Here is a 45980-nt window from a genome sequence, read left to right as displayed (position 1 = left end):
GGCCCATAACATCAGTCTCCTGACCCAGAAGATGGCTGGGTAGCAACTTGGGTGACTTTATTGTGGCTGGTAGGCGCATGCTTCAGGCCACCGGCGGCAAGGTGAAGATGGGCACCATCGCCAACGGCCAGGACGACGAGTGGTTCCGCATGCTGGCCAACCAGAATGGCTGCTTCTACTTCAACAACCAAGGCACTGCGGTTACAGTGAACCAGCCGGGGTGCGTGCGCGCCTTGGATACCATCAAGAAGCTGGTGGACGCAGGCGTAGTGGCCTTTGGGGGTTGGAACGAGCAAATTCAGTACATCAAGGCGGGAGCCGTGGCCAGCGCCATGTTTGGTGCTTGGTACGAGGGGACCATCCGTACGAATGCCCCTGATCAGAGCGGGAAGTGGGGTGTTTACTTGATGCCTGCCGCTACCAAAGGTGGGGTGCGGGCGGCCAACCTGGGCGGTTCCGCGTTGGCCATCCCCGCATCCAGCCGGAACAAGGAGGCCGCATGGGCTTTTGTCAAGCACGCTTTGGCCACTACAGAAGGCCAGATCACCATGCTCAAGGAGTACGGTTTAGTTCCCTCCTACCTTCCGGCGTTGAACGATCCCTACGTTAAGCAACCCCAACCCTACTGGGGCAACCAACCCATCTGGCAACTGATCTTGGGGACCCTTGGCAGGATCCCGCCCGCGAGGGGCACGCAGTACTTCCAGGAGGCGCGGCAGATCATGACCGCCATCCAAGCGGACTTCCTTGCTGGGAAGTACAAGACGGCTAAGGAGGCGTTGGACGAGGCAGCCAGGCAGATTAGCCGGGCCACGGGGTTGCCTGTAGCCCGATAAAAGCCGAAAGGGGCTATGGCCGCAGGCCATAGCCCCCTTTTTCTAAATCATGAGAATCGCTCCCTTACTTTTTCTGACGCCTTATACCCTTCTCTTCGCTGTTTTCTGGGCATGGCCCATCGCTTACTCCTTGTACCTCTCCTTTTTGAATACCCGGGTTTACCCCTGGCGCCTCGAGGCCGGCGTCAACTGGGGGCGTCTCCTGCAAGACCCTTTCTTCTGGATTGCCCTCAAAAACACCCTCTTCATTCTTCTCGTACAGGTACCTTTAATGCTGGCTTTGGCCCTTCTTCTCGCTTTGGCCTTGAACTCAGCTCTCTTGCGCGCCAAGGGTTTCTTCCGCTTCGCCTTCTTTGCCCCTGTGGTGGTGGGGGCTGTGGCGTACTCTGCGGTTTTTCGTCTCCTTTTTAACACGGAGTTTGGAGCGGTGAATGCGCTTCTCCGGGCGTTAGGGCACCCGGGGTATGACTGGCTCTATGCACCTGGCCCGGCCATGGCCGTAATCGTGATTGCTCTGACCTGGCGTTGGACGGGATATAACGCCATTATCCTTTTGGCCGGGTTGCAGAGCATTCCCAAGGAGCTTTACGAGGCGGCCGAGCTAGACGGGGCGGGTCCTTGGCAAAGGTTTTGGCACGTGACCTTGCCAGGTATACGGCCGGTCCTTCTCTTTGCCCTTGTGCTTTCCATTATCGGCACGCTTCAGCTTTTCACCGAGCCTTTCCTGATTACGGGGGGAGGGCCCGGCAACGCCACCATGACCTTGGGCGTGTACCTGTACCAGCAGGGCTTTCGGAGCTTTAACTTCGGCTACGCTTCGGCTATCGCTTACACGGTGGCCCTCTTGGCGGCGCTTTTCTCCTTTTTGCAGATGCGCCTGTGGAGGGAGCGATGAGAAGACAGCGGTTTTGGTTTGCCTTGGCCCTGCACGCTGGCCTTTTGCCCTTAGCCCTGTTGTGGTTGGCGCCTCTCTGGCTTATGGTGGTGTTCGCTACCCATCCCGAGCAGGAGATTTTCCGCGTGCCCGTACCGCTTCTGCCAGGGGATGCCTTTATGGAAAATTGGGCAAGCCTCCAGGCGGACACCAACTTCCTCCGGGCGCTTGCGAATAGCGTGGTGGTTTCTGGCCTCTACACCCTGGGAGGTCTCTTGCTCAGCGCCCTGGCGGGGTATGCCCTCGCCGTGTACGAGTTCCGGTTTAAAGCCCTGGTGTTCTCATTTATTGTAGCTACTTTAACTATTCCCTACTTCGTGGTGGTCATTCCCCAGTACATCTTGGTGGCTCGGGACCTTAAGCTCACCAACACATACTGGGGCGTTATCCTCCCGTTCCTAGCGAACGCCTTGGGGGTCTTCTACATGCGCCAGGTTTTCCTTTCCCTCCCTTCCTCCCTCCTGGACGCCGCCCGGGTGGATGGAGCGGGGGAAGGGCGCATCTTCTTCCAGATCGCTTTGCCCTTGGTGCGCCCTTCCTTGGCGGCGCTAGCCCTCATCCTCTTCCTAAATGCCTGGAACGATTACCTTTGGCCGCTCTTGATCCTTTCGCAAAAGGACATGTACACCGCCCCGGTGGCCCTAGGCACCCTGATCGGCCTTACCCGGGTTTCTTGGGGGGGGATTATGGTGGGTTCAGCCTTGATGACGGTGCCGTTTTTGGTGCTTTTCCTCTTTTTGCAGCGCTACTTTGTGGCGGGCATAACGGCAGGAGCCGTGAAGGAGTGAGGATATGCTCGGTGTCTGCTACTACCCCGAACACTGGCCCAAGGAGCGTTGGCCTGAGGACGCCAAGCGGATGCGCGAGCTTGGGCTCTCCTTTGTGCGGGTGGGAGAGTTTGCCTGGGCCCTTCTGGAGCCGGAGCCCGGTCGTCTGGACTGGGCCTGGCTGGACGAGGCGGTGGAGGTCTTGGCCCAGTCCGGGCTGAAGGTGGTCCTAGGCACGCCCACAGCCACGCCGCCCAAGTGGTTGGTGGACCGTTACCCAGAGATCCTTCCCGTGGACAAGGAGGGGCGTAGGCGCCGCTTCGGAGGGCGGCGTCACTACTGCTTCAGTAGCCCCGCCTACCGGGAGGAGACCCGCCGCATCGTCACGCTCTTGGCGGAGCGCTACGGCAAGCACCCTGCAGTGGCGGGCTTCCAGACGGATAACGAATATGGCTGCCACGGGACGGTGCGCTGCTATTGCGAGCGTTGCCAAGGCGCCTTTAGAAAGTGGCTTGAGGAGCGCTACGGGAACATAGACGCCCTTAACCAGGCCTGGGGGGCTGCCTTTTGGAGCCAACGCTACCGCACCTTCCAGGAGGTGGAACTCCCCAACCTCACCGTGGCCGAGGCCAACCCTAGCCATCTTCTGGACTATTACCGCTTCGCCTCGGAGCAGGTGCGGCGATACAACCGCCTCCAGGTGGAAATCCTTCGGGCCCATGCCCCGGGGAAGTTCATCACGCACAACTTCATGGGTTTTTTTACGGACCTAAATCCTTTTCCCTTGGGAGAGGACCTGGACTTCGCCAGCTGGGACAGTTATCCTCTGGGCTTCACCGACCTCATGCCCCTTCCCGAGGAGGAGAAGCTGCTCTACGCCAGGACCGGCCACCCGGACGTGGCGGCCTTCAACCATGACCTTTACCGGGCGGTGGGGCGAGGGCGGTTTTGGGTGATGGAGCAACAACCGGGCCCGGTAAACTGGGCACCCCACAACCCGAGCCCCGCGCCGGGCATGGTGCGCCTTTGGACCTGGGAGGCCTTGGCCCACGGGGCGGAGGTGGTTTCCTACTTCCGGTGGCGGCAGGTGCCTTTTGCCCAGGAGGAGATGCACGCCGGCCTGCACCGTCCAGACTATGCTCCGGATGTGGCTTTCTTTGAGGTGCGGCGGGTGGCGGAGGAGTTGGGGAGGCTTCCCTTGCCCCCGTACGAGCGGGCCCCCGTGGCCTTGGTCTATGACCCCGAAGCCCCTTGGGTTTACGAGATCCAGCCTCAAGGGGCCGAGTGGAACTACCTGGCCTTGGTGTTCCTCTTCTATAGCGCAGCCAGGCGGCTCGGGTTGGACGTGGATATCGTTCCGCCGGGAGCTGCCTTGCAGGGCTACCGGTTGGTGTTGGTACCGAGCCTGCCCATCGTGCGGGAGGAGGTTCTAAGTGCCTTTAGGGAAGCCGATGGCATCGTCCTTTGGGGTCCCAGAAGCGGGAGCAAGACGGCGAACTTCCACATTCCCCAAGCGCTTCCTCCAGGGCCTCTGCAGGCCCTTCTCCCCCTGAAGGTGGTGCGCGTGGAAAGCCTGCCGCCGGGGTTAAAGGAAGAGGCGGAAGGCCCTTTGGGGCGGTTTTCTTTGGGCCTATGGCGGGAGTGGGTGGAAACGGACCTAAGCCCCCTGTTGCGTTTTGCCGATGGCCGGGGGGCTTTGTTCCGTACCGGGCGCTACCTTTACCTCGCCGCTTGGCCCAGCCCCGAGCTCCTCGTTACCTTGCTGGCGAGCTTGGCCCAAGAGGGAGGGCTTTCGCCAAAGCCCCTTCCTCCTGGCCTGCGCTTGCGGCGGAGGGGTCATTTGGTGTTTGCCTTTAACTATGGCCCTGAGGAGGCGGCCCTTCCCACCCCTCCAGGGGTTCGTTTCCTCTTGGGAGGGCCGAAGCTCCCCCCGTATGAGGTGGCGGTGTGGGAGGAGGAGTAGGGATGCGGGTAAAGCTGGGGAGCCTCGAGGTGGCCCTGGAAGCGGAGGGGGTGACGGCGGTTCCGGGGGGGCTACGCCTCGAGGGCCGAGAGGTGCGGGTCTACCCCCCTTTTTGGGGGGAGGCTTTCTTCCGCCACGGCTGGCAGAGCTGGAGCCTGGCCGCCTGGGTTTCGCTTTCCCGGCCGCCGGTTCCTCTTCTTCCCCCAGAGCGCCAGCCCCAGGCCGATGATCCTTTCCTGCTTCGTGCCTCGGAGTGGTGGGGCAGTGGGCTCGGTGCCCTGCGCGGCCCCGAGGGGCAGGTGCTCCTTTTGGGGGCTCTGGGGGTAGGGGCTCGGGTTCTGGGCCGGCCGGACCTGCTCCTGGGCCGGCTGGAGGGGGACAAAGGGGAGTGGTTCTTGGCTTGGGGGTCTGAGGAGGAGGTCTTTTCCGCCTACGCCCGGCTCCTCCCCCGCCGCCTTTCTGGGGGGCCGCCTAGGGTCTGGTGCTCCTGGTACGCCTTTTATACGGACATAAGCGAGGCGCGCCTCCTTGAGGTTCTGGAAGAGGTGGCAGGCTACCCCTTTGAGGTCTTTCAGGTGGACGACGGTTGGCAGAGGGCTTTGGGCGACTGGGAGGCCAACGAGCGCTTTCCCCACGGCATGGCCTATTTGGCGGAGCGGATCAGGGCGAAGGGTCTGCGGCCAGGGCTTTGGCTTGCCCCTTTTTTGGTCACGGCGGACAGTCCCCTCGTGCGCGCCCATCCGGACTGGCTCCTCCGGGACCGGGAGGGCCGGCCCCTTCCTGCGGGCTTTAACTGGGGAAAACCTCTTTTGGCCCTGGATGCGGGTAAGGAGGAGGTTCTTTCCTGGGTGGAGGGCCTTATCCAGAAGGTGCGTTCCTGGGGCTACGATTACCTGAAGCTGGACTTCCTCTATGCAGCCTCCCTTCCCGGGGCGGAGGGCGAGGGGCGGTATCGTGTAGCTATGGAGCGGGTGCGCCAGGCGGCGGGGGACGCCTATTTGCTCTTTTGTGGGGCGCCCATCTTGGCCTCCTTGGGGTTAGCGGACGGGTTTAGGGTAGGCCCCGACGTGGCCCCCTACTGGGATAACGAGGACCGTTCCCTCTGGCTTGGCGACCCCACGGGCCCTGGGCTCAGAAACGCCCTGCGCGCCACTTTGCACCGGCTTTGGCTTCGGGAAAACGTTCAAGTAGATCCCGATGTGGTTTTCTTCCGTACCCGTTTTAACCTCCTCTCCCCGGAGGCCATGCGGCTACAAGAGGTTTTGGCGCGGTACACCGGCTTCAAGGCTACCTCGGACCCCCCCTCTTGGCTTCTGCCGGAAGAGGAGGCGCGCCTTCGGAGCTTTTTAGCGGACGAGGGAGGGGTGGAGCGGCTTGGTCCCTACCGTTTTCGTTGCGGGGAGGAGGTCCTGGACTATGCCTCCCTTCTTTAAACGCCACCACCGCAAGCGGGATGGCCGGGAGCTCATCCTCTACGGCCTAAGCCCTTTGGAGGAGGCGCCCTTGCCGGAGGGGGAGGAGGCCTTTCACGCCGCGCCCCACCTCCGCTACCACCCCTTGCGGAAGGAGTGGGTGGTCTACGCCGCCCACCGCCAGGAGCGCACCTTCCTTCCCCCCAAGGAGCACTGCCCCTTGTGCCCGAGCCGGGAAGGGGCCTTCCCCACGGAGATCCCTTTTGCCCGCTTCCAGGTGGCGGTCTTTGAGAACCGCTTCCCCGCCCTGGTCCCATCCCCGCCGCCCCCACCCTCGGGCCTCCCCGTGGCCACGGAGGCCGCCCGGGGCCGGTGCGAGGTGGTGGTCTACACGCCCCTGCACACGGGAAGCCTGGCCACCCTTTCCGAGGAGGAAAGGCTTCTTCTGGCCTGGGTGTGGCGGGACCGGTACCAGGCCCTCTATAGCCTCCCGGGGGTGCGCTTCGTCATGCCTTTTGAGAACCGGGGGGAGGCGGTGGGGGTGACCCTGCACCACCCCCACGGGCAGATCTACGCCTACCCCTTTGTGCCGCCCCTTTTGGAGCGGGAAAGCGCGGCTTTCCGCGAGCGGCCCGTGCTCCTAGAGCTTTTCCCGGGCCTCGAGGCCTACCGGGTGGACGAAGAGGAGGGCTTCTTGGCCTTTGTCCCTCCCTTCGCCCGCTACCCCTACGAGGTCTGGGTCGCCCCCCGGGAACGGCACCCAGGCCCCTGGACGTTTTCGGAGGCGGAGATGGCAGCCTTCGCCCGGCTTCTCGGCCGGGTGGTGGCCCGGTACGATGCCCTTTTCGGCGAACCCTTCCCTTACGTGATGGTCTTCCACGCTGCCCCCTTGGGGGAGGAGCGCACCTTCCACTTCCACGTGGAGTTCTACCCCCCCAAGCGCACCCAGGACAAGCTCAAGTTCCTGGCGGGCACGGAGCTTGGGGCGGGTACCTTCGTGGTGGACGCCCTTCCGGAGGAAACGGCGAAGCGGCTTAGGGAGGCGTTATGAAATACCTTTTGGCCCTAGACCAAGGCACCACGTCCAGCCGGGCCATTCTCTTCACCCTGGAGGGGGAGGTGGTGGCCCTGGCGCAGCGGGCTTTCGCCCAGCACTACCCGGAGCCGGGCTGGGTGGAGCACGACCCCTGGGAGATCTGGGAGAGCCAGCTTTGGGCGGCGAGGGAGGCCCTGCGCCGGGCGGGGGTGGGGCCTGAGGCGGTGCTGGCCTTGGGCATCGCCAACCAGCGGGAGACCACCTTGGTGTGGGAAAGGGATACGGGGCGGCCCCTCCACAACGCCATCGTCTGGCAGGACCGCAGGACCGCTTCCCTTTGCGAGGCCCTGCGGGGGCGGGGCCTGGAGGGGCTTTTCCGGGCGCGCACGGGGCTCCTTCTGGACCCCTACTTCTCCGCCACCAAGCTCCTTTGGCTTTTGGAGCACGTGCCTGGGCTGAGGGAGCGGGCGGAAAGGGGAGAGGTGTGCTTCGGCACCGTGGACACCTGGCTCCTTTGGAACCTCACGGGGGGCAGGGTGCACGCCACCGACCCCACCAACGCCAGCCGGACCCTCCTCTTTAACGTGGAAACCCTCACCTGGGACGAGGAGCTTCTCGCCGCCTTGGGCATCCCAAGGGCCCTCCTCCCCGAGGTGCGGCCCTCGGACGGGGACTTCGGGGAGACCCTTCCTGGGCTTTTGGGGGCCCCCATTCCCATCCGAGGGGTCCTTGGGGACCAGCAGGCGGCGCTTTTGGGGCAGGCGGCCTTGGGGGCGGGGGAGGGGAAGTGCACCTACGGCACGGGGGCCTTCCTCCTCCTGAACACGGGGGAAAAGCCGGTCTTGGCCGAGGGGGGCCTCCTCACCACCCTGGCCTGGCACCTGGAGGGCAAGGCGGCCTACGCCCTGGAGGGGAGCGTCTTCGTGGCGGGGGCGGCGGTGGGGTGGCTGGAGGAGGTGGGCCTCCTTGGGGGGAGCCACGAGGTGGAGGCCTTGGCCCGGGGGGTGGAGGATACGGGCGGGGTCTACTTCGTCCCCGCCTTCACGGGGCTTGGGGCCCCTTACTGGGACCCCTACGCCCGGGGGGCCATCCTGGGGCTTACCCGGGGGACGGGGCGGGCCCACCTGGTGCGGGCGGCCCTGGAGGGGGTGGCCTTCTCCGTGGGGGAGGTGGCCTGGGCCATGGCCAAGGCGGCGGGGCTTAGCCTGAAGGCCCTGAAGGCGGACGGGGGTATGGCGCAGAACGGCCTCTTCCTGGAGATCCAAGCGGACCTCCTGGGGGTGCCGGTGCTCCGGCCGAAGACCACGGAGACCACCGCCTTGGGGGCGGCCTTTGCGGCGGGGATCGGGGCGGGGGCGCTTTCCCTGCGGGACCTCCCCGCCCTTTGGCGGGAGGAGGCCCGGTTCCTGCCCCGGATGCCGGAGGCGAGGCGGGAGGCCCTGTACCGGGGCTGGCGGCGGGCGGTGGAGCGGGCCAGGGGCTGGGCCCAGGAGGGGTAGGTGGACCGGGAAGCCCTGTGGGAACGGCTTAAGGAGCCGTGGGACCTCCTGGTCCTGGGGGGTGGGGCCACGGGGGCGGGGGTCCTGTGGGAGGCCACCCTGAGGGGGCTCAAGGCGGCCTTGGTGGAGGCCCGGGACTTCGCCTCGGGAACCAGCAGCCGCTCCACCAAGCTCCTCCACGGGGGGGTGCGCTACCTGGAACTCGCCCTGAGGCGCCTGGACGGACGGCAACTGAAGCTGGTGACGGAGGCCCTTCGGGAGCGCAAGGTGGTGATGGACCTGGCCCCCCACCTGGCCCACCCCCTCCCCCTCCTCACCCCCCTCTTCCGCCCCCTGGAGCTCCCCTACTACGGGACGGGCCTCCTCCTCTACGACCTCTTCTCGGGGAAGCGGCGCCTTGGGCCCACCCGCTACCTCCCCCCCAAGGAGGTGGCCGGGCTCTTCCCCGGCCTCCCCAAGACCCTGGGGGGGATCCTCTACTGGGACGGCCAGTTCCAGGACCACCGCCTCCTCCTCGCCCTCCTCCGCTCCGCCCTAAGGCGGGGTGCCCTGGCCCTGAACCACGCGGAGGCCCACGCCTTCCTCCTCAAGGGGGGCAGGGTGGCGGGGGCGGTGGTCAAGGACCGCCTCACGGGCAGGGAGGTGGAGGTCTACGCCAAGGCGGTGGTGAACGCCACGGGTCCCTTCACCGACGCTACCCGCCGCCTCCTGGACCCCCACCTGCCCCCCCTCCTCACCCCCTCCAGCGGGGCCCACCTGGTCCTGGACTACCCCCTCAAGACGGGCCTCCTCATCCCCAGGACCCGGGACGGCCGCGTCCTCTTCCTCCTGCCCTACCGGGGGAAGGCCCTCTTGGGCACCACCGACCTGCCCGCCGAGGCCACCTTCTGCCCCCTGCCCCGGGAGGAGGAGGTGGCCTACCTCCTGGAGGAGGTAAGGCCTTACCTGGGGGACCTCTCCCCCTATATCCGGGCGGTCTGGTCCGGGCTCAGGCCCCTGGTGGGGCGGGGGGAGACCCGGCTCTTGGTGCGGGACCACCTCATCGCCGAGGAGAGGGGGCTTTACACCCTCACGGGGGGCAAGTGGACCACCTTCCGCCTCATGGCCCAGGACCTCGTGGACCGGTTGGACCGGGACCTGGGCCTCGGGCTTCCCCCCTCCACCTCCCACGCCACCCCCCTCCTGGGGGCGGGGCCCAAGCCCTCCTTGGACCTCCCCGAGGGGGTGGCGGAACACCTCTACGCCACCTACGGCACAGAGGCGGGGGAGGTGGCGGCCTTGGGGGATAGGCCCCTCCTGCCTGGCCTCCCTTACCTGGAGGGGGAGGTGGTCCACGCCGTGCGCAAGGAGTTGGCCCAGAAGCCCCTGGACGTGCTCGCCCGGCGGATGGGCTTGGCCCTTTTGGACCAGGAGGCGGCGCAACAGGCCCTGCCCCGGGTGGTGGCCCTCATGGCCCCCCTCCTGGGCTGGGACGAAGGGAGGGCCCGGGCGGAGCTGGAGGAGGCCCGGGCCGCCCTCCCGGGGCTTTGCTAGCCCTCCTCCGCCCGTTGCACCGCCTGCGTTTCCCGCAGGATGGCCCGCACCCTTTCCCCGGGGATGGTCTCCTCCCGGAGGAGTTCTTCCGCCAGGCGGTGCATGGCCTCGGCGTGGGCCAGGAGGACCTCCCGGGCCCGGGCGTAGGCTTCGTCCAGGATCTTCCGGATGTCCTGGTCAATGAGGCGGGCGGTTTCCTCGGAGTGGTCTTTCTTTTTGGCGATCTCCTCTCCCAGGAAGATGGGGCCGGAGTCCGAGCCCCAGGCGATGTTCTTGAAGTGCTCCCCCATACCCCAGTCCAGGACCATGCGCTTGGCGATCTGGGTGGCCCGCTTGAAGTCGTCCTGGGCGCCGGTGGTCACGGTGCCGGTGAAAAGCTCCTCCGCCACCCGGCCCGCCATGAGGACGGAAAGCTCGTCCATGAGGTGCTCCCGAGAAACCAGGACCCGTTCTTCCGGCTTGCTCCACCGGGCTCCCAGGGCCATGCCCCGGGGGACGATGGACACCTTTTCCGTCTTGTCGGCGTGGGGCAGGACCTCGCCCACCACGGCGTGGCCCGCCTCGTGGTAGGCCACGGCCCGCTTCTCCTCGGGGGAAAGCTTGAGGGCGGGGCGCTCCAGGCCCAGGACGATCTTGTCCAGGGCCTTGAGGAAGTGCTCCTTGCGGATTTTCTTTTCCCCGTCCCGGGCGGCGAGGAGGGCCGCCTCGTTCACCAGGTTCTTGAGGTCGGCCCCGGAGAAGCCGGGGGTGAGGTGGGCGAGCTCCAGGGCGTCCACGTCCTCGGCGATGGGCTTGCCCCGCATGTGCACCAGGAGGATGTCCTTCCGCTCCTCCAAGGAGGGGAGGCCCACCACCACCTGGCGGTCAAAGCGCCCGGGGCGGAGGAGGGCGGGGTCCAGGATGTCGGGGCGGTTGGTGGCGGCGAGGACGATGACGGAGGTGTCCTTCTCAAAGCCGTCCATCTCGGAAAGGATTTGGTTCAGGGTCTGCTCCCTTTCGTCGTGGCCGCCCCCGATGCCGGCCCCCCGTTTGCGGCCGATGGAGTCTAGCTCGTCAATGAAGATGATGCTGGGGGCGTTGCGGCGGGCGTCCTCAAAGAGGCTCCGCACCCGGCTTGCCCCCACCCCCACGAACATCTCCATGAACTCGCTGGCGGAAACGGAGAAGAAGGGCACCCCTGCCTCCCCCGCCACCGCCCGGGCCAGAAGGGTTTTGCCCGTGCCCGGGGGGCCTACCAGGAGGACGCCTTTGGGGATCTCCGCCCCCAACTCCAGGTACTTCTTGGGGTTTTTGAGGAAGTCCACCACCTCCATCAGTTCGCGCTTGGCCTCCTCGTGCCCGGCCACGTCCTTGAAGGTGGTGTTGACCTTCCGCTCCTTGCCGTAGAGCTTGGCCCGGCTTTGGCCGAACTGCATCACCTGGCCGGCCCCGCCCTGGGCCCGCATGAAGAAGAACCAGAAGAAGAGGATGAGGAGGAGGGTGGGCCCCACGTAGAGGAGGAGCTGGGGCCAGAAGGAGGGGGTCTTGGTGACCACCCGGACCCCGTTTTCCTCCAGGAAGCGCAAGAGCTCGGGGTCCGCCACCTGGACGGGGGGCAGGGGCACCTGGAAGCGGCGGGCCACCTGGGTGCCTCCTTGGGGGGTGGGGAAGCGCTCGGGCTCCTTTAGCGTGCCCAGGATGCGGGTTTCCTCCAGGGTGACCTCGGCCACCTTGCCCTGGCGCACCAGGTCCCGGAAACCGGTGTAGGAGAGGGTGGGGGCTGGGGGGCCGGTGAAGGCGGTATAGGCCAAGTAGCCTAAGAGGAGCAGGAAGATTAGGGTGAAAGGGTTCAAGCGTTGCGGCAACATCTACCTCCCTTGCCCTATGGTAGCGCCTTACCGGGTGAGAGGACTGAAGGCTGTGGTATCCTCTAGCGGCGATGAGGGGGGTCCTCGAGGCCCTGCACCAGGGGGACTACGATACCGCCATAGAGCGCCTTACCCGCAAGGCCCTCTTCGGCTCCAAGGAGGAGGCCCGGGAGGCCCTCCTGCTCCTCGCCGAGGTGCATAGCCTCTACGGGGAGGAGGGGCTAGAGCGGGCCCACCGGGCCCTGGAGGAGGCCTACGAGCTTGGGGGGCTGGAGTTTAGTCCCCTTTACCGGGCCCTCTTGGCGGAGCTCTTGGCCTTGGAAGGCCGAAGCGAGCGGGAAGTCCTCCCCCTCTTTCTCCCCACGGAGGACCCCCGGGCCCTCTACCACCAGGCCCAGGCCCTCTTCTACCTGGGCCGCTTTGAGGAGGTTCTGGGAACGCTTAAGGAGGGGCTTCCCGCCTTTTTGGCCTGGCGGGCGGAGGCCCTGAAGGGGAGGGCTTTGGAGCGGCTTGGCCGCCACCGGGAGGCGGCCATGGCCTACGAGCGGGGGGCGGAGCTCGCCTTGGGGCTTGAGCGCTACTGGCTCCTCCTGGACGCCGCCGCCATGTGGGTGGAGGCGGGGGAAGGGGAGAGGGCGCTTCTGGCCTTGGGGGAGGCGGAAGGGGAGGTGGGGGAGATGGAGGGGGCCGAGGACGCCGCCACCCGCCACTACCTCCTGGCCCGGGCCCATCTCCTTTTGGAAAACCCCAACCGCGCCCTCGAGGAGGTGCAGGAGGCCTTGCGGAAGGAGGAGGAAAGCGGCCACAAGGCCTACGGCACCCCCCTCCTCATGGGCCAGATCCTCCAGAGGCTAGGCCGCCACGAGGAGGCCATGGCGGCTTTTCGGGAGGCCCTGGGGCGGGCCCAAGGGGAGGAGCGCCCCTACGTCCTCCACGAGATGGGGGTGGCGGCCTTGGACCAGGGGGCCTATCTGGAGGCCGAGGAGCACCTGCGGGCCCTCCTGGAGGAGGAGGGCTACCCCTACCGGGCCCAGGCCCTGGCGGACCTGGCGGAGGCCCTTTACCGCCAAGGGCGCTACCAGGAGGCGGAAAGCGTGGCTAAGGAGGCCATGGCCCAGGGGGCGGAGGCGGCGGGGGAGCTCATCCTGGGCCACGTGGCCTACGACCTCATGCACCTGGAGGAGGCCTTGGCCCACTACCGCAAGGCGGCGGAGCTTTCCGAGGAGGGGAGCCGGGAGTGGGTGGGGGCCCAGGAGATGGTGGTGGACACCCTGGCCCAGTTGGGCTACCGCTCCCCCGAGGAGATCCTGGCCCGCGCCGAGGCGGTCCTTCCCCACGTCCACCCCGCCGACGAGTGGTACCAGGCCCTCCTCGCCTACCGGGAGCGGGCGGAGGCCATCCTGCGCCAGGGCAGGCGGCCCAACTAGCCCCGCCGCAGGGGGCTTAGGGCCTTGAGCACCTCCTGGGGCCGCAGGGGCCTGGGCAGGTGGAGGACCCTTAGGGGGCGGAAGAGGAGGCCTGGGGGGGTTTCGCTCACCAGGTACAAGGAGGCCAGTTTCCCTTCGGGGTGGCCCCGGATTTTGCGGGCCCATTCCAGGGCCTTTTCCCCTTGGAGGATGACCCCCTTGGGCCTTTCCTTGAGGAGCCTCAGGGCCATCTCCAGGTCCTTGGCCAAGAGGACGCGGAAGCGGTGGGCCTCGAGGAGGTAAAGGAGGAGCCTGCGCACCACCCCGCTTTCCGCCAGGATGAGGACCAAGGGGTCCTCCGCCAGGAGGGTGGAGGGGCGCACCAGGCCCCGGCTTTTGAGCTCAAAGAGGAGGTGGTACACCTCCTCCTCTGGCAGGCCGGAAAGGAGGGCCACGCTCCGCGCCCGCCGCACCCCGTCCAGGTGCTCCAACACCGCCCAGGCCTCGGGGGAAAGGGGGTGGCGGGTGGGGTCTTCCACCAGGTGGAGGACCTCGTCCGGGTCCACCTGGCCCCGGCGCCACTCGTCCAGGCGCCTCGCCGCCTCCATGAGGGCGGCGTCCGTGTCCAGGGTGTGGGGAAGGGCCACCTGGCTCCCCTCCGTGAGGGGCTCGGCCAGGATCTCCCCTTCCTTTTCCCCCAGGAGGGTGGCCAAGGCCTCCAGGACCTGGGCCTCCAGGGCCTCCCTTAGCTCCTCCTCCCCGATGAGGCCGAGCTCCAGGGCCAAGGCCCCCAAGGGGGTGCCGGGGTTTTCCCGGCCCTGGCGCTCCACCAGGGCCTGCACCTCCTCCAGGCTCAGGTGGCCGAGGCGCACCAGGTACTCCCCCAGGTGGGGCCCGGGCTCCGTGCGGGCGTAGAGGATGCGCCCATAGAGGAGGTGGACCCGGCCGTAGATGCGCCCCTGGAAGGCCACCACGGCGCTTTTCCGCTGGGCGGCGAGGGCCTTTAAGAGCTCGCCCAGGTCCAGTTCTTCCAGGGTGGCCCGGATCATGCTAGAGGAGGGGTTCTGCGGGGGGCGGGTAGCCCAGGTGGCGGTAGGCCCTCTCCGTGGCCACCCGCCCCCTGGGGGTGCGCTTGAGGAGGCCCTGCTGGATGAGGTAGGGCTCGTGCACCTCCTCCAGGGTCCCGGGGTCTTCGGACACCGCCGTGGCCAGGGTGGCGAGGCCCACGGGGCCGCCGCCGAAGCGGAGGATGAGGGCCTCGAGGATCTCCCGGTCCCGCTTCTCCAGGCCGAGCTCGTCCAGGCCTAGGGCGGCCAGGGCCTCCTTGGCCCTTTCGGCGGTGATGACCCCTTCCCCCGCCACCTGGGCGAAGTCCCGCACCCTGCGGAAGAGGCGCTTGGCGATGCGCATGGTCCCCCGGCTCCGCTTGGCGATCTCCAAGGCGGCCTCCTCGGTGATCTCCACCCCAAGGAGGCGGGCGTCCCGTTTGATCCCCAGGGCAAGCTCCTCCAGGGTGTAGTACTCCAGGTGCTCCACGATGCCGAAGCGGCTTCTTAAGGGCGGGGTGATGAGGCCTGGGCGGGTGGTGGCCCCGATCAAGGTGAAGCGGGGAAGCTCCAGGCGGATGGTCCTCGCCGCCGGCCCCTGGCCGATGACGATGTCCATCTTGAAGTCCTCCATGGCCGGGTAGAGGTGCTCCTCCGCCTGGCGGCTTAGGCGGTGGATCTCGTCAATGAAGAGGATGTCCCCCTCCTCCAGGGAGTTAGCGAGGATGGCGGCCAGGTCCCCGGGCTTTTCTATGGCCGGCCCCGAGGTGATGCGCAGGTTCACCCCGAGCTCGTGGGCGATGACGTGCGCTAGGGTGGTCTTGCCGAGGCCAGGGGGCCCGAAGAGGAGGAGGTGCTCCAGGGGCTCCCCCCGGGCCTTGGCGGCCTCGAGGTAGACCCTGAGCTTCCTCTTGAGCCGCTCCTGGCCGATGTACTCGTCCAGGGTCTTGGGCCTTAGGGCAAGGTCCGGGTAAACCTCCACGCCCTTTCATGATAGCCTTTTCCCGTGCGGCGCACGGTGAAGGAGTTTCGCGAGGCCAAGGGCAAAAGGCTCGTCTACCTCACCGCCTACGACTACCCCACGGCCCGCCTGGCGGAGGAGGCGGGGGTGGACGCCATCCTGGTGGGGGACTCCTTGGGCATGGTGGTGCTGGGCTACCCCTCCACCGTCCCCGTCACCCTGGAGGAGATGCTCCACCACACCAAGGCGGCCAGGCGGGGAGCCCCCAACACCTTCCTGGTGGCGGACCTGCCCTACCTCTCCTACGCCACCTTGGACCGGGCCCTAGGGGCAGCGGAGCGCCTTCTCAAGGAGGGCGGGGCGGATGCGGTGAAGCTGGAGGGGGGCGAGGAGGTGGCGGAAATCGTGAGGGGCCTCACCCGGGCCGGGGTGCCGGTCCTGGGCCACGTGGGCCTCACCCCCCAGACGGCAAGCCAGCTTGGGGGCTATAAGCTCCAAGGCAAGCGCCGAGAGGAGGCGGAGCGCATCCTAAAGGGCGCCTTGGCCCTGGAGGAGGCAGGGGCTTACGGGGTGGTGCTGGAGATGGTGCCCACCCCTTTGGCCAAGGAGATCACGGAGAAGCTTTCCATCCACACGGTGGGCATCGGGGCTGGGCCCTATACGGACGCCCAGGTCCTGGTCTTTCACGATGTGGTGGGGCTTTACGGGGAGTTCAAGCCCCGCTTCGTGAAGCGCTACCTGGAGGCGGGGAAACTTATCCAAGAAGCCCTGGCCCAGTACGCCAAGGAGGTGCGGGAGGGGGTTTTCCCTGGCCCTGAGCACAGCTTCTAGCCCTACAATGGGGAGCGTGGTGCGCTTTCAGGCGGAAGGCGTGCGCCTGGACCAGGCGGTGGCCGAGGCTTGCGGCGTGAGCCGGGCCCGCGCCCAGGCCTGGATCGCCCAGGGCCGGGTGCGGGTGGGGAACAGGGTGGTGGAAAAGCCCGCCTACCGCCTCAAGGGAGAAGAAGTCCACGTGGACCCGCCCGAGGAAAGCCCCATGGTGGTCCCGGAAGACCTTCCCATCCCCGTGCTCTACGAGGACGAGGACCTCCTGGTCCTGAACAAGCCCCCAGGCCTCCTCACCCATCCCGCCCCCGGGGTCTACACGGGTACCGTGGTGAACGCCCTTTTGGGCCGCTATTTGGAGGTTCCCGAAGCCCTACCGCCCATGCGGCCCGAGCTGGTGCGCCCGGGCATCGTCCACCGCCTGGACAAGGACACGAGCGGCGTTTTGGTGGTGGCCAAGCGCCCGGGGGCGGTGGAGGCCCTTTCCCGGGCCTTCCGCGACCGGCTGGTGATGAAGCGCTACCTGGCCCTCACCGAGGGGCACCCTAAGGAGGGGACCCTCATCGCCCCCATTGGGCGCCACCCGGTGGAGCGGCACAAGATGCACGTGGGAGGCGTGGCCCCTCGGTACGCCGAGACGGAGTTTAGGGTCCTCGCCACCGCAGGGCCCTACGCCCTGGTGGAGGCCAGGCCCTACACGGGCCGCACCCACCAGATCCGGGTGCACCTGAAGCACCTCAAGGCCCCCATCCTGGGGGATGAGGTTTACGGCAGGAGAAGCCCCCATATCCCCCGCCAGGCCCTCCACGCCTACGAGCTCCGGATCCCCCATCCCCGCACCGGGCGCATCCTGGAGTTCCTGGCCCCCGTACCTTCGGACATGGCCCAGGCCTGGGAGGCGGTAGGGGGGGTGTGGCCGGAGGGCATCCGCTTGGAAGGATATACTGAAGCCCAATGAACGGTTCCCAGGCCCTTCCGGCGGCAGAGGTGGAAGCGCCCAAAGGGCAGCACGCCCTCTACGTGGGGGATGCCCGGGAGGTCCTGAGCGCTTTCCCCGACGCCTCCGTGCACCTGGTCCTCACCTCTCCCCCCTACTGGACCCTGAAGCGCTACGAGGACGTGCCCGGCCAGCTCGGCCACGTGGAGGACTACGAGGCTTTCCTGGACGAGCTGGACCGGGTGTGGCGGGAGGTGTACCGCCTGCTGGTGCCCGGGGGGAGGCTCATCGTGGTGGTGGGGGACGTGGCCGTGGCCCGGAAGCGCTTCGGGCGGCACCTGGTCTTCCCCCTCCACGCCGACATCCAGGTGCGGTGCCGGAAGATGGGCTTTGACAACCTGAACCCCATCCTTTGGCACAAGCACACGAACGCCGCCCTCGAGGCGGACCGCCCCGGTTTCTTCTTGGGCAAGCCCTACGAGCCCGGGGCCATCATCAAGACCGAGGTGGAGTACATCCTCATGCAACGGAAGCCCGGGGGCTACCGCAAGCCCACCCCCGAGCAACGGGAGGCTTCCAAAATCCCCAAGGACCTCTTTGCCCGTTGGTTCCGGCAGATCTGGGACGACATCCCGGGGGAGAGCACCAAGGCCCACCCCGCTCCCTTCCCCCTGGAGCTCGCCGAGAGGCTCGTGCGCATGTTTAGCTTCGTGGGGGACGTGGTCCTGGACCCCTTCGCCGGCACCGGCACCACCCTCATCGCCGCCGCCCGGTGGGGGCGGAGGGCCTTGGGGGTGGAGCTTGTGCCCCAGTACGCCGAGCTCGCCCAAAAGCGCTTCGTCCGCGAGGTCCCTGGGGCTTCCCTTCAACCCCTGGAGGTTTGGGGATGGACCAGCTAGCCAGGGAGTTGGAGCGCCTTTTGCAAGGGGTGCTGGGCTCCTCCTCCCAGGACAGCGGGCGCCAAGGCGGCCTGGCCCAGTACTTGGTAAAGCGGCTAAGGGACCGCCTTCCCCGCAAGCTTTGGCCCTATCTGGCAGAGGAGGTCCAGGTGCCCGGCCTGGCGCGGGAAAAATCGTGGGACCTGGGCTTGGTTTACCCTGTGGAGCCTAAAAAGCCCCGGCTCCTCCTTTCCCTCAAGTCCATTCTGCGAAACCCTTCGGGTTCGTGGCCTAACCGCCTGGATGACTTGGTGGGGGAGGTCTCCTCCGTACAGATGCTTTTCCCGGAGGTGGTGGTGGGGTACGTGGTGGTGTTGGACCACGGCGCCCCTACCAAGCGGAAGGGCACCTACAAGCGACCCGAAGGGGACGAACTCCTTCCCATCTATGCCCGCTTTAAGGAAGGCCTGGCCGCCTTAGCCCAAAGGCGGCCCCCCCTTTGGGCCCAAGGGCTTGTGGAGGCCCACTGGGTCTTGGAGATGGATAGCCGCAGAAAGCCGCTTCTGCGAAACCCCAAAGAAACGGTCTGCGCGGGCGAGGCTTTTTTGGATGCGTTGGTGGCGGCCTTGCGCCAGCGGGAGCCCCTCCTTTTCCTAGACGAGGGCGAGTAGGCCCTTCAGCGCCCTCCCCAGGCGGCGCACGCCCTCTTCTATCCGGGCCCGGTCCATGGTGGCGTAGGAAAGCCTTAGGGTGTTCTCCCCGCCCCCGTTGGCGAAGAAGGGGCCGCCGGGCACGAAGGCCACGCTCTCCTCTATGGCCCGCTGGAAGAGGCGCTCCGCGGAAAGCCCCTGGGGCAGGGTCATCCAGACGAACATGCCCCCCTTGGGCCGGGTGTAGCGCACCCCTTCGGGCATCTCCCGGTCCAGGGCGGCGAGCATGGCCTCCGCCTTCTCCCGGTAGGTTCGGCGGATGAGGGCGAGGCGTTCGGGGAAGCCCTCCTGCACCAAGGCGTGGACCAGCATCTGGTTGAGGACGGGGGTGTGGAGGTCCGCCCCCTGCTTGGCCTGGGTGAGCTTCAGGATGGCCTCGGGGTGGGCAGCCACGAAGGCCACCCTGAGGCCCGGGGCGAGGATTTTGGAGAAGCTACTCAGGTAGATGACCCCGGGGTAGCCCGCCTCCCGGGCGAGCTCAAAGAGGCTTGGAAGCCGGCTTTCGCCAAAGTAGAGCTCCCGGTAGGCGTCGTCCTCCACCACCACGAGGCCCCGCTCCATGACCATCTCCAGGAGGCGCTTGCGGGCGGGAAGGGGCATGAGGCCCCCCGAGGGGTTTTGGAAGGAGGGGATGAGGTAGAGGAAGCGGGGGCGCTCCTCCCTAAGGGCCTCCTCCAGGGCCTCGAGGTCCGGCCCCTCCTCCCCGGCGGGCACGGTGCGGAAGCGGGGGCCATAGGGGCGGAAGGCCTGGATGGCCCCCATGTAGCTGGGGGCTTCCAGGAGGAGGGGGCTTCCCTCGTCCAGGAAGACCTTGCCCAGGAGGTCCAAGGCCTGCTGGCTTCCCGTGGTGATGAGGACTTCCTCCGGGCTTACCCCGAGCCATTCCGCCACCCAGGTCCTTAGGGGGAAGTAGCCCTCCGTGGGCCCGTACTGCAGGGCCACTTCGCCCTTATCCCGGAGGATGGCCGCCGCCTTTTCCGCCGCCAGGTCCTTGGGGAAAAGCTCGGGGGCGGGAAGCCCCCCGGCGAAGCTGATGACTCCAGGGCGCTGGGTGAGCTTTAGGAGCTCCCGGATGGTGGAGGCTTGGATACGGCTCGCCCTTTCGCCAAAAAGGGTATTCCAGTCTAGGGTTTTCACTTACCCATTTTACGCCTTAGGGGAAAAGGCGGCGGTAAGCCTCCAGGGCGTAGCGGTCCGTCATGCCGGCGATGTAGTCGCACACCGCCCGCTCCAGGCCCTCCTCGAGGATGCGCCCCTGTACCTCCCTGGGCAGGGTTTCCGGGTAGCGGGTGTAGGCGCGGAAAAGCCCTTCCAGGGCGGTTTCCGCCTTGAGCCTCTCCCGGAGCACCTCGGGGTGGCGGTAGAAGCGTTCCAGCAAAAACGCCTTGAGCTCCTTAAGCCCCCGTTCCGCCTCCTCCGTGAGGGCGGCGAGGCGGCTTGGGTGGCGGCGCACCGCCTCGGCGCTTTGCACCTTCGCCGCCTCCAGGCGGGCGTGGGTGGCCTCAATGGCGGCGGTGATGAAGTAGCCCAGGAGTTGCCGCACCAAAACCCGCCTTTCCAACTCGGGAAGCCTCAGGAGGTCCAGCCCTTCCTCCTGGGCTAGGGCCTTGAGGAGGGGGACTTCCAATAGCTCCTCCGGGCGCAAAAGCCCCGCCCTGAGCCCGTCGTCCAGGTCGTGGGCGGCGTAGGCGATGGCGTCGGAGAGGTCCACCACCTGGGCCTCGAGGGTCCCCTGCCCCGGGTACACCTCCTTGAAGCCGGGGACGTAGGCGGCCTCGTGGGTGGCGATGCCCTCCAGGACCTCGTAGGTGAGGTTGAGGCCGCGGAAGCCCGGGTAGCGCACCTCCAGGTGGGTGAGGATGCGCAGGGCATGGGCGTTGTGCTCAAACCCCCCGTGGTCCTTCATGAGCTCGTGCAGGACCTTCTCCCCCGTGTGGCCGAAGGGGGGGTGGCCCAGGTCGTGGGAGAGGGCGATGGCCTCGGTGAGGTCCTCGTTGAGGCCGAGGGCCCGGGCGATGGAGCGGGATACCTGGGCCACCTCCAGGGTATGCGTGAGGCGGGTGCGGTAGTAGTCCCCCGCCCAGCCCGGAAGCACCTGGGTCTTGTACTCCAGGCGGCGGAAGGCGGTGGTGTGAAGGATGCGGTCCCGGTCCTTCTGGTAGGGGGTGCGGAAAGGGGACTCGGGCTCGGGGTGGAGGCGCCCCTGGGTGTCCTTGGCCTTTTGCGCGTAAGGGGCGAGGCGGTTCGCCTCCAGTTCCAGAAGGGTTTCCCTAGGGAAAAGCATCTAGGCCCGCTTGAAGAGGAGGACGGCGTTGTGGCCGCCAAAGGCGAAGGAGTTGGAAAGGGCGTAGTCCACCTTGGCCTCCCGGGGCTCGGGGACGAAGTCCAGGTCCAGCTCGGGGTCGGGGTCCTCCAGGTTGATGGTGGGGGGGATGACCCCGTGGTAGAGGGCCTGCACCGTGGCGATGGCCTCCACCGCCCCCGCCGCCCCCAGGAGGTGGCCGATCATGCTCTTGGTGCTGGAAACCATGAGCCGCTTGGCGTGCTCCCCGAAGACCTGCTTGATGGCCAGGACCTCCGCCCGGTCCCCCACGGGGGTGGAGGTGCCGTGGGCGTTGATGTAGCCCACGGCCTCGGGGGGCACCTGGGCGTCCTCCAGGGCCCGGCGCATGGCCAAGGCAGCCCCTTTCCCCTCGGGGTGGGGCTCGGTGATGTGGTGGGCGTCAGCGCTCCGGCCAAAGCCCACGATCTCGGCGTAGACCCTGGCCCCCCGCTTCAGGGCGTGCTCGTAGGCCTCGAGGACCAACACCCCCGCCCCCTCCCCCATGACGAACCCGTCCCGGCTTAGGGTGAAGGGGCGGCTCGCCTTATGGGGCTCCTCGTTCCGGGTGGAAAGGGCCCGCATCACGGCGAAAGCCCCGATGGCCATGGGGGTGATGGCGGCCTCCGTGCCCCCGGCCAGGACCACGTCCGCCTCTCCCCACTGGATCATGCGGAAGGCTTGGCCGATGGCGTCCGAGCCCGTGGCGCAGGCGGTGACGGCGGTGGTGGAGGGCCCCATGAAGCCGTAGCGCATGGCGATGTGGGCCGAGGCCATGTTGGCGATCATCATGGGGATGAAGAAGGGGCTGAGGCGGTTAGGGCCCCTTTCCAGGAAGACCTTGCTCTGCGCCTCCCAGGTTTCCATGCCCCCGATGCCGGTGCCCACCAGGGTGCCCACCCGCTCGGGGTCCAGGGCACCCGGTTCCAGCCCGGCATCCTTGAGGGCCAGTTCGGCGGCGATGAGGGCGTACTGGGCGAAGCGGTCCAGGCGCTTGATCTCCTTCTTGTCCAAGAAGGCCTCGGGGTCCACGTCCACCTCGGCGGCGATGCGCACGGGAAGCGCCGAGGCGTCAAACCGGGTGATGGGGCGGACCCCACTCCTGCCTTCCAGTTGGGCCTTGTGGAAAGCCTCCTGCCCCACCCCGATGGGGGTGAGGGCCCCGAGGCCGGTGACCACCACGCGTCGCATGGGGGCAGTATACCGCCAAAAGGAAAGCGCCGGACGGGGCTCCATCCTAGAGAACCCGGTCCGGCGCCCCTTCTAGGCTCCTAGCTTGCCCTTGATGTACGCCACCGCATCCTTCACGGTGCGGATCTTCTCCGCCTCCTCGTCGGAGATCTCCAGGCCGAACTCGTCCTCCAGGCCCATGATGAGCTCCACGGTGTCCAGGGAGTCCGCCCCCAGGTCCTCAATGAAGCGGGCCTCGAGGGTCACCTTCTCCGGCTCCACCTGGAGCTTGTCCGCGATAACCGCCTTGACCTTTTCAAAGATTTCCTGCTCCGTCATGGAAACCTCCCTGGGGGATTTTACCACCTAGTGGGGGGTAAGCCCCCCGTCCACGCAAAGGGTCTGGCCGGTGATGTAGCCCGCCCTTTCCGAGACCAAGAAGGCCACCGCCTCGGCCACGTCCTCGGGCCGGCCAAAGCGCCCAGCGGGGATCTGCTTCAGGTAGGCCTCCCGCACCTCTTGGGGGAGCTTTGCCGTCATCTCCGTTTCAATGAACCCCGGGGCCACGGCGTTCACCGTGATGCCCCGCTGGGCGTACTCCTTGGCCACGGCGCGGGTAAAGCCGATGAGCCCCGCCTTGGAGGCCACGTAGTTGGCCTGGCCCGGGTTGCCCAAAAGCCCCACCACGCTGGTGATGTTCACGATGCGCCCGAAGCGGGCCTTCATCATGAGCTTGATGGCCTCGCGGGTGGTGCGGAAGACGGCGGAGAGGTTGGCCTCCAGCACCAGCTCCCAGTCCTCGTCCTTCATGCGCACGAGGAGGGTGTCCCGGGTGATGCCGGCGTTGTTCACCAAGGTGTCTAGCCCTCCCAGAAGCTCCGCCGCCTGGTGCACCAAGGCGCTGACCGCCTCCGCCTCCAAAAGGTTCGCTCCCAGGACGCCCACCAAAGGGCTTCCCAGGCGGCGGGCCTCCTCCGCCACCTCCTCCGCCTTTTCCCGGTTTTGGCCGTAGTGGATGGCCAGGGCAAAACCCTCCTGGGCCAGGCGGAGGGCGATGGCCCGGCCGATGCCCCGGCTCGCTCCGGTGACGAGCGCCTTACGCATCCTGCACCTCCAAAGCCTTCCTTAGGGTTTCCGGGTCGGTAACGGAAAGGACCTCCGCCCCTTCCAGGGTGCGGCCCACGAGCCCTTTGAGCACCTCCCCGCTCCCGAACTCCAAAAAGCGGCGCACACCCTGCCTTTCCATGTCCTTGAGGATCTCCACCCAGCGCACGGGGGCGGTGATCTGCTGGAGAAGGAGCTCCTTGATGGCCCCGGGGTCCTCCACCGGTTGGGCGGTGACGTTGGAGTAGACGGGGAAGAGGGGCTTCCGGAAGGGAACCCCTTCCAGCTCCCGGGCGAGCCTTTCCCGGGCGGGGGCCATGAGGGAGGAGTGGAAGGGGGCGGAAACGGGGAGGAAGACCACGCGGGCCCTGAGGGCCTTAAGCCTTTCCGCCGCCTTTTCCACCGCCTCCTTTCTCCCCGAAATCACCGTCTGCTCGGGGGCGTTGAGGTTGGCGATCTCCACCCCTTCCAGGCCCTGCAAAGCGGCCTGGATCTCCTCCAAGGGGAGCTTGAGGATGGCGGCCATGGCCCCCTGGCCCGGGGGTACCGCCTCCTGCATGTACCGCCCCCGGAGGCGCACAAGCCTTAAGGCGTCTTCCAGCTCCAGGGTGCCGGCGGCCACGTGGGCCGTCCACTCCCCCAAGGAGTGCCCGGCGGCCAGGGCGGGGGGTTTGCCCCCTTGGGCCAGGTAGGCCCGGTAGGCGGCGTAGCCCACGGCGAGGAGGGCGGGTTGCTGGTTTTCCGTGAGGGTGAGGGCCTCCTCGGGGCCTTCCCACATGAGGGAAAGGAGGCCCGGCAGGACCGCCTCCGCCCGGTCCAGGACCTCCCGGGCCTCGAGGAAGGCCTCGTAGAGGGCTTTCCCCATGCCCACCTTCTGCGAGCCCTGCCCCGGGAAGAGGGCCGCCCACATCAGGCACCCCCCCAGGTGAGGACCGCCGCCGCCCAGGTGAGCCCGGCCCCGAAGGATACCAAAAGCACGTGGTCCCCCTCCCGGATGCGCCCAGCGTCCACCGCCTCCTTGAGGGCCAGGGGGATGGAGGCGGTGGAGGTGTTCCCGTAGCGGTCCACGTTCACCACCACCCGCTCCCAAGGGAGCCCAAGCCGCTCCCGGGCGGCGTCAATGATGCGGAGGTTGGCCTGGTGGGGCACGAAGGCCTTGATGTCCTCGGGGGTGAGGCCGGCCTTTTCTATGGCCTCGAGGGTGGCGGTGTTCATCACCCGCACGGCGAACTTGAAGACCTCCCGCCCGTTCATGTAGAGGCGGTTTCGCATGGAGGTGCCGTCGGGTAGCCTAGGGGCCACGCAGGCGTGGTAGAGCTCCTTGGCCCCGGTGCCGTCCGCCCCCAGGACGAAGGACTTGAAGCCGAAGCCTTCCCGCACCTTCCCCACCACCGCAGCCCCCCCCGCATCCCCGAAGAGGACGGCGGTGGCCCGGTCGTTCCAGTCCAGGATCTTGGAAAGGGCCTCGGCCCCCACCACCAGGACCTTGCGGGCCAGGCCCGCCTCCACCAGGGCGTGGGCCTGGGCCAGGCCGTAGACCCATCCCGGGCAGCCCGCCAGGAGGTCGTAAGCGAAGGCGGAAAGGCCGAAGCGGGCTTGGACCAAGGCGGCGGTGTCGGGGAAGAGGGCGTCCGGCGTGTTGGTGGCCACGATGACCCCGTCCACCCCTTCCAAGGCCCCCGGGTGGCGGGCAAGGAGGTCCTCCACCGCCTTGAAGGCTAGGTCCGAGGTGTACTCGTCCTCCGCGGCGATGCGCCGCTCCCGGATGCCCGTGCGGGTCACGATCCACTCGTCGGAGGTGTCCAGGTAGGCCTCAAACTCCTCGTTTTTCATGACCCTTTGGGGCACGTAAGCCCCCAGGGCCAGGATGCCGCTCATGCCTGACCTCCCGTCATGGGCTTTACTATACCCGCGCCCATGAAAAAAGTTGAGGCCCCGGAGGGCCGGGGCTTGGGGACTTGGGGGGTCTAAACCTCCAGGACCTTGCGCCCGTTGTAGTAGCCGCACTCCGGGCAGACGGTGTGCGGGGGCTTCATCGCCTTGCACTCGGGGCAGGGAACCAGGGTCGGGGGGGTCAGGGCGTGGTGGCTCCTGCGGGCGTCGCGCCGCGCCTTGGAGGTCTTCTTCTTAGGTACCGGGTGCTTGGCCATCTCCAATCCTCCATGGGGGGCCTTGGCCCCCGCTAAACCCCTGGTAGTATAGCAGACCCGCTAGAGTTCGGGAAGGAGGTCCTTAAGCCCCGTGAAGGGGTGGGAGAGCCTCACCTCGTGGCCGCAGTCCGCCAGGTTGCGGTCGGCCCCGCACACCGGGCAAAGCCCCTTGCACCCCTCCTCGCAAAGCACCGTGTAGGGCATCTCCGTGACAAAGGCCTCCGTGAGGAAGGGGAGGAGGTCCAGGTCGGGAAGGCCAAAGGTGTAGTACTCCTCCTCTTCCTCCTCGTGGAAGACCACCTCCTTCAGGCCCTCCTGGTAGCGGAGGAGGTGCTGGAAGTGGGCGTGGACGTGGGTGGGGGTGGGCTTGAGGCAGCGGCGGCACTCCATGAGGACCACCCCTTCTACCTCGCCGGAAAGCCAGTACTCTTGGCCGCCCACGGCAGACACCGCCACCTTCCAGGTGGCTTCGCCCTCCAAGGGGAAGCGCTCCTCGCCCACATGGAAGGCCTCCCGCACCACGCCCACGGCCCGGGCGGTGCCTCCTTCCTTCAAAATGCGGGCTAGATTGATGCTGGTCACCTCGCGCTGTTCCATCCCTACAAGTATAGCGCTCCTTGGGCGGTTTTCCTAGGGTGGGGGACTGGGGGCGCTTGCGGCAAGGGGGGCTTGACACGACGGAAAGGGCGCGTTTTTCGCTTTCTCATGTTATAGCGAGCTCTTCAAGGGCCTTCACTCGTCTTTTTTGCACCGCGTCAAGCGTTTCAGTAAAGTGGTAAAATCAGGGTACCGGCACCCGCCGGTGGGCATCTTGACAACCGGTTTTTGCCTTAGGCATGGGCTTTATGCGCCTTTCCCTTCTCATCGCCCGTTTCCTATGCGCCTTCCTGACGGCATAAACCCCTAAAAATGGCCCTTATACGGCATGTGCATATTCCAAGCTTCATCTTTCTCAGAAACCCCCCTCTGGAGCATGCCCTCCAGAACGTTGCTTTTGAGGGGTTGCCGTTGCAAGAGATGCTTCCCCGTAAGGGGATTGCGACCTAGGATAGATGTTGTTGCCGGAGAAGTAAAGACGTTCAAGGTTGCAAGAGATGCTTCCCCGTAAGGGGATTGCGACTGGTGAGGATACGGAGCACGTGGCTCCGCAACTCCCACCAGTTGCAAGAGATGCTTCCCCGTAAGGGGATTGCGACTTTGGAGTATGGTGCAAACATATGGTGCAGGAGCGGTTGTGTTGCAAGAGATGCTTCCCCGTAAGGGGATTGCGACCCCGGTAGATGGTCGTGCCGTACTCGGTGCGGCCCACCCGGGTTGCAAGAGATGCTTCCCCGTAAGGGGATTGCGACACCCCATTCGCGCCAGACATCCCTCTTCCACGCGGCGGCTTTCGTTGCAAAAGATGCTTCCCCGTAAGGGGATTGCGACGTACAAATCTACCCGTTTCAGTTGCTCCTCAATGGCCTCAGTTGCAAAAGATGCTTCCCCGTAAGGGGATTGCGACGGGGTGAGCGCCTCAAAGTGGTTATGCCAGGGGATACGTTGCAAAAGATGCTTCCCCGTAAGGGGATTGCGACTGCCCCACATTGCGAGCTAACCCCTCGGCGGTCCGCTCGGTTGCAAAAGATGCTTCCCCGTAAGGGGATTGCGACTTGTAGCCCATGCGGACTAACTCACTTGCCCGCAGTTGCAAAAGATGCTTCCCCGTAAGGGGATTGCGACTAGAAGTATTCAAGTGGTAAGTAAGCTTTTACCCCGAGAATATGTTGCAAAAGATGCTTCCCCGTAAGGGGATTGCGACCTCCATCAATGCGCAAGCCTTGAGCACATCCTCTGCGTTGCAAAAGATGCTTCCCCGTAAGGGGATTGCGACCCAGGGTTTTGAGCATGACGCATGAGCGAATATGCCCGGTTTAGTTGCAAAAGATGTTTCCCCGTAAGGGGATTGCGACAGGATCTTTATTAGCCTACCATTTCGCTTTATCAGGATGTAGTTGCAAAAGATGCTTCCCCGTAAGGGGATTGCGACATGAGCTCGTACGCCTTCAGGATGTCTTCGTGGGACTCGTAGGAGTTGCAAGAGATGCTTCCCCGTAAGGGGATTGCGACATGAGCCCGCCAGAGGTAGCCACCGCCACGGCCCCCCAGTTGCAAAAGATGCTTCCCCGTAAGGGGATTGCGACGCGTTCTTACCCTGGATTTCCCCGGACAAGATGCCTTGGTTGCAAGAGATGCTTCCCCGTAAGGGGATTGATACGGTCTTCCCCGTCAAGCCACCCGGTCCACCTGACCGGCGTGGTAGGCCCTGAGCCGTCCCATCATCCGCCGAAGAAGCTTGTGGGCCGCTGCCAAAAGGGCCTGCTTCTTCCGCTTGCCTCAGGAATGTGTTCCCCCTTGGGCCCTCCGTGCCGTTGTGGTGGCTGGTTTTTTGGGGGGGCCCCTGGGGGCTTGGGGGGTAGGGGTGGTGGGGACCTGGCTGAAGCGGGCATAAACTTCCCGGGCAACGCATAGGGCTTTCTGCTACCATGCCCCCCATGGAACGGGTAGCGGTGGTCGGGGTACCCATGGACCTGGGGGCGGGAAGGCGCGGGGTGGACATGGGGCCTTCCGCCCTGCGCTACGCCCGGCTTCTGGAGGAGCTGGAGGCCTTGGGCTACCTGGTGGAGGACCTCGGGAACGTGCGGGTGCCCGTGGCGGAAACCCTTAGGGGGCGCAAGGGGCCCTACCTGGAGGAGATCCGCCAGGCGGCCTTGGAACTCCAGGAGAGGCTCCGCGCCTTGCCCGAGGGAGTTTTCCCCATCGTTCTTGGGGGGGACCACTCCCTCTCCATGGGCTCCGTGTCCGGCGTGGCCAAGGGGAGGCTTGGCGTTATCTGGGTGGACGCCCACGCCGACTTCAACACCCCGGAAACGAGCCCTTCCGGGAACATCCACGGGATGCCCCTGGCGGTGCTCGCCGGGCTAGGCCACGCCCGGCTCACCGAGGTTTTCCGGGCGGTGGACCCGAGGGACGTGGTCCTCATCGGGGTGCGGAGCCTGGACCCCGGGGAAAAGCGGCTTTTGCGGGAGATGGGGGTTAGGGTTTACACCATGCACGAGGTGGACCGCCTGGGCATCGCCCGCATCGCCGAGGAGGCCTTGGCCTACCTGGATGGCCTTCCCCTTCACGTCTCCTTGGATGCGGACGTCCTGGACCCCACCCTGGCCCCCGGGGTGGGTACCCCGGTGCCGGGAGGGCTTAGCTACCGGGAGGCCCACCTCCTCATGGAAATCCTGGCCCAGGCGGGGCGGGTGAGAAGCCTGGACCTTGTGGAGGTGAACCCCATCCTGGACGAGCGGAACCGCACGGCGGAGATGATGGTGGGCCTGGCCCTAAGCCTTTTGGGGAAGCGGATCCTCTAGGGGGTTTTGGCCCGAAGGGCTTCCCCGAGGCGGCTTCCTTGGAGAAAGGCCTGGCGCAGGCGGGCGTAGTTGGGGCGGCGCTTGCGGTAGAGGAGGGGCTCGAGGGCCCCCCTCGCCCACTCGCTCACCAAAACGGGGAAGTCCAGGCCCGTGTCCAGGAAGTAGTTTTCCGCTTCCCGCCACGCCCCCTCCAGGCGGCGGAAGAGGGCGGCGAGGTCCTTAGGGGGCGGGGCCTCGGGCCAGAGGAAGCCGCTCGCCACGCCCAAAAGCCACGCCCCCCGGATGCCCTTGGGGAGGCCTTGGGCCAAAAGCCGCACCCCCGCTAAGGGGTCTTCCTCCCATAGCTCTGGGGACAAGGGGGCTAAGGGGTCCTCCACGTTTCCCTTCACTTTACCCAAGCCCCAAAAAGGGCACAAGGGGGGCCAAGGCCCCCCTTGGGATGCCGCATGGACCTAGCCCGCCGCCAGGGCGGGAAGAACGGTTCCCGGGAAAAGCCCGAGGAGGAGGAGGAAAAGGGCCACCAAAAGGGCCACGTTCCGGGCCAGGGGCCTGGGGGCGGCTTCCGCCTCGCCCTTTTGGAAGACCATGAGGGCCAGGCCCAGGTAGTAGTAGGCGCTCACGGCGCTCGTGAGGAGGGCCAGGACCAAAAGCCCCCACTGCCCCGCCTTGGCCGCCTCCGTGAAGACCAGGTACTTCCCCCAGAAGCCCGCCAAGGGGGGTAGGCCCAGGAGGGAGAGGGCGGCCACGAAGAGGCTTAGGCCCAGGAGGGGGTCCTTGTGGAAGAGGCCCTTGAGGCGCTCCAGGGGCACCTGGTCCGGGGAAACCTCCGAGAGCACGGCGAAGGCCAGGCCCGTGGCCAGGACGTAGGTGAGGAGGTAAAAGCCCAAGGCCTGGGCGTTCCCGGTATAAAGGGCCAGGGCCATGTACCCGGCGTGGGCGATGGAGGAGTAGGCGAGAAGCCTCTTGGCCTCCTTCTGGCTCAGGGCGGCCAGGTTGCCGATGAGCACGGAAAGGGCCACGAGGAGGGCCAAAGCGTCCCCCGCCCCTGGGGCCACCACCCGGAGGAGGGCGGCGAAGGCGGCGGCCTTCACCCCCGTGGCCATGAAGAGGACCACCGGGGTGGGGCTACCCTGGTAGACGTCCGGGGTCCAGAAGTGGAAGGGGGCCAGGGCCACCTTGAAGCCGAGCCCCACCAGGAGGAGGGCCAAGGCCAGGGCGTAGAGGGGGCCTTCCCCGGGGGTGCCCGCCAGGAGGCTTCCCGTGGCCCCGTAGAAGAGGGCGGTGCCGTAGAGGAAGAAGGCGGCGGCCAAGGCCCCCAGGAGGAAGTACTTGAGGGCCGCCTCGAGGCCCGCCCCCCGCCGCCAGGTGGCGAGGGCGTAGAGGGGAAGGGAGAGGGCCTCGAGGGCCACCAGCATCAGGACCAGGTTCTTGGTGGAGGCGAGGAGGTGCATCCCCGTGGCGGCGTAGAGGACGAGCAGGTAGAACTCAAAGCGCCGGGTGCGCACGAGCCCCACGGTCCAAAGGGCCCCCAGGAGGGCGAGGAGGGTGAAGGCCCGGGAAACGCCGTCCACCTGGTAAGGCCCAAAGGCCTCCGCCCGCCCCCAGGTGAGGAGGAGGGCAAATAGCCCCAGGGAAAGCCCCAGGATGGTGAGCCGCTTGAAGGCGGGGACGGAGACGAAAAAGCCTAGAAGGGTGAGGACCACCGAGAAGCCGGCCAGCACCAAAAGCGTCATGCGCCACCTCCGAGGATGCGGGCGAAGGCCTCCGCCAAGGGCCTAAGGCCCTGTAGGAAAAAGCCCGGGAAGACGCCCAGGAGGACCAAGGCCAAAACGGCCAGAAGGGCGAAGGGCCACTCTTCCCCCCCAAGGTCCGCCACCTGCCTCCCCTCCTCCTCCCAGAAGGTCTTCTGGAAGGCGGTGAGGGCGTAGGCGGCGGAGGCGATCACCGAGAGGAAGGCGAAACCCGCAAGCCAGGGGCTCGCCTTGTAGGCCCCAAGCAGGGTCATGAGCTCCCCGGGGAAGCCGGCGAGGCCGGGAAGCCCCACCATGGCGAGGAAGAGGAAGAGGGCCAAGGCGGCAAGCCCCGGGGCGCTATGGGAGAGGCCCCGGTAGCGCCCGATCTCCAGGGTGTGAAGCCTTTCATAAAGCCGCCCCGCCAAGAGGAAAAGCCCCCCCGTGTAGACGCCGCTCGCCGCCAGGAGGTAGAGCCCCCCTAGGGCCCCTTCCGGGGTCCCGGAGAAGACCCCTAAAGCCGCCACCCCCATGTGGGAAACCCCGGCGTAGGCGAGGAGGGTCTTGAAGTCCTTGGCGGAGAAGGCCACCCAGGCCCCATAGACCGCGGAAAGGGCCGCCAGGAAGAGGAGAAGCCCCTGGAGCTCGGCGAAGCCCTCGGGGGCTAGGGGGATGGCGTAGCGGAAGAAGGCGAAGACCCCCACCTTGTACAGGGTGCCCATGGCGTCCGCCAGGCCCGAGGGGTGGTTTTCCCGGTGGAAGAGGGGAAGCCAGGCGTGCACCGGGAAGAGGGGCGTCTTGATGGCGAAGGCCAAGGCGAAGCCCAGGAAGACCCAGAGGGCGGCCTCGCCCCGCACGGGGTGGGCGAGGAGGTCCTTTAGGAGGAAGGTGGGGCTTCCCCCCAAGGCCTTCACCGCCAGGATGGCGGCCAGCATGGGCAAGGAGCCCACCAGGGTGAAGAGGAGGAAGGTGTAGATGGCCCTGACCCTGCCTTCTCCCCCGTAGAAGAGGAGCATGAGGAGGGCGGGGATCAGGGCCGCCTCAAAGAAGAGGTAGAAGACCACCAGGTCCTGGGCGGAGAAGAGGCCCAGAAGGAGCCCTTCCATGAGGAGGGCGAGGCCCAAAAACCGCCCCTCCACCCGGGCCACGAGGGCCCCCAGGAGGACGGTGAGCCCCACCGTGAGGAAGAAGAGGGCGGAAAGCCCGTCCAGGGCGAAGGCCCAGTAGACCCCCGCCCCCGGCAGGAGGGGCAGGCTTACGGCGAAGCTTTCCCCGCCCCTTTGGGCCAGGAAAAGAGCCAGGTTCAGGGCGAAGGAGGCCAAGGCCCCCAGGACCCCCAAGGCCCTAGGGGCGCCCAAGAGGAGGAGCACCCCAAAGAGGATGGGTAGGAGGATGGCCAAGACTACCACCGCATCACCCCCAGGAGGACAAGGACGCCCAGCACGAAGAGGAGGGCGTACACCCTAAGGTAGCCCGCCTGGAGCCGGGCCACGCCCTGCCCCAGGTCCCGCACCGCACCCCCAAGGCCAAAGTACCCCTTGAGGAGCCCGAAATCCCCCTGAAGGAGGGCTTCGGCCAGGGCCTTCAGGGGGTTCACCAGGAGGGCGTTATAGATCTGGTCCACGTAGAAGCTTTCCCGGCTCGCCCGCTCAAAGGCCAGGTACCAGGCGGGGAAGGTTTTCCGTTGGAAGAAGGTGTAGCCGAGCCAAAGCCCCAGTAGGGCCACCAGGGCGGAGAGGGCGATGAGGCCCCACTCGGCCCCCAAGGAGAGGTGGTGGGCCTCCACCTCCGCCAAAGCCGGCTTCAGGAAGGGCTCCAGCACATTGGGCAGGGGATGGGGCAGGGCCAGGTAGCCCGCAAGCACCGAGCCCAGGGCCAGGAGGTGGTTGGGCCAAAGCATCACCGCCGGGGCCTCGTGGGGGTGGTGGTGGCCCCTTTCCTCCCCCAGGAAGACCAGGACGAACCAGCGCATGGCGTACATGGCGGTGAGGACCGCCACCAAGAGCGCCCCCACGTAGAAGCCCACCCCGCCGAAGGGGTAGGTGAGGGTGGCGGTGAGGATGGCGTCCTTGGACCAGAAGCCCGAAAGGAGGGGTAAGCCCCCCAGGGCTAGGGCGCCGATGAGCCCGTGCCAACGGGTCAGGGGCAGGTGCCGCCAGAGCCCGCCCATCCGGCGCACGTCCTGTTCCCCGCCCAGGGCGTGGATCACGCTCCCCGAGGCCAGGAAGAGGAGGGCCTTGAAGAAGGCGTGGGTGAAGACGTGGAAGAGCGCCACCCAGTAGGCCCCCACCCCCGCCGCCAGGAACATGTACCCGAGCTGGCTGATGGTGGAGTAGGCCACGATTTTCTTGATGTCGGTCTGCCCGAAGGCGGAAAGGGCCCCGTAGAAGGCGGTGAGGAGGCCGATGACGGCGATGGCGTAGGAAACGTCGGGCAGAACGCTATAGAGGAAGGAGCTCCGGGCGATGAGGTAAACCCCGGCGGTCACCATGGTGGCGGCGTGGATGAGGGCGGAAACCGGGGTGGGGCCGGCCATGGCGTCGGGAAGCCAGACCATGAGGGGCACCTGGGCGCTTTTCCCCACGGCCCCCAGGAAGAGGAAAAGCCCCGCCAGGGCCAGGAGGGAGGGGTTCTTCAGGGGGCCTTCCAAGGCCTCCTTGAGCTCGGAGATGGAGAGCGTCCCATAGAGGGCCCAGAGGATGGCCATGCCCAGGAGGAAGCCCAGGTCGCCGATGCGGTTCACGATGAAGGCCTTGCGGGCGCTATCGGCGTACTGGGCGTTCTTGTACCAGAAGCCGATGAGGAGGAAGCTCGCCAGGCCCACCCCTTCCCAGCCGATGAACATCACCGGGTAGCTATCCGCCAGGACCAGGGTGAGCATCATGGCGATGAAGAGGTTGAAGTAGGCGAAGAAGCGGCTATAGCCCGGGTCCCCGTGCATGTAGCCGATGGCGTAGACGTGGATGAGGAAGCCCACCCCGGTGACGATGAGGAGCATGAAGCCCGAGAGGTTGTCCAAAAGGAGGCTAAAGGGGATGCCGGGAAGCCACTCCGCCTCAAAGCGGGCCCCACCTCCAAGGAGGAGGCCCACGCCCACCAGGAAGGAGAGGAGCACGAGGGCGGAGGCGATGACCCCGGGAAGGGGTTCCCGCATCCGTTTGCCGAAAAGCCCCAGGAGGGCAAAGCCCAAAAGGGGCAGGAGGATGGTGGATAGAAGCGCCATGCTTACCCCCTAAGCTCCGATAGGTCGTCCACCGCGGTGCTTTCCCGGTGGCGGAAGATGGCCACGATGAGTCCGAGGCCCACCGCCACCTCCGCGGCGGCGATGGCGATGACCATGAGGGCGGCCACCTGCCCTTCCAGTCCATGGGCCTTGGCGAAGCCCACCAGGGAAAGGTTGGCGGCGTTCAGCATGAGCTCAATGGAGAGGAAGACCAGGATGGCGGTCCTGCGGGTGAGGACGCCATAGACCCCGAGGGCGAAGAGGAGGGCGGAGGCGAAAAGGTAGCTCATCGGAGCACCTCCTCCTTGCGCTCTTCGGGGCGCAGGGCGTCTAGGGGACGGCTGGGTTGCACCAAGGCCACCGCCACCACCGTGGCCGCCATGAGGAGGAAGCCCACGGCGAGGAGCACGAGGAGCCAGTCCCCGTAGAGGAGGGGGCCCAAGGCCTGGGGAAGCCCTCCCTGTAGGTCCTGGGTGAGGGCGAGCTTCAGGCCCAAGAGCCCGGAGAGGAGGACCCCCGCCACCCCGAGGGAGAGGAGGGCGGCCAGGGGCTTGGAGCGCACCAAGGGGTCAAAGCCCACCTCGCCTTGGGCGGCGAAGAGGAGCATGATGACGAAAAGGAAGAGGACCACGATGGCCCCGGCGTAGACGATGATCTGGATGAACCCGAGAAAGCGGGCGTCCAGGGCCACGTACACCCCGGCCAGGACCAGGAAGTTGGCGATGAGGGCCAAGGCAGCGTGGATGGCGTTTCTCAGGGTTACCACTAGAAACCCGGTGGCGAGGAGCAAAAGGATGGCCAAGGCTTCCCAGGGGCTCACTTTTTTCCTCCTTCCGTGGGGGCCTTGAAGCCCTCCAGCTCGGGCCGCACGTAGGGCACCACGTAGCCGGGCTTCACCGCCTTCCCGGTCATCTTGGCCTCGCGCCGCTGGGGTTTGGTGCCCACCACGTCCACCAGCATGTCCTCCTTGCCGTAGATGAGGTCGGAGTACTGGTAGTCCGCCATCTCAAAGTCGTAGCCGAGGACGATGGCCCCCGTGGGGCAGGCCTCCTCGCAGAGGCCGCAGAAGATGCACCGGAGCATGTTGATCTCGTAGACCTTGGCGTAGCGCTCCCCGGCGGAGACGGGGTTTTCCGGGTCGTTCTCGGCGGGTTCCACGTAGATGGCGTAGGCGGGGCAGGCGGCGGCGCAGAGGGAGCAGCCGATGCACTTCTCCAGGCCGTTGGGGTGGCGGGTGAGGACGTGCCGCCCGTGGAAGCGGGGCTTTAGGGCCACGGGGGCGTCGGGGTAGGGGACGGTCACCGGCTTGGAGAAGAGGTACTTCAGGGTGATGCCGAGGCTTTGCGCTAGGGCTTTTAGGGTCATGCGCCACCTCCTTTGCGCACGGGCTTGGGGCTATAGAAGAAGGCCCCGAGGAGGGCGAGGAAGCTTAGGGCGGAGAGGTAGACGAGGTAGACCCGGGGCAGGTCCAGGGCCACCACCAAGGCGGTGACCAGGAACCAGAAAAGGGCCACGGGGAAGAGGAACCCCCAGCCGAAGCGCAGAAGCTGGTCGTAGCGGAGGCGGAACCAGGTGGCCCGGATCCAGATGAAGAAGAAGAGGAAGAAGGCGATCTTGAGGAACATCCAGAGGTAGGGGACGTTGAAGAAGGGCATGGTCCAGCCCCCCAGGAAGAGGGTGGGGATGAGGGCGCTTGCGGTGATGAAGTGGATGTACTCCGTCATCTGGAAAAGCGCCCACTTGATGGAGCTATATTCCGTGTGGTAGCCGCCCACCAGCTCCTGTTCCGCCTCGGGGAGGTCAAAGGGGGTGCGGGCGGCCTCGGCCAGGGCGGCGATGGCGTAGACCAAGAAGGCGGGGAAGGCGTAGAGGAAAAGCCAGCCGTTTTCCTTTTGCCAGTTGACGATGTCGTTCAGGTTGAGGCTCCCCACCAAAAGCACCGGGGCGAGGAGGGCGATGCCGAGGCCGAGCTCGTAGGAGATGAGGCTTGCGGAGGAGCGCAAGGACCCCAGGAGGCTATACTTGCTCCCCGAGGCCCACCCCGCCAGGAAGATGCCGTAGATGGCCATCTCGCTCACGGCGAAGAGGTAGAGGATCCCCAGGTCCAGGTTGACCACCCAGGGGTGGAAGCCGAAGAAGCTCCCTGGCGGGCCGAAGGGGATGGCGCCGAAGGCCAGGAGGGCGAAGACCACCCCGAGGAGGGGCGCGAGGACGAAGAGGACCTTGTCGGCGCGCTCCACCACCAGGTCTTCCTTGAAGATGCTCTTGATGGCGTCGGCGATGGGCTGGAAGAGGCCGAGGGGTCCCACCCGGTTCGGGCCCATGCGGATCTGGAAGCGGGCGAGGAGCCTCCTTTCAATGAGGGTCATGAAGGCGAAGGCGGTGAGGAGGCCCACCACCACCAAAAGGGCCTTTAGGGCCACCATCCAGTAGGGGTCCAGGGGGTAGTTCACGCTTCACCTCCTGTGGGGACCAGGATTTTGGCCTCCAACCTTCTAGCGGCGAAGGGACCCAGGGCGGAGAGGTAGTAAAGGCCCTTGGGCACGTCCTCCCGGTGGACCACCCGGGCCTTTTGCGGGCCTAGGGGGGTTTCCACCTCCACCAAGGCCCCGTCTAAGAGGGCCTCGAGGCGGGCCGTTTCCGGGTGGACCCAAAGCTCGGGGGAGGCGGCCTCCTTCGCCTTGCCCACGGCCTGGTGGGCCTTCCACATGGTGGGGCGCAGGTAGAGGTTGCCCTTTTCCTCCTTGGGCCTGAGGGCTTTGGTGCGGAAGGGGTAAAGGCCCATGGCCTCGGGCACCTTCTTGGCCTTAAGCTCCCGCTCGGCCTCCAGGTGGAGCCGGAAGGGAGGCCGCACCCCCAGGGCCTCCGCCAGGAGGGCGAGGACCTGGAGGGCCCCTTCCGCCTCCCCGTTCTCCATGGGGGCGGGGGAGAGGGGAAGGACGCGGCCTTCCAGGTTCAGGATGTGCCCCCGCTTCTCGTAGAAGGTGGGGGCGGGCAGGACCACGTGGGCGTAGCGCTCGGCCAGGGGGTGGAGGTGGCTTAGGTGCAGGACCACGAAGCGCTTCCCCTTGAGGGCCTCCTCCGGGGGCACGAAGCCGTAGTAGGCGTAGGGGGCCCCGGGCTCGTCCCAGGCGGCCCCCTTCTCCTTGGGCCAGACCCCCATGGCCTCGAGGCCCCGGGCGTTGGCGGCGGGGGTCATGGCGAGGACCTTGGCCCCCTTGCGCTCGGCGAGGAGCCTGGCCCGTTCCGCCGCCACCGCGTCCTGCAGGACCCCCGCCCCCAGGATGAGCACGGGGCGCTCGGCCCGCTCAAAGGCCTCCTTGGCTTGCCGCACCGCCTCGCTTCCCTCCTTCTCCCCCAGGAGGGCGAGGAGGATCTCCCGCTCCTCCCCGGGGGCGTGCACCTCCTGGATGGCGGCCCAGCGCATGAGGGGGGCGCGGTAGGGGGCGAAGAGGGCCATCTTGTCCTTCCTGCGGGGCATCCTTTCCTTGATCTGCAGGTCGGCGAAGGGGGTGCCGTGGCTAAAGCGGTAGGGGGGCTTGAGGTCCCGCACGAACTCGGAGAGGCGGAGGTGGAGGATGGGGGCCTCCTCCGTGGGGTCCCCGAGGACCAGGGCGAAGTCCGCCCGGAGAAGGTCCTCCAGGGTGGCGGCGGGGTAGAGGCTTGCCGGGGCGGCGGTGCGGCCCTGGAAGTCCAGGTGGGGCGTGGAGAGGACCCGGGCCAGCTCGGCGGCCATGAGGCCCTCCTCGAGGGTGGCGTCCCCCGCGAGGTAAAGCCCCACCTCCTCCCCCTTGGCCCCTTTCAGGCCCTCCTTCAGGGCGAGGAAGGCCTCCTCCCAGGTGGCCTCCACAAGCCTCCCCTCCTTGCGCACCAGGGGGGTCTTGAGGCGGCGGGTGTCCGCCCACTCGTGGCCGAACCGGCCCGCATCGCAGAGCCAGATCTCGTTGACCTCGGGCACCTCCCGGGCGCGGATGCGCAAAAGCTCCCCGCTCCGGGTATCCGCCGTGATGCCGCACCCCACGGGGCAGAGGGCGCAGGTGGTGGGGGTTTCCTCCATCTCCCAGTTGCGGGCGCGGAAGCGGGCGGTGAGGTCCAAAAGGGCCCCCACGGGGCAGATGTCCGTGATGTTCCCGGAAAAGCCCGAGGGGAGGCCGAAGTCCAGGGTGCCGATGAAGGTGTGCACCCCCCGCTCAATGAAGTCCAGGACCTCGTCCCCGGGGACCTCCTCAAAGTAGCGCACGCACCGCTTGCAGTGGATGCACCGCTCCCGGTCCAGGATCACGAAGGGGGAGAGGGGGTGGTGCTTGTCCTCGTGGCGGCGGGTGAACTCAAAGCGGGTGTAGACGGGAAGCTCCAAGGGGTCTTTTTGGTAGTACTTCTCGTAGAGCCCGTACTCCACCGTGCGGTCCTGGAGCTCGCAGGCCCCTCCCTTGTCGCAGGTGGGGCAGTCCAGGGGGTGGTTGAGGAGGGTAAACTCCACCATCCCCGCCTGGGCCTCCCGCACCACCTCGGAAAGGGTGTCCACCACCATGCCCTCGGCCACGGCGGTGACGCAGCTTGCCGCCAGTTTGGGTTGCCACTGGATCTCGGGCTCGCCCTTTTCGTTCAAGAGGGGCTTCCCGTCGGGGCCCCGCTTGGGCAGGCCGATGCGCACCAGGCACATGCGGCAGGCCCCGATGGGGGAGAGGTGCTTTTCCGAGCAGAAAAGGGGGACGTCGTACCCCGCATGGAAGACAGCGTCCATAACGCTCGTCCCCGGGGGCACTTCCACCACGCGGTCGTTGACCTTGACCCTAACCACCTTCACCTCCAAAGGCTCGGCCTAGGCACGGGGCGTTTCTCCCGGGCCAGGGCGAGGTACTGGTCCTTGAAGTGCTTCAAGGAGCCTTTCACCGGCCAGACGGCGGCGTCCGCCAAGGGGCAGAAGCTCCGGCCCTCAATGAGGGGAAGGAGGGCTTCCAGGGTTTCCACGTCCTTCTCCTCCCCTTGCCCCGTGCCGATTTTGGCGAAGAGGTTCACCATGAACCCCGCCACCCCTTCCCGGCACGGCGTGCACTTGCCGCAGGACTCGTGGGCGTAGAAGCGGGTCACGTTCCACATGGCGTCCACCATGCTCACCCGCTCGGGGATGAGGATCACCCCCCCGGTGCCCAGCATGGAGCCCTTGGCCTGCAGGTGCTCGTAGCTCATGGGGGTATCCAGAACCTCGTCCGTGAAGGGCAAGGGTGGGGTGGAGGACCCGCCGGGGATGAGGGCCTGGATGGGCTCCAAGGGTCCCCCCGCCCACTCGTAGATGAGCTCCCGCAGGGTGGTGCCCATGGGAAGCTCGTAGACCCCGGGGCGCCGCACGGGGCCGGAGATCTGGTAGAGCTTCATCCCCTTGGACTGCTCCGTGCCCATCTGGGCGAACCAGTCCGCCCCCCGTTCCAGGATGGGGACCACCGAGGCCAGGGTTTCCACGTTGTTGATGGTGGTGGGTTTGCCCCAAAGCCCCGCCTGGGCGGGGAAGGGGGGCTTGAGGCGGGGGTTGGCCCGAAGGCCTTCCAAGGAGTTCATGAGGGCGGTCTCCTCCCCGCAGATGTAGGCCCCCGCCCCGCGGTGCACGTGGACGTCAAAGGAGAAGTCCGTGCCGAAGAGGTTTGGCCCCAGATAGCCCCGGGCCCTGGCCTCCCGGATGGCGGCCTCGAGGCGGTCCGCCGCCCGCCGGTACTCCCCCCGCACGTAGATGTAGCCCACCGTGGCCCGGATGGCGTAGCCGGCGATGATCATCCCCTCTAGGAGGAGGTGGGGGACGTCCTCCAGGATGTAGCGGTCCTTGAAGCTACCGGGCTCGGACTCGTCGGCGTTGCAGATGAGGTAGTGCTGTTGCCCGTCCTTGGGCATGAAGCTCCACTTAAGCCCCGTGGGAAAGCCCGCCCCGCCCCGGCCCCGTAGCCCCGAGCGCTTCACCTCCTCTATGACCTCTTCCGGGGTCTTCTCCTTTAGGACCCGCTTGGCCGTCTCGTATCCCCCGTGCTTCAGGTAGTAGTCCAGGGTCCAGCTGCCCTCCTTGCCCACGTGGGCGTAGAGGGTGCGTTCAAACCGGGGGTCTTTTCCGGAAACGATGGGCCCGGTCATACCTCCACCTCGTGCACGTGGTGGCCGCACCGGCCGGGAAGCTCAATCTCCTCAAGCCGCTTCCCCGCCTTCAGGCCCTCCAAAAGGGCCTGAAGCCTGGCCCGGGTCACGCACTCCACGTAGGGCTCGTCGTTCACCTGGACCACGGGGGCGGTGTGGCAGCTTCCCAGGCACTCCACCTTCTGCACGCTAAAGAGCCCGTCCGGGGTCACCTCCCCGGGGCCGATGCCCAGGGTTTCCGTGAGGTAGTCCCAAAGCTCGTCCGCCCCGGCGAGCTTGCAGCTTAGCGTGGCGCAGACCTGCAGGTGGTACCGCCCCGTGGGCACGAACTGGTAGTAGGAGTAGAAGCTCGCCACCCCCATGACCTCCGTGGGGGTGGTGCCCACCAGGCGGGCGATCTCCTCTACCCGTTCGGGGCGGATCCAGCCCTCCTCCTGCTGCACCCGCCTTAAAAGGGGCATGATGGCCGCCCGCCGCCCCTCGGGCGGGTACTTGGCGAAGGTTTCCTCCAGGAAGTCCTGCTTGTCGTCAAAGAAGCCCATCTTCCCTCCTTAGCGGTCCACGTCGCCCATGACCGGGTCCAGGCTGGCGATGATGGCCACCAGGTCCGGCACCTGCTCGCCTTTGGAGGCGTAGGGCAGGCTTTGCAGGTTGACAAAGCTGGGGGCCCGCACCTTCACCCGGTAGGGCATGCTTCCGCCGTCGGAAACGATGTAGTAGCCGAGCTCCCCCCGGGCCGACTCCGTGGGGACGTACACCTCGCCCTTGGGGGGGTGGAAGCCTTCGGTGTAGTGCTTGAAGTGGTAGATGACCGCCTCCATGGAGGTTTCCAGGAGGTGGCGGGGGGGTGGGGTGATCTGGGGGTTGGGGTCGCGGACGGGCCCGGGCTCGAGGCGCTCCAGGGCCTGCCGGATGATCTTCACCGACTCCCGCATCTCCCGGATGCGGATGATCATCCGGTCAAACACGTCCCCATGCTCGCCCAGGGGCACGTCAAACTGGTAGGTCTCGTACCCGGCGTAGGGGTAGGCCTTCCGCACGTCGTAGTTCACCCCGCTCGCCCGCAAGGAGCCCCCGGTGAGGCCCAGGTTGATGGCCACCTCGGGGGGGATCACCCCCACGCCCCGCGCCCTTTCGTAGAAGATGGGGCTTTCGGCGAAGAGGGCCTCGTACTCGTCAATGCGGTGGGGCATGACCTCCAGGAACTTCTTGAGCTCGGGGACGAACTCCTCGGGCAGGTCCTCCTTGACCCCGCCGATGCGGATGTAGTTGTGGTGGAAGCGTTGGCCCGTGACCCACTCAAAGAGGTCCAGGATGGTTTCCCGCTCGCGGAAGGCGTAGAAGAAGGGGGTGAGGGCCCCGAGGTCCAAAAGGCCCGTGCCCAGGAAGACCAAGTGGCTCGCCAGGCGGGAAAGCTCGTTGAGGATGATGCGGATGGTCTGGGCCCGAGGGGGGACCACCGCCCCCACCAGCTTCTCCACCGCCAGGGCGTAGGCCAGGTCGTGGGCAAAGGAGTGGAGGTAGTCCATCCGGGGCGTATACGTGATGACCTGCGTATACGTCCGGTTCTCCATGTTCTTCTCAAAGCCCGTGTGGAGGTAGCCGATGTGGGGGACGAGGTCCAAGACCTCCTCGCCCGAGAGCGTCACCACCACCCGCAAGACCCCGTGGGTGGAGGGGTGCTGCGGGCCCACGTTCAGGGTCATGACCTCGGTGCGGAGCTCTTTGGGCTCCTCCAGGGTTTCCACCGGGTCCAGGTAGTCCTTCATTTGACCTCCTTGGCCTTGGTCAGGTCGGCCCAAAGGGACCGGTAGCCCTTGCGGCTACCCCCCTTGTAGAGGGTGAGGCCGGGGTTCTTGCCGGTGATGGCCGCCCGGAACTCGCTCGGCACGATGAAGCGCCCCTCGCGGAAGAGGGTGGGGGTTTCCCCCAGGGGGAAGTCCTTGCGCAAGGGGTGGCCCTCGAGGTCCTCCGGGGTGAGGATCTTGCGCAGGTCGGGGTGCCCCTCAAAGACGATGCCGAACATGTCGTAGACCTCCCTTTCCAGGAAGTTGGCGCTCCCCCAGAGGTCGGTCACCGTGGGCAGCCTGGGGTCCTTCTCCGGCACGTAGACCCGGACGAAGAAGCGGCTCCCATCCCCGTCCTTCCACCCCGGCAGGGAGACGAGCTCGTAGACCACGGCGAAGCGCTCGGGGCGGGGGTCGGGGTATTCCAGGTAGTCTATGCCCACGATGTCCGCCAGGTAGTTGAAGCCCATCTCCTTGTACCGGGCCATCTCCCCTTTGAAGGCCTCGCGGGGCAGGACCACCCAGAGGTTGCCGAGGCCGTTGTCCTCCACGGGGTAGCCCTTGGCCCGGGCATCGTCTAAAACGCTATGAAGCCGCACGCTTCACCCCCTTGCCCGCTGCCAAGCGGCCACGGGCGGAAGCTTCCGCCCCTTCTCGTCGTAGGCCTGGCCGCGGACCTTCTTCTGGAGTTGCATCACGGCGTAGATGAGGGCCTCGGGGCGCGGGGGGCAACCCGGCACGTACACGTCCACGGGCACCACGGAGTCCACGTTCTGCACGATGGCGTAGTTGTTGAACATCCCCCCAGAGCTGGCGCAGGCTCCCATGGAGATCACCCACTTGGGGTCGGGCATCTGCTCCCAGACCCGGCGCATCACCGGGGCCATCTTCTTGGATAGCCGCCCGGCCACGATCATCACGTCCGCCTGGCGGGGGCTTGCCCGGAAGACCTCGCTGCCGAAGCGGGCGAGGTCGTTGCGGGCGTCGGTGGAGGCCATCATCTCAATGGCGCAACAGGCGAGGCCGAAGGTGGCGGGCCACAGGGAGTTGGACCTCCCCCAGGCCACCAGCTTCTCCAAGGTGGTGAAGAGGATCCCCTCCCGCTCTAACTCCTGGACGTCCCGTTCAAACAGGTCCTTCAATGCCACCGCATCACCCCCTTCCACCACTCGTAGAGGAAGCCCACGAAGAGGAGCAGGGTGAAGGCCAAGACCCCCAGGAAGCCCCACAGCCCAAGCCCCCCAGCGCTCACGGCGTAGGGCCAGAGGAAGGCCACCTCCACGTCAAAGAGGATGAAGAGCATGGCCACCACGTAGAAGTGGATGGGAAAGCGCTTCACCTCTCCCGCAGGGTCGTTCCCCGACTCGTAGGGCATGAGCTTGGCCCTGCCCGGCTTCTTGGGGCCAAGAAGAGCCCCCACCACCAGGGCCGCCACCCCGATGAAGAGGGCCACCCCTAGGTAGATGAGGACGTTCACGTACTCCGCGATCGGCGCCAAGGTCCCCTCCTTTCGTGCATCTCTTCACGAGGCGGGGACCCAAAACCCCACGAAGCCCCGCCTCATTTCCCGCCCATCTTACCACCCCTTGACCGGGGCAAGAGGGAGGAGCTACACCAAGGGTAGATTAAACAGTGTAATGTCCTTCCATATCCCTTTGGGAAAACTACTCCGCGGTGTAGAGAAGATTGCGGAGCTCGCGGAACTGCTCCAGGTCCAGGGTTTCGCCCCGCGCCTCCGGGGGGAGGCCCAGGGCCTCTAGGGCCCTTTCCACCCTCTCCTTGGGGTAGCCCGCCGCCACCAGGGCGTTTTTCAGGGTCTTCCGGCGTTTGCTAAAGGCGGCCTCCACCAGGCGGAAAAGCCCGGGGTCGTCGGGCACCCCCAGGGGCGTGAGGCGCACCAGGCTGCTTTGGACCTTGGGCGGGGGGAAGAAGGCCCCAGGGGGAAGGTCAAAGAGCCTTTCCGCCCGGGCGTGGTGGGCCACCCTTAGGGAGAGCACCCCGTAGGCGGGGCTTCCGGGCCCCGCCGTCATGCGCTCCGCCACCTCCTTCTGCACCAGGAAGACCAACCGGGCGAAGCGGCCCGTTTTGAGGAGGTGGGTGACCAGGGGGGTGGCGATGTTGTAGGGGAGGTTGGCCACGAGGAGGCTTCCTTCCGGCACCTCTTCCCAAGGGAAGCGGAGGGCGTCTTGGAAGAGGAGGCGCACGGGGAGGCCCTTAAGGGTTTCCTCCAGAACGGGTTTTAGCCGGGGGTCCTTCTCTATGGCCGTCACCTCGGCCCCCGCCTCCGCCAGGGCCCGGGTGAGGACGCCAAGCCCAGGCCCCACCTCAAAGACCGGCCCCGTGAAGGGCTTGGCCGCCTCCACGATGCGCCTGAGGTGGGCTTCGGAGACCAGGAAGTTCTGGCCGAGGCGCTTGTCGGCGAAAAGGCCGTGTCGGGAAAGGATGGCGCGCACCGCTTTGGGCGAGGTGAGGGGGTTAGGCATGGGCAAGGCGCTTGATCCGGGGCGTGAGGGGTTCCTCCTCTGGGGCAAGCTCCAGGTACTCCCCCAGGTCCAGGGCGTCAATGAGGGCGAAGCGTTCCTTGAGAAGGATACCCTCCCGCATGGGCACGTGGCCGTAGACGCCAAAGCGATAGCCCATCCGTTCCACGTAGTCGGGGGTGCGGAACCACCAGGTCTTGGGCTCGCTTTGGGCGTAGAAGAGCTCATCGTATTCCTGGAGCCAGGGCACGGGGCCCACGTGGGCGAAGTGGACGCCCTCGAGGAGGAGCTCCTTGGGGAAGCCCGCCATCCAGGCCTTTAGGGCCTCGGGCAGGGGTTTACCGCCCTTTTCGGGGTGGAACTCCAGGTGCCGCAGGTGGCGGTTCCCCAGGATGGGCTCGCCCTTTAGCGCGGCCTCGTCGTGGTTGCCCAGGAGGATGACCAGGTTGCCCTCCGCCTCTTCCTGGAACGCCTTCAACCGGAAAAGCTCCCGGATCTGGGCTCCGGCGGCCAGGCGGAGGTGGGTGGGGTCTTCGGGGTCAAAGGGGGAGAGGCCCGTGAGCCTTTCGTAGTCCCTCGGCGTCTTGGGGTGGACCAGGTCGCCCAGGAGGACCACCTTCACGGCCCCGGAGCGGAGGAGGGGGGTGGGCCTGAAGGAGGCGTCCGCCAGGCCCTCCGCCTTGAGGATCCGCCAGAGGGCGGGGAAGTTGGCGTGGAGGTCCCCGATGGCGACGATCCTCATCCCTTGAGCAGGGCCCGAAGCTCCCCGTAGAGGCGCTTGGTTTCCTCGGGGGTCTTGCCGTAGCCCCCGTATTTGGTGACGATCTTGGCTGCCTCCTTCCCCAAGCCCTTCTCCTTTAGGCGCTCCAGGAGCTGGTCAATGAGGCGGTAAGCCTCGGGTTTTTCCTCTTCCTCGGGTTCGCCCGTTTCCGCCTCCAGGGGTTCGGGAAGCTTGGGCGGGGTGAAGCGGCCCTTTTCCGGGTCATAGTCCACCCACTGCTTCTCCAGGCGGTACAGGTAGCGCCCCACGCCGAACTTCACCGCTGCCCGCTTGAGGGCGTCGGAGAAGGCGGCCTTGAGGGAGTCGCCCTCGCCCACGTCCTCCTTGGTGACCCCGAGGACCGTGAGGCGGCACTTCACCTCGCAAAGCCGCTCCCGGCGCTCGCCCCGCTCGTCCCGGACCACCCTTTCTTGGTCGGCGAGGACCTCGTAGCTGTCGTGCCACCCCTCGGGCCCCACCACCCGGTCCAGGCGGTCCAAGACGGTGCGGGCGTCCACGTAGGGGACCACCAAGGCCCGCCTCCGGTCCTTGGAGAGGGCTTCTATGCGCCACTGCACCTCGGAGGGGGGAAAGGGTTCCGCCAGTTTACGCCAAACTTCGTCCACCTTTTAAGTGTACTTTAGGTGGCTCTCACGGACGAGGGGCGGGGTGGGGGTATCCTTGGGGTATGCGGAGATGGTTGGCCCTTTCCCTCCTGTTGGTTCCGGCGGTGGCCCTCGAGGTGCGCATCACCGCCAACCTCACCCTGGACCTCTTTCCCCAGGCGGTGGTGGTGGAGCGGGTGGTGGAGCCCCAGGGGATTCTGGTGGTGTACAACGCTTCCCGGGCGGAAGCGGTCTTCCGCTACCACGACGAGGACCTGCGCCGCCGGGGCTGGGTGCGCACCAAGTACGAGGTGAAGAAAAACGAGTGGAAGGCGGAGTACCGCAAAGGCAAGGCCAAGGCCACCCTTTCCGTCAAGGACAAGAAGGGCCGGGTGGAGGTGCGCCTCAAGGAAGGGGACTAGACAAGCATCCTGGCCCCCGCTACCATATAGGGCGCATGGGGCCGTGGCGCAGCTGGGAGCGCGCCTGAATCGCACTCAGGAGGTCACGGGTTCGAGTCCCGTCGGCTCCACCAGCTCCAGA

General features: G+C 66.7%; 45 protein-coding genes, 1 tRNA gene, 1 pseudogene and 1 CRISPR repeat array. Of the genes and pseudogenes, 16 read left to right on the top strand and 31 right to left on the bottom strand.

Annotation, left to right across the window (positions count from 1 at the left end):
- Window positions 1-77: 77 nt before the first annotated feature.
- From L0C60_RS11065 to L0C60_RS11030, 8 genes are all read left to right on the top strand, one after another.
- Window positions 78-836 (top strand): extracellular solute-binding protein, encoded by a 759-nt coding sequence (locus tag L0C60_RS11065; protein ID WP_243092771.1) that lies wholly within the window; start codon window positions 78-80, stop codon window positions 834-836.
- Window positions 837-966: 130 nt separating this feature from the next.
- Window positions 967-1731: a carbohydrate ABC transporter permease gene (locus tag L0C60_RS11060; RefSeq protein WP_243092770.1), complete on the top strand. Its 765-nt coding sequence runs from the start codon at window positions 967-969 to the stop codon at window positions 1729-1731.
- On the top strand, window positions 1728-2558 hold the full coding sequence (locus L0C60_RS11055) for a carbohydrate ABC transporter permease (RefSeq protein WP_234508207.1): 831 nt from the start codon (window positions 1728-1730) through the stop codon (window positions 2556-2558). The genes L0C60_RS11060 and L0C60_RS11055 overlap by 4 nt, the downstream gene beginning before the upstream one ends.
- 4 nt (window positions 2559-2562) lie before the next feature.
- Entirely contained in the window at window positions 2563-4500 is a 1938-nt protein-coding gene (locus L0C60_RS11050; protein ID WP_234508209.1) for a beta-galactosidase, read from the top strand.
- A 2-nt stretch (window positions 4501-4502) separates the two neighbouring features.
- Window positions 4503-5933 (top strand): glycoside hydrolase family 36 protein, encoded by a 1431-nt coding sequence (locus tag L0C60_RS11045; protein ID WP_234508211.1) that lies wholly within the window; start codon window positions 4503-4505, stop codon window positions 5931-5933.
- Window positions 5917-6963, top strand: coding sequence for a galactose-1-phosphate uridylyltransferase (gene galT, locus L0C60_RS11040; protein WP_234508213.1), 1047 nt, complete (start codon window positions 5917-5919; stop codon window positions 6961-6963). Before L0C60_RS11045 ends, galT begins: the two co-directional genes overlap by 17 nt.
- Window positions 6960-8447: a glycerol kinase GlpK gene (glpK, locus tag L0C60_RS11035; protein ID WP_243092769.1), complete on the top strand. Its 1488-nt coding sequence runs from the start codon at window positions 6960-6962 to the stop codon at window positions 8445-8447. The genes galT and glpK overlap by 4 nt, the downstream gene beginning before the upstream one ends.
- Window positions 8448-9980, top strand: coding sequence for an FAD-dependent oxidoreductase (locus L0C60_RS11030; RefSeq protein WP_243092768.1), 1533 nt, complete (start codon window positions 8448-8450; stop codon window positions 9978-9980).
- On the opposite strand, the gene ftsH is transcribed toward L0C60_RS11030, so the two are convergent.
- Window positions 9977-11824 (bottom strand): ATP-dependent zinc metalloprotease FtsH, encoded by a 1848-nt coding sequence (gene ftsH / locus L0C60_RS11025; RefSeq protein WP_243092772.1) that lies wholly within the window; start codon window positions 11822-11824, stop codon window positions 9977-9979. The two genes, L0C60_RS11030 and ftsH, sit on opposite strands and share 4 nt — an antisense overlap.
- A gap of 74 nt (window positions 11825-11898) precedes the next feature.
- Here ftsH and L0C60_RS11020 point away from each other — a divergent pair, with 74 nt between their 5' ends.
- Window positions 11899-13254 carry a tetratricopeptide repeat protein gene (locus L0C60_RS11020; RefSeq protein ID WP_243092767.1) on the top strand — a complete coding sequence of 452 codons (1356 nt, stop codon included), beginning with the start codon at window positions 11899-11901 and terminating at the stop codon, window positions 13252-13254.
- Here L0C60_RS11020 and L0C60_RS11015 read toward each other — a convergent pair.
- Complete coding sequence (locus L0C60_RS11015; RefSeq protein WP_243092766.1) at window positions 13251-14282, bottom strand: DUF4388 domain-containing protein; 1032 nt, start codon at window positions 14280-14282, stop codon at window positions 13251-13253. The two genes, L0C60_RS11020 and L0C60_RS11015, sit on opposite strands and share 4 nt — an antisense overlap.
- A 1-nt stretch (window position 14283) precedes the next feature.
- On the bottom strand, window positions 14284-15261 hold the full coding sequence (gene ruvB, locus L0C60_RS11010; RefSeq protein WP_243092765.1) for a Holliday junction branch migration DNA helicase RuvB: 978 nt from the start codon (window positions 15259-15261) through the stop codon (window positions 14284-14286).
- A 24-nt stretch (window positions 15262-15285) separates the two neighbouring features.
- Here ruvB and panB point away from each other — a divergent pair, with 24 nt between their 5' ends.
- From panB to L0C60_RS10990, 4 genes are read left to right on the top strand one after another with little or no spacing between them, the layout of a single operon-like run.
- Window positions 15286-16071: a 3-methyl-2-oxobutanoate hydroxymethyltransferase gene (gene panB / locus L0C60_RS11005; protein ID WP_243092764.1), complete on the top strand. Its 786-nt coding sequence runs from the start codon at window positions 15286-15288 to the stop codon at window positions 16069-16071.
- 16 nt (window positions 16072-16087) lie between these two features.
- The gene (locus tag L0C60_RS11000; protein ID WP_243092763.1) at window positions 16088-17023 is read left to right on the top strand and encodes an RluA family pseudouridine synthase; all 936 of its coding nucleotides are present in this window, start codon (window positions 16088-16090) and stop codon (window positions 17021-17023) included.
- Window positions 17020-17901 (top strand): DNA-methyltransferase, encoded by an 882-nt coding sequence (locus L0C60_RS10995; protein ID WP_243092762.1) that lies wholly within the window; start codon window positions 17020-17022, stop codon window positions 17899-17901. The genes L0C60_RS11000 and L0C60_RS10995 overlap by 4 nt, the downstream gene beginning before the upstream one ends.
- Window positions 17889-18551 (top strand): hypothetical protein, encoded by a 663-nt coding sequence (locus L0C60_RS10990; protein ID WP_243092761.1) that lies wholly within the window; start codon window positions 17889-17891, stop codon window positions 18549-18551. Before L0C60_RS10995 ends, L0C60_RS10990 begins: the two co-directional genes overlap by 13 nt.
- Here L0C60_RS10990 and lysN read toward each other — a convergent pair.
- The 10 genes and pseudogenes from lysN to L0C60_RS10940 form a co-directional block, all read right to left on the bottom strand.
- Window positions 18534-19727, bottom strand: coding sequence for a 2-aminoadipate transaminase (gene lysN, locus L0C60_RS10985; protein WP_243092760.1), 1194 nt, complete (start codon window positions 19725-19727; stop codon window positions 18534-18536). The genes L0C60_RS10990 and lysN overlap by 18 nt on opposite strands.
- Before the next feature lie 16 nt (window positions 19728-19743).
- Window positions 19744-20874, bottom strand: a complete 1131-nt coding sequence (locus L0C60_RS10980) for a deoxyguanosinetriphosphate triphosphohydrolase (RefSeq protein WP_243092759.1) — start codon at window positions 20872-20874, stop codon at window positions 19744-19746.
- Window positions 20875-22101 (bottom strand): beta-ketoacyl-ACP synthase II, encoded by a 1227-nt coding sequence (gene fabF / locus L0C60_RS10975; protein WP_243092758.1) that lies wholly within the window; start codon window positions 22099-22101, stop codon window positions 20875-20877. It abuts the gene before it with no gap.
- Between the two features lie 72 nt (window positions 22102-22173).
- Window positions 22174-22419, bottom strand: coding sequence for an acyl carrier protein (gene acpP / locus L0C60_RS10970; RefSeq protein WP_243092757.1), 246 nt, complete (start codon window positions 22417-22419; stop codon window positions 22174-22176).
- Between the two features lie 27 nt (window positions 22420-22446).
- The gene (gene fabG / locus L0C60_RS10965) at window positions 22447-23184 is read right to left on the bottom strand and encodes a 3-oxoacyl-[acyl-carrier-protein] reductase (RefSeq protein ID WP_243092756.1); all 738 of its coding nucleotides are present in this window, start codon (window positions 23182-23184) and stop codon (window positions 22447-22449) included.
- The gene (gene fabD, locus L0C60_RS10960) at window positions 23177-24094 is read right to left on the bottom strand and encodes an ACP S-malonyltransferase (RefSeq protein WP_243092755.1); all 918 of its coding nucleotides are present in this window, start codon (window positions 24092-24094) and stop codon (window positions 23177-23179) included. Before fabD ends, fabG begins: the two co-directional genes overlap by 8 nt.
- Window positions 24094-25062 carry a beta-ketoacyl-ACP synthase III gene (locus L0C60_RS10955; protein WP_243092754.1) on the bottom strand — a complete coding sequence of 323 codons (969 nt, stop codon included), beginning with the start codon at window positions 25060-25062 and terminating at the stop codon, window positions 24094-24096. Before L0C60_RS10955 ends, fabD begins: the two co-directional genes overlap by 1 nt.
- Before the next feature lie 89 nt (window positions 25063-25151).
- Complete coding sequence (rpmF, locus tag L0C60_RS10950) at window positions 25152-25334, bottom strand: 50S ribosomal protein L32 (protein WP_243092753.1); 183 nt, start codon at window positions 25332-25334, stop codon at window positions 25152-25154.
- Window positions 25335-25394: 60 nt separating this feature from the next.
- On the bottom strand, window positions 25395-25931 hold the full coding sequence (locus L0C60_RS10945; protein WP_243092752.1) for a DUF177 domain-containing protein: 537 nt from the start codon (window positions 25929-25931) through the stop codon (window positions 25395-25397).
- A 410-nt stretch (window positions 25932-26341) separates the two neighbouring features.
- Window positions 26342-27591: a CRISPR direct-repeat array (repeat unit 36 nt; unit sequence GTTGCAAGAGATGCTTCCCCGTAAGGGGATTGCGAC).
- An 11-nt stretch (window positions 27592-27602) separates the two neighbouring features.
- Window positions 27603-27710 (bottom strand): annotated as a pseudogene (locus L0C60_RS10940) (IS110 family transposase); the annotation flags it as partial.
- A gap of 149 nt (window positions 27711-27859) precedes the next feature.
- On the opposite strand from L0C60_RS10940, the gene rocF reads away from it, so the two are divergent.
- Complete coding sequence (gene rocF, locus L0C60_RS10935; RefSeq protein ID WP_243092751.1) at window positions 27860-28735, top strand: arginase; 876 nt, start codon at window positions 27860-27862, stop codon at window positions 28733-28735.
- Here the strand turns inward: rocF and L0C60_RS10930 are convergent.
- From L0C60_RS10930 to L0C60_RS10845, 18 genes are all read right to left on the bottom strand, one after another.
- Complete coding sequence (locus L0C60_RS10930) at window positions 28732-29112, bottom strand: hypothetical protein (protein WP_243092750.1); 381 nt, start codon at window positions 29110-29112, stop codon at window positions 28732-28734. The genes rocF and L0C60_RS10930 overlap by 4 nt on opposite strands.
- Before the next feature lie 75 nt (window positions 29113-29187).
- Complete coding sequence (locus L0C60_RS10925; protein ID WP_234508235.1) at window positions 29188-30468, bottom strand: NADH-quinone oxidoreductase subunit N; 1281 nt, start codon at window positions 30466-30468, stop codon at window positions 29188-29190.
- Entirely contained in the window at window positions 30465-31874 is a 1410-nt protein-coding gene (locus L0C60_RS10920) for a complex I subunit 4 family protein (RefSeq protein WP_234508237.1), read from the bottom strand. The genes L0C60_RS10925 and L0C60_RS10920 overlap by 4 nt, the downstream gene beginning before the upstream one ends.
- The gene (nuoL, locus tag L0C60_RS10915) at window positions 31868-33688 is read right to left on the bottom strand and encodes an NADH-quinone oxidoreductase subunit L (RefSeq protein WP_234508239.1); all 1821 of its coding nucleotides are present in this window, start codon (window positions 33686-33688) and stop codon (window positions 31868-31870) included. The genes L0C60_RS10920 and nuoL overlap by 7 nt, the downstream gene beginning before the upstream one ends.
- Window positions 33689-33690: 2 nt before the next feature.
- Window positions 33691-33978, bottom strand: coding sequence for an NADH-quinone oxidoreductase subunit NuoK (gene nuoK / locus L0C60_RS10910; RefSeq protein WP_071677369.1), 288 nt, complete (start codon window positions 33976-33978; stop codon window positions 33691-33693).
- Window positions 33975-34508 (bottom strand): NADH-quinone oxidoreductase subunit J family protein, encoded by a 534-nt coding sequence (locus L0C60_RS10905; protein WP_234508241.1) that lies wholly within the window; start codon window positions 34506-34508, stop codon window positions 33975-33977. Before L0C60_RS10905 ends, nuoK begins: the two co-directional genes overlap by 4 nt.
- Window positions 34505-35053, bottom strand: a complete 549-nt coding sequence (gene nuoI, locus L0C60_RS10900) for an NADH-quinone oxidoreductase subunit NuoI (RefSeq protein ID WP_039455593.1) — start codon at window positions 35051-35053, stop codon at window positions 34505-34507. The genes L0C60_RS10905 and nuoI overlap by 4 nt, the downstream gene beginning before the upstream one ends.
- Window positions 35050-36114, bottom strand: coding sequence for an NADH-quinone oxidoreductase subunit NuoH (nuoH, locus tag L0C60_RS10895; RefSeq protein WP_234508313.1), 1065 nt, complete (start codon window positions 36112-36114; stop codon window positions 35050-35052). Before nuoH ends, nuoI begins: the two co-directional genes overlap by 4 nt.
- A 23-nt stretch (window positions 36115-36137) precedes the next feature.
- A complete protein-coding gene (gene nuoG / locus L0C60_RS10890) occupies window positions 36138-38489 on the bottom strand; it encodes an NADH-quinone oxidoreductase subunit NuoG (protein WP_234508243.1) in 2352 nt (783 codons plus the stop codon).
- Between the two features lie 2 nt (window positions 38490-38491).
- Window positions 38492-39805 carry an NADH-quinone oxidoreductase subunit NuoF gene (gene nuoF, locus L0C60_RS10885; protein WP_234508244.1) on the bottom strand — a complete coding sequence of 438 codons (1314 nt, stop codon included), beginning with the start codon at window positions 39803-39805 and terminating at the stop codon, window positions 38492-38494.
- Window positions 39802-40347, bottom strand: a complete 546-nt coding sequence (gene nuoE, locus L0C60_RS10880) for an NADH-quinone oxidoreductase subunit NuoE (RefSeq protein ID WP_234508246.1) — start codon at window positions 40345-40347, stop codon at window positions 39802-39804. Before nuoE ends, nuoF begins: the two co-directional genes overlap by 4 nt.
- Window positions 40348-40356: 9 nt before the next feature.
- Window positions 40357-41574 (bottom strand): NADH dehydrogenase (quinone) subunit D, encoded by a 1218-nt coding sequence (gene nuoD / locus L0C60_RS10875; protein ID WP_243092749.1) that lies wholly within the window; start codon window positions 41572-41574, stop codon window positions 40357-40359.
- Window positions 41571-42191 carry an NADH-quinone oxidoreductase subunit C gene (locus L0C60_RS10870; protein WP_234508250.1) on the bottom strand — a complete coding sequence of 207 codons (621 nt, stop codon included), beginning with the start codon at window positions 42189-42191 and terminating at the stop codon, window positions 41571-41573. Before L0C60_RS10870 ends, nuoD begins: the two co-directional genes overlap by 4 nt.
- 3 nt (window positions 42192-42194) lie before the next feature.
- A complete protein-coding gene (locus L0C60_RS10865) occupies window positions 42195-42740 on the bottom strand; it encodes a NuoB/complex I 20 kDa subunit family protein (RefSeq protein ID WP_071677376.1) in 546 nt (181 codons plus the stop codon).
- The gene (locus tag L0C60_RS10860; protein WP_234508252.1) at window positions 42731-43090 is read right to left on the bottom strand and encodes an NADH-quinone oxidoreductase subunit A; all 360 of its coding nucleotides are present in this window, start codon (window positions 43088-43090) and stop codon (window positions 42731-42733) included. The genes L0C60_RS10865 and L0C60_RS10860 overlap by 10 nt, the downstream gene beginning before the upstream one ends.
- Window positions 43091-43256: 166 nt before the next feature.
- Entirely contained in the window at window positions 43257-44075 is an 819-nt protein-coding gene (gene rsmA, locus L0C60_RS10855) for a 16S rRNA (adenine(1518)-N(6)/adenine(1519)-N(6))-dimethyltransferase RsmA (RefSeq protein ID WP_234508255.1), read from the bottom strand.
- Window positions 44068-44814 (bottom strand): metallophosphoesterase, encoded by a 747-nt coding sequence (locus L0C60_RS10850; protein ID WP_234508257.1) that lies wholly within the window; start codon window positions 44812-44814, stop codon window positions 44068-44070. Before L0C60_RS10850 ends, rsmA begins: the two co-directional genes overlap by 8 nt.
- A complete protein-coding gene (locus L0C60_RS10845; protein WP_234508259.1) occupies window positions 44811-45458 on the bottom strand; it encodes a Rad52/Rad22 family DNA repair protein in 648 nt (215 codons plus the stop codon). The genes L0C60_RS10850 and L0C60_RS10845 overlap by 4 nt, the downstream gene beginning before the upstream one ends.
- A gap of 62 nt (window positions 45459-45520) precedes the next feature.
- Here L0C60_RS10845 and L0C60_RS10840 point away from each other — a divergent pair, with 62 nt between their 5' ends.
- The gene (locus L0C60_RS10840) at window positions 45521-45859 is read left to right on the top strand and encodes a hypothetical protein (protein WP_234508261.1); all 339 of its coding nucleotides are present in this window, start codon (window positions 45521-45523) and stop codon (window positions 45857-45859) included.
- Between the two features lie 37 nt (window positions 45860-45896).
- Window positions 45897-45972: transfer RNA gene (locus L0C60_RS10835), tRNA-Ala, on the top strand.
- The last annotated feature ends 8 nt before the right edge of the window (window positions 45973-45980 follow it).

The organism is Thermus hydrothermalis (genome assembly GCF_022760925.1).
Classification (GTDB): domain Bacteria; phylum Deinococcota; class Deinococci; order Deinococcales; family Thermaceae; genus Thermus; species Thermus hydrothermalis.
Note: the sequence above shows the minus strand (reverse complement) of the source record. Positions and strands in the feature narration are given on the sequence as shown.

What these genes read in the sequence shown, in the direction of transcription:
- L0C60_RS11065 (WP_243092771.1), top strand. Translation starts at nt 78, where the DNA reads ATGCTTCAGGCCACCGGCGGCAAGGTGAAGATGGGCACCATCGCCAAC.
- L0C60_RS11055 (WP_234508207.1), top strand. Translation starts at nt 1,728, where the DNA reads ATGAGAAGACAGCGGTTTTGGTTTGCCTTGGCCCTGCACGCTGGCCTT.
- L0C60_RS11050 (WP_234508209.1), top strand. Translation starts at nt 2,563, where the DNA reads ATGCTCGGTGTCTGCTACTACCCCGAACACTGGCCCAAGGAGCGTTGG.
- L0C60_RS11045 (WP_234508211.1), top strand. Translation starts at nt 4,503, where the DNA reads ATGCGGGTAAAGCTGGGGAGCCTCGAGGTGGCCCTGGAAGCGGAGGGG.
- galT (WP_234508213.1), top strand. Translation starts at nt 5,917, where the DNA reads ATGCCTCCCTTCTTTAAACGCCACCACCGCAAGCGGGATGGCCGGGAG.
- glpK (WP_243092769.1), top strand. Translation starts at nt 6,960, where the DNA reads ATGAAATACCTTTTGGCCCTAGACCAAGGCACCACGTCCAGCCGGGCC.
- L0C60_RS11020 (WP_243092767.1), top strand. Translation starts at nt 11,899, where the DNA reads ATGAGGGGGGTCCTCGAGGCCCTGCACCAGGGGGACTACGATACCGCC.
- L0C60_RS11015 (WP_243092766.1), bottom strand. Translation starts at nt 14,282, where the DNA reads ATGATCCGGGCCACCCTGGAAGAACTGGACCTGGGCGAGCTCTTAAAG.
- L0C60_RS10995 (WP_243092762.1), top strand. Translation starts at nt 17,020, where the DNA reads ATGAACGGTTCCCAGGCCCTTCCGGCGGCAGAGGTGGAAGCGCCCAAA.
- L0C60_RS10990 (WP_243092761.1), top strand. Translation starts at nt 17,889, where the DNA reads ATGGACCAGCTAGCCAGGGAGTTGGAGCGCCTTTTGCAAGGGGTGCTG.
- L0C60_RS10980 (WP_243092759.1), bottom strand. Translation starts at nt 20,874, where the DNA reads ATGCTTTTCCCTAGGGAAACCCTTCTGGAACTGGAGGCGAACCGCCTC.
- fabF (WP_243092758.1), bottom strand. Translation starts at nt 22,101, where the DNA reads ATGCGACGCGTGGTGGTCACCGGCCTCGGGGCCCTCACCCCCATCGGG.
- acpP (WP_243092757.1), bottom strand. Translation starts at nt 22,419, where the DNA reads ATGACGGAGCAGGAAATCTTTGAAAAGGTCAAGGCGGTTATCGCGGAC.
- fabG (WP_243092756.1), bottom strand. Translation starts at nt 23,184, where the DNA reads ATGCGTAAGGCGCTCGTCACCGGAGCGAGCCGGGGCATCGGCCGGGCC.
- fabD (WP_243092755.1), bottom strand. Translation starts at nt 24,094, where the DNA reads ATGTGGGCGGCCCTCTTCCCGGGGCAGGGCTCGCAGAAGGTGGGCATG.
- L0C60_RS10955 (WP_243092754.1), bottom strand. Translation starts at nt 25,062, where the DNA reads ATGAGCGGCATCCTGGCCCTGGGGGCTTACGTGCCCCAAAGGGTCATG.
- rpmF (WP_243092753.1), bottom strand. Translation starts at nt 25,334, where the DNA reads ATGGCCAAGCACCCGGTACCTAAGAAGAAGACCTCCAAGGCGCGGCGC.
- L0C60_RS10945 (WP_243092752.1), bottom strand. Translation starts at nt 25,931, where the DNA reads ATGGAACAGCGCGAGGTGACCAGCATCAATCTAGCCCGCATTTTGAAG.
- rocF (WP_243092751.1), top strand. Translation starts at nt 27,860, where the DNA reads ATGCCCCCCATGGAACGGGTAGCGGTGGTCGGGGTACCCATGGACCTG.
- L0C60_RS10925 (WP_234508235.1), bottom strand. Translation starts at nt 30,468, where the DNA reads ATGACGCTTTTGGTGCTGGCCGGCTTCTCGGTGGTCCTCACCCTTCTA.
- nuoL (WP_234508239.1), bottom strand. Translation starts at nt 33,688, where the DNA reads ATGGCGCTTCTATCCACCATCCTCCTGCCCCTTTTGGGCTTTGCCCTC.
- nuoK (WP_071677369.1), bottom strand. Translation starts at nt 33,978, where the DNA reads ATGAGCTACCTTTTCGCCTCCGCCCTCCTCTTCGCCCTCGGGGTCTAT.
- nuoI (WP_039455593.1), bottom strand. Translation starts at nt 35,053, where the DNA reads ATGACCCTAAAAGCCCTAGCGCAAAGCCTCGGCATCACCCTGAAGTAC.
- nuoH (WP_234508313.1), bottom strand. Translation starts at nt 36,114, where the DNA reads ATGGTGGCCCTAAAGGCCCTTTTGGTGGTGGTGGGCCTCCTCACCGCC.
- nuoF (WP_234508244.1), bottom strand. Translation starts at nt 39,805, where the DNA reads ATGACCGGGCCCATCGTTTCCGGAAAAGACCCCCGGTTTGAACGCACC.
- nuoE (WP_234508246.1), bottom strand. Translation starts at nt 40,347, where the DNA reads ATGGGCTTCTTTGACGACAAGCAGGACTTCCTGGAGGAAACCTTCGCC.
- nuoD (WP_243092749.1), bottom strand. Translation starts at nt 41,574, where the DNA reads ATGAAGGACTACCTGGACCCGGTGGAAACCCTGGAGGAGCCCAAAGAG.
- rsmA (WP_234508255.1), bottom strand. Translation starts at nt 44,075, where the DNA reads ATGCCTAACCCCCTCACCTCGCCCAAAGCGGTGCGCGCCATCCTTTCC.
- L0C60_RS10850 (WP_234508257.1), bottom strand. Translation starts at nt 44,814, where the DNA reads ATGAGGATCGTCGCCATCGGGGACCTCCACGCCAACTTCCCCGCCCTC.
- L0C60_RS10840 (WP_234508261.1), top strand. Translation starts at nt 45,521, where the DNA reads ATGCGGAGATGGTTGGCCCTTTCCCTCCTGTTGGTTCCGGCGGTGGCC.